The sequence below is a fragment of the Aureimonas sp. OT7 genome (assembly GCF_014844055.1).
GTDB lineage: Bacteria > Pseudomonadota > Alphaproteobacteria > Rhizobiales > Rhizobiaceae > Aureimonas > Aureimonas altamirensis_A.
Window position 1 is genome coordinate 2,250,315 of the sequence record NZ_CP062167.1, and the last position, 57,671, is coordinate 2,307,985.

The following is a 57,671-nucleotide window of genomic DNA, read 5'->3' on the forward strand; positions in this document are numbered from 1 at the left end:
CACGGTGGACGGGCTGGAAGTATCGCTGGAACTGAGCTCCGAGGTGCCGGGCACAGCTTCCGACTGGCCAAGTGACATTACCATGTCGATCAATGGCCGCGAGATCGGCACCTGGACATCTCCAGGCGACTTCGGCGACAAGCGCGGCGTGTACACCCCAAGCTGGTGGAAGCTGAAAGGCAGCCAGTATGGCAAGCTGAAAAGCTGGCGCGTCACGGCCGACGGTACCTATGTCGATGGGTTGCGCGTCTCTCCGATCGCCATCGCGGACCTCGATCTGGCCACGCATCACTCGATCCGCGTGCGTATCGCAGTGAAGGCAGATGCACGCCGTCCCGGCGGCATGAACATTTTCGGCCGTGGGTTCGGGAACTACGACCAGGATATCGTCCTGCGTCTGCAAACCGGGAACTGAAGAAACCTCGGATTGTGCGCTGACAGGGACGATCCGCCCTTGCCAATGCCTTGCGGCTGTTGCACAACGGATTATCTGATACGTATCAGTTTGTCTGCTGCAAGGGAGGGCGGTATGAAAGCCTATGCCATCGCCAATACGGATTTCGTCGTTTCGAAGATCGACGACCGCCTGTATGGCGCGTTTCTCGAACATTTGGGACGCGCGATCTATGAGGGAATCTACGAGCCCGACCATCCGACTGCGGATGCCGATGGCATGCGCGGCGATGTCGCTGAACTGGTTCGCAACCTGAATTGTCCTGTCGTGCGCTACCCCGGCGGCAATTTCGTGTCCGCTTACAATTGGGAAGATGGCGTCGGTCCGCGTGAGAACAGGCCGGTACGGCTCGACCTTGCCTGGCATACGGCTGAAAGCAACGCAGTCGGAATCCATGAATTCGCCGACTGGTGCGCGACCGTCGGGACCGAGATGATGCTGGCCGTCAATCTCGGCTCACGCGGTGTCGACGAGGCCCGCAACTTCCTGGAATACTGCAACCATCCAGGCGGCACCTACTGGAGCGACTTGCGCATCAAGAACGGACGTGCCGAGCCGTGGAACGTCAAGATGTGGTGCCTCGGCAACGAAATGGACGGCCCCTGGCAGGTCGGCCACAAGGATGCCGACGAATATGGCCGGCTGGCCGCCAACACGGCGCGGGCGATGCGCATGTTCGACAGCTCGCTCGAGCTGATCGTCTGCGGGTCGTCACATTCGGATATGCCGACCTTTCCCGACTGGGAGCGGATCGTACTCGAGCATACCTATGATCATGTCGATTATGTCAGCCTGCACATGTATTTCCGCAACCCGGAAAGCGATACGGCCAACTACCTCGCCTTGAGCGAAAAGCTGGATCGCTACATCGAAACGGTTGCCTCCACCATCCGGCAGGTCAAGCACAAGAAGCGCTCGAAGCGCGATGTGCGCATCTGCTTCGACGAGTGGAATGTCTGGTACCATTCCATGCAGCAGGACCGCGCCATCCGCGACGGACATCATGGTTGGCCGCATGCGCCGGCGCTACTGGAAGATATCTACAATTTCGAAGACGTGCTGATGGTTGGGCTGGTGATCAACACCTTCATCCGCCGGTCGGACGTCGTGCGCATCGCCTGCATCGCCCAGCTCGTCAACGTGATCGCCCCGATCATGACGGAAAAGGGCGGCCCGGCCTGGGCGCAGACGATCTACTATCCGTATTATTTCGCGTCCGTATACGGCCGGGGCGTGGCGTTGCAGATGCCTGTGCGCTCGCCTTCCTATGAAAGCAAGCATGCGGCCGAGACGCCGTACGTGGATATCGCCGGCGTGCATGACGAAGATGGAGGTACGCTGACCTTCTTCATCGTCAACCGCAACCCGGACGAGGCGATCGACACCACCATCGACCTACAGGGCTTTACCGGGCGCGAAATCATCGATCACCAGGTTATGACGCATCCGGATCTCCGGGCAATCAACACAGCGGAAAACCCCATGGAAGTGGCGCCGCGCAAAGGGGCAGGGGCGCTACTTGGAAGTAAGGGACTGTCGCTCTCGCTGCCTCCCTATTCCTACCAGATGGTTCGCCTTTCCATTTAGCTACATACGATCTTAGCAGGCATGGCGGGGAGGTCCGACATGCCCGAACTAGATATCATGAAAACGGGTTTATATCGGAAAGTTTGTTGACCGATAGGTCCGCGTAAATTAGGTTTGCTGCAAGAATGGCAAAGACCGTTCACGCAGGTGAAGACGGGCACGGCCCGCGGGGAGGAACGATGCGCAGGCGAGAGTTTCTGACGGGCACGGCATCCGGCGCCCTTCTGGTTGCAACCGGCGGGTGGAGCTGGGCGCAGGATGCCGCCGCACCCACGCTGGGCGATATTCCGCGCGAGCGAACGATCATTATTCAGAACCCTGAATCAGCCATCCGCAACCCGGGGTGGTTCAATATCTGGGTGAATGCCGGAGGCGGCATTATGAACGGGCTTCAGCAGCTCGCGATGGACACGCTATGGTACATCGACCCGGATGCGGGCATCGAGGGGCAGATCGACGACGGCATCTACCATTCGCTGGCGGCCGGCCCCTGGGAATATTCGGACGACTTCAAGCGCATGACCGTACGCCTGCGCGACAATCTGCTCTGGAGCGACGGCACGCCGTTCACGGCCGACGACGTTGTCTATACCGTCACCAAACAGATCGAAACGCCGGGCATGATCTGGTCCAGCACCTTCTCGACGCAGGTGGATTCCGTCACGGCACAGGATCCGGCAACGGTCGTATTCGAGCTGAAAGAGCCGAATTCCCGCTTCCACGCCATCTTCTCGGTGCGCTGGGGCGCCTGCTGGATCATGCCGAAGCATGTGTTCGAGGGCGTCGACGACGTCCTGAACTTCCCGTTCAACCCGCCTGTGTCCATCGGCGCCTATACGCTCGACAGCTTCGACCCCAACGGCACCTGGTTCATCTGGAACAAGCGGTCGGACTGGGATCGCACCTCGCTTGGCGTCGTCGGCGAGCCCGCTCCGGAAAGGGCGATCTATCGCAACAACATCTCTATCGACAACCGCCTGATCGAGATGCGCAACGGCAATCTCGACATGATCCACGATCTGACGCCGGAAGGCGCCTTCTCGATCATCCAGCAGGATCCGCAGACCCAAGGGTGGTTCAAGGGCTTCCCTTATGCCCATCCGGACCCCACCCTGATCCACGCCATGTTCAACCAGCAGGGTATGCCGATCTTTCAGGACAAGCGAGTGCGCTGGGCACTGGCCCTCATGTTGGATGCGCGTGCAATGAGCATGGCCAGCTATCGCGGGGCAGCCACGCTTTCGGCGATCGCCGTCCCGCCGACCGGTACGCATCCGCGCGACTATCACGAGCCACTGCAGCAATATCTTATGGATTACGAGCTCGATCTCGGCGCACGCAAGATCAAGCCGTATGACGCGGCGGTGCCGCTGCAGATCGCGGATATGGTGCGTGGCCAGTTCGGAGACGGCGTTCCGAGCGACGAGGCGGAGGTGCGGCGCGCCTTCGGCTATGGCTGGTGGAAGCAGGATATCGAGGCGGCTACGGAGCTTCTGACGGCAGCCGGGCTGACGCAGTCGGGCCGCCAGTGGCTTCTGCCCGACGGGCAGCCGTTTCGCTTCAGCCTGATGATGCCAACGGACGGCGTCGTCAACCGCCTTGGCAGCCTGATGGCGCAGTTGTGGTCGCAGCAGGGAATTCAGGTGACGCCCGAGCCGGCACCCGACGTTCGCGAGCGGCTGACCGCCGGCGACTACGTCGCCTGCGTCCGCTGGGCCGTGGAAACATACGGTGGCCACCCGGATCTCAGCTTCTTTCTCGACAGCTATCACTCGGACTTCGTTTCGCAGCGGGGCACGGCGCAGCCGCCGCGCAATCTTATGCGCTACAGCACCCCGAGGCAGGACGAGATCATCGAGGAGATTCGGCGGATCGACTTTTCCGACCCGAGGACGCTGGAGCTGGGGCACGAATTCGTCAAATACTATATCGACGAAATGCCGATCATTCCGATCATGGCGTACAACGTTTTCGCCATCCAATCGAACCGGTACTGGACCGGGTGGCCGAGCGCCGACCAGCCTTACGCCAACCCCGTCACCAACTGGGGCAACAGCCGGTATGTCCTGACCCAGATCCGGCCGGCAGGCTGAGGCGCTTGCGCTTTCTTATGCATCGGCGGACGGGGCGCAATGCCGGCCCGACCGCCGGGCGCCCCGTTCCGCTACGCGCTTGCCTTTCGCTTTCATGACGACGAGCCTCTCCGCCGTTCGGGCGTCTCCCAGTGGAGCACCACGATGAATCCTTACCTTCGCTTTGTGGCCGGCCGTCTGCTTCTTCTGTTCGCGGTCATCTTCTTCGGCGTATCGGCGGCGTTCTTCATTACCCACCTGTCGCCGATCGACCCGGTCGAGACAGCGCTCGGGCGCATCATCAATCAGGCGAATTTCAGTCCTGATGCCGTTGAGCAGATGCGCGCCACGCTGACGGACCTCTACGGGCGCGACGCATCGCCGGTCCAGCAATACATAACCTTCTGGAAGCGCGTCTTCGTGGGCGATCTCGGTCCCTCCATCATTGCGTTTCCGACGCCAGCCATGACGCTGGTCTGGCAGGCGTTGCCCTGGACGTTCTGCCTGCTCTTCGTATCGACGCTTATCACCTTCGCCATCGGCAATATCCTGGGCGGCATGGCCGGCTACCGGCAAAACAATGCGATCCTCAAGGCGCTCGGAATGCTGGCCGTAACCCTGCAGCCGATACCCTATTACGTGGTTGCCTTCATTCTGCTTCTGATCTTCGGCTTCGTCTGGCCGGTCCTGCCGATTTCCGGTGGCTTCGGCATGAATGTATCGCCGGGTTTGAACTGGGCGTTCGCCTCGTCCGTCTTTCTGCATTCGCTGCTGCCCGCCATCTCGCTGGTGCTTGTGGGGTTCGGCAGCTGGTTCCTTGGCATGCGGGCCCTGGTTTCGAACATCGTGACGGAGGATTACGTCACCTATGCCGAGCTGGCAGGCGTGCGCCGTCCGCGCATCATTCGCTCCTACGTCATGCGCAACGCGCTCGTGCCGCAGATCACCGGCCTTGCGATGGCGCTCGGCACCGTCTTTTCCGGCACCATCATCACCGAGCAGGTCTTCAACTATCCGGGTCTCGGCTCGCTGCTGATCGATGCCGTGTTCGGCGGTGACTACTCGGTGGTCCTGGCGGTTTCCACCGTGTCCATCGTTGCGGTGGCAACGACGATCTTCATCGTCGATCTGCTGTATCCGCTGCTCGATCCTCGCATTCGCACGGAGTGACCGGCATGTTCGCTGTCCTGCGCGACCTCATCCGATACAATATCGAATTTGCGTTCGGTCTTCTTCTGCTGGGCGCCATCATCCTCTTCTCGGCCGCCAGCCTGTTTTCGCCCAATGATCCGGCGATGCTCTATACGGTTATCCCCGATCAGCCGCCCTCATGGGAGCATTGGTTCGGCACCAATTCACGCGGTCAGGATCTGTTTTGGCAACTGTCGTTCGCGTTCCGCAACAGCCTGATCTTCGGCTTCACCGTGGCGCTTATCAGCCGGATCATATCCATCTGCGTCGGGCTTGCATCCGGCTATCTCGGCGGCTGGGTGGACCGGGCCCTGATGTTCGTCAACGATATCTTCCTTGCTCTGCCGATCTTTCCGGTGCTCGTACTGTTCTACTTCGTCCTGCGCGACAGCATGGACAGCTTCACCCTTGCACTGCTGATGGCCTGTTTCGGCTGGCCCTACGATGCGCGGCTGATCCGCTCCGTCGCGATCGGCCTCAAACACCGCGAGTTCACGCGGCATGCCGTGTTTTCTGGCATGTCGACACCCCGCGTGCTGGCGCAGGAGCATTTGCCCTACGTCATGCCGATCGTGTTTTCGACCTTCATGAACAACATGCTCTGGTCGATCGGGTTGGAGGTTACGTTGGCGGTGCTTGGCTTCACCAATATCAACGAACCGACGATCGGTACGGTGATCTATTGGGCCAACTCGCATTCGGCCATGGTCGTGGGCGTGTGGTGGTGGCTCGTCATCCCGATCATTCTGGTGATGATGACCTTCCTTGGCCTGTTTCTGCTGGCGGTCAGCACCAACGAATATATCGATCCGCGAAGCCGGCTGCGCAGGATGGGGGGCTGAGGGCCATGAGCGAGAATATCCTGACGGTGGAGGGCCTCAAGGCCTATTATCAGATGGGCTATTTCGGCGTGAACCGCGAGGTCCGCGCGGTCGACGGCCTGACGATGGCCGTGCGCCGCAACGAGGTTTACGGCATCGCGGGCGAAAGCTCGTCCGGCAAGTCGAGCCTGTTGAAGGTGCTGGCGGCCGCGATACGCCCACCCATGCGGGTTGTGGACGGTACGGTCGCCTATGATTTCGGCGATATGTGCATCGACCTGACGAAGGCATCGCCCGAACAGGTGGACGCCATCCGGTGGAAGCGCCTGTCCTACATCATGCAAGGCTCGATGAGCGTGCTCAATCCCGTAAGGCGCATCGGCAAGACCTTCGAGGATTTCGCCAGCCGGCCGCTCGGTCTGAAGGGTGAGCCATTCAGGACGCGCGTCACGGAGCATCTGGCGATGCTTGGCCTGGGGCCGGATGTTCTGCGGGCCTTTCCGCACGAACTGTCCGGCGGCATGCGCCAGCGCGTCACGATCGGGCTGGCGACGGTGTGCCACCCGCAGTTCATTCTGGCCGACGAGCCGACGACGGCTCTCGATGTCGTCGTTCAGAAGGAAGTGCTTAGCCTCATCCGGGACTTGCGCAAGGCCATGGGCGCATCGGTGATCTTCGTGACGCACGATATGAGCGTTCATGCCAATATCGCCGACAGGGTGGGCATCGTCTACGCCGGCAAGCTGGTCGAGGACGGCCCGACGCGGGACATGTTCTTCGCACCCAAACACCCCTATACCGCGCATCTGGTGGCCAGCCTGCCGCGGATCGGCGACACGTCGCAGCGACCCTCGCTGGAGGGCCGGCCGCCCAACCTTTCCAATCCGCCGAGCGGCTGCCGCTTTCATCCGCGCTGCCCTCTGGCCGTAGAAAAATGCCGCAGCAGCGTGCCGCCCCTCGAAACGGTGGCGCGCGACCACAGAACGGCCTGCTGGCGCTGGCAGGATGTGAAGCCACTGGTCGGGAGCGCCCATCGCGCGGGGGTCTCGGCATGACCACTTTGCTCGATGTTGCCGGCGTCTACAAACGCTTCTCCACCGGCGGCCTGCTGGCGCGCCGTATCGTCAACGCGGTGAACGATGCGTCGTTCTCGTTGAGCGCCGACAAGCCTGAGATCTTCACGATCATCGGGGAAAGCGGTTCCGGAAAAACGACGCTGGCGCGGATGATCCTTGGTCTCGAAGACGTGACCGAAGGGGAAATCCGCGTTCGCGGAGAGCGTGTCAGCCGCAAGGACGGGCGGCGCAAGCGGCTGGAGTACATGTCGCATGTTCAGCCCGTGTTCCAGAACCCGTTCGAGGCGTTCAACCCGCTGAAACGCGTGGATCGCTATCTTGAAAGCACCGCGCGCCGCTTCCTGAAGACGAGGGACCGCAAGGTGATCGCACAAGCAAGCGATACCGCCCTGCAAAAGGTGGGTCTGAGCCTGGCCGAGATCGGTGGCCGCTTCCCTCATGAAATGAGCGGCGGCCAGTTGCAGCGCACGGCCATCGCCCGGGCGCTGATCCCCAACCCGCGCCTGCTGATTGCCGACGAGCCAGTGTCGATGGTGGATGCGTCGCTTCGGATGAGCATCGTCAACCTGCTGCGAAGCCTGCGGGACGATCATGGCGTATCGGTCATCTACATCACGCACGATCTGGCGACCGCCTACTACATCTCAGACCGGCTGATGATCATGCAACGGGGCCGCATCGTGGAGATGGGGCCGGCGCGCGCCGTTCTGGATGCTCCCGAACATGCCTACTCGCGCCTGTTGAAAGACAGCGTTCTTTCGACGGAAGACGCGGGCGAAGGGCGGCTCGACACAAACCGTGCGGCAATCCGTGAGGTGACGGCGCTGGCCGGGCGCCCGAGTCGTTTAATGGAGCAGCCGGACGGCCGCCTGCTTCGCGTCTACGACAACAACGAAAACTAGGGTCGGCTTTCCGTGTCCAGGCAAATCTTTCGCGATCCGCTCGAGGATGGTGCAGCCGACCCGACCGTTATCCGGAACCGGAAGACCGGTGACTGGTGGATGTTCTACACCAACCGCCGCCCCTCGGTGGCAGGTGGAAAAAAGTGGATTCACGGCACGGAGATCGGGGTGGCGGTGTCGCCCGACGATGGCGCGTCATGGCATTATCGCGGCACGGTCGACGGTCTCGACAATCCTGCCCATCCGGGCCGGAACACCAAATGGGCGCCCGAAATCATCCGCGACGGCGACGTCTATCATATGTACCTGACCTATATCGAAGGCTCACCCGACTCCACGACCGCCGGCCATGACCGCTCAATCATCCATCTGACCAGTCCCGACCTTGCGCGTTGGACACGCCATGGTTCGGTCGAGCTGTCCAGCAACCGGGTTATCGACGCCTGCATCTTCCATTGCCCCGATGGCCTCTGGCGCATGTGGTACAAGGATGAAGCAGACGGCTCCAGCACCTGGAGCGCTACCAGCCGCGATCTGTTTTCATGGACGGTCGAGGGCAGGGTGATCGCCGGGCTGCCGAACGCTGCGCCTCATGAAGGGCCGAATGTCTTTAAGCTCGGCGGTTGGTACTGGATGATCGTCGACGAATGGCGAGGGCAGGCCGTCTACCGATCCGATGATTGCCTCAAGTGGCATAGGCAGGGCATGATCGGAGATCTGCCAGGTGCCGATTCCGGCGACCGACGCTATGTGCGTCATGCCGATGTCGAGGCCTTCGACGGTCATGCGGCGCTCTTTTACTTTACACACCCGGAATGGGACGAACTGGTACAGGCGACCGGCCCGCAAACCGTTGCGGCGCGCCGGACTGCCATCCATCACGCGCGCCTGACAGTTGAGGAGGGTAGGCTTTTCATGGAACGTGACATTGAAGGGAGCCATCCGATCCTTCGTCCAAAGAAGGGATCTTAAACACAAAGCGAGCCGCCTACACTGTAGATGGCTAGTGCAGAGATCTATCGCGTCACGGTATACCCTGAGGTTGGGTGCCAAACGACACGGCACCGCCGTCACATCTGGTTCAAATTCGCCAAAAGTGACACGTCCGGCCATCCGCCTAAATGCTGACGTTACAACAAGTGCCGGCGCTGATTGGGGTCGGCCGCTATGACTGCTTTGCGCCCCTTTTCAGACCGTTAGGCAAACTCCGCCTTTGCTGCAAACCGGACGCTCAGCCCTTTCCCGCGAACAGCTGCAGCGCACCCTTATTTTGGTTGTTGAGGGAGAACAACGTTTCGTCAGACCGTTCTCGCCGTTCTTGCTTCGGTGGTGATTGACGCCGGAGATATTGATATAGTCGAGACGTCCATGCGAATTGCACTCTCGCTTGATCACTCAGACATGCCGAGCTCATCCCAGAGGTGCGCGCCGAGCGGGTTATGTTCTCACAATTTTCGTGAAAGCTTACAAGCTTAAAAGCTTGCAATTCTGCAGCTAGCTCTTTGCGGAGTTCAGCTATTCGCGTTGGATGTTGGCCTTTTCCGTATCCAACCGCGAATTAACTGAAACGTACTCGCTGGCGACCTTTTACATCGCGGCAGCAGCCAAGCCAGTAGTTCCGAAGATACGATTTCTCGTTCGATGATGCTGAAGCTGCAGTTGGGTCGACAACAAAACGGGCGGCTGGGCCCATCTCATCGTTGGCGTCGAGAATTGCTGCGCACAGCCACCCAATGCGCTCTACAAGGCGGTGATTAGACATGCCGCCTACAGCAGCCCTTTGCAATATATACCGAGGCGCGCGATGCCGATGATACACGGTGCAGACTTTACGGCTTGATCACGCAGGTTGCTCGAGAGCCCAGAATTAAAAGAGTAGCTGCGGCCGTGCAGCCTTCACACAGTCTTGAAACAGGCGATCTTGCCGAAAGGCGGGGAAGCGTTCGATATCCACGCCGGGTGCAGGCGCTAAAGGGCGGATGCAGGTCTTGGAAAAACGTTGGTCGGGCCGCCAGCGTCGGAGACACTATGCATGACCCTGATCGACCTTCTCGTCATTGTTGCCGTCGCAGCCTTCATTGCCTTTGCATTCTGGTCCACCCGGCGTCACCACCAGGACCGGATTGATGCTCAGAAGGCATCCAAGGCCGAAAGGCTGGACGCGTGCGCGAAAAAACTGCGCCGGGATTCGCCTCTTCCCTGAACGGGCCGGGTCGCGTCCGCACCTTCAAATCCTCGATACAGTCGATGATGTACGCGGCCTAGCGCTCCCGTTCGACTGCGATCCGTTCCTCAAGTGAGGATCCCTGCCGCTCGATCACGCTGGAAAGTGCGTCATCGCCTAGGAGTCCATCGATCTTCTCGCCCGACGTGTAGGCCGCGCGGCCGAGCAGATGGCCTGCAATTGGAACGGTCAGCAACAGGAAGGCTATGACAAAGGCACCAATAATTGTTGGACCGACACCTTGCATCGAGCATATGGTTCCGAGGATCGCGAAGATTGCGCCGACCGTGCCCGCCTTGGTTGCGGCATGCATGCGCTGGAATGGATCGCGAAAGCGGATAAGGCCAAGGGCGGCCGCGAAGATGAAGGCGACGCTGATCAGCTTGAAGACGACGGCAAAGAGGAGAAGCAGTGCGCTCATCAAAGTCTCCGTTCCAGGAAGGCCGCGAAGGCGCATGTCGCCACGAAGGAGATGAGCGCGACGCCGACTGCTACATCCAAGAATTCGCGGCGGCCCGTCAGATCGGCCGTCAGGGCCGCAAGGGTGATAGCAATGCCCGTTAGCATATCGATAGCGATGAACCGGTCTGCAAAGCCGGGACCGCGCGCCATGCGCCAGAAGGTCATGGCCAGCGGAACCACCAGCAATGCGACGAGCGTGGCGTTTACTATACTGAGTATGTGATCGAGCTGTTCGATCATAGTTCCACCCTCCGTATCCGCGCCTCAAAAGTCGAAACGATGCCGCTGACGAGACCCTCCGGGTCCGGCGCATCGAGCGCATGGACGTAGATCCATTTGCGGTCATCGCTGACATGCAGCGAGCAGGTGCCCGGCGTCAGGGTGATCATGTTGGCCAGCGTTGCGATGCCGAGGTCCGTCTTCAGCGTGATGGGCACGGCCACGATCGCCGAGCGCGTTGCCGGGTCTCGCGCAAAGGCGGCGCGTGCGACCGCCCATGACGACGTGATCAGTTCCCGGAAGAAGACGATGAAAAGTTCCGAGCCGGCGGCGATGCGCGAGACGAGCGAGTTTGCCATCAGCCGATCCTCATGCCCAACACTGTTTCGATGTACTGGGTGGGGTCCACCAACTGCTGGGCGGCCGCTTCGGCAAAGGCCACGAATGGCTGCGCGAAGAGCCCGATGGTGACCGTCAGGGCTGCCAGCAGCATGATCGCGGCGTAGAAGGGCGCCGGAACTGCGCGCCTGCGCTTCTGCCACTGCGGTGCGGGCTTCCAGAAGCCTTCGGCCCAAATCTTGCTCATCGAATAGAGGGTGAGCAGGCCGACGAAGAGCCCAAGGCCCGCAAGCCACCAGCGCTCCGCGCTGAACGTAGCGTCGATGACCATGAACTTGGCCCAGAAGCCCGACAAGGGCGGAATGCCTCCCAGCGACAAAGCGGGAATCAGGAACAGGACGGCCAGGATGGGGTGGGCCGCCAGGAGGCCGCCGCTCCTGCGCAAATCGAAACTGCCCGAGCCGCGATGGATGGCGCCGGCGATCAGGAACAGGTTCGCCTTCACGACGATGTGGTGGACGATATAGAAGATGCCGCCCGCCAGCGCTGCGGGTGTCGCGAGAGCTAGGCCCAGGAGCATGTATCCGATCTGACTGACAATGTGGAAGGACAGGATCCGCCTCACATCCCATTGCACCGCGGCCCCGAATACGCCGAACACCATGGTGCCGGCCGCGATCACCGCTATCACCGGTCCGAGGCCAGAGGTCTCCATGGGCAGAATCAGGGTGAAGACCCGGAAGCAGGCATAGACGCCCACCTTCGTCAGAAGGCCGGCGAAGATGGCTGCCACTGTAATCGACGCCGTGTGGTAGGAGGCCGGAAGCCAGAAGAACAGCGGGAAGTAGCCCGCCTTGATGCCGAAGCCGCAGAACAGGAGGACGCCCACGATGACGAGCGTCAGGGAGGGTTCCGCGCCGCGCAGCTTCAGGGCGATATCGGCCATGTTGAGCGAGCCGGAAACGCCGTAGAGCATACCGACGGCCATCAGGAACAGGAGCGTCGACAAAAGGTTCAGCACGGCATACTTGAAGACGCCGTCGAGCTGGGCGCGGGTCCGGCCGATCGCGAGCAGGCCCATCGCCGTGATGAGCATGATCTCGAACCAAACATAGAGATTGAAGATATCCCCCGTCAGGAAGGCGCCGTTGACGCCCGCCAGCATCCCGTTAAAGAGCGGGTGGAAGCCGGCGCGTTCTTCCCGCTGCCGGATGTCGGCCGTTCCGAAGATCATCGTTGCGAGGGCCATGAGGCCGGTGATGGCGGCCATGGCGGCGGCCAGCCGATCCGCCACGAAGCTGATCCCGAAGGGTGCTGCCCAGGTACCGAACTGGACGGCCACGACGCCATCCATATCCACCCGCCGCAACAGGTAAAGACCGGCGAGGAACGTCGCCAGCGTGCCCAGCAGGGAAACGATCCGCTGCGCCTTGCGGAAATTCCACAGAAGCGCCGTCAGGCCAGCGGCCAGCACTGGCGCCAGGACCGGCCAGAGGACGGCGTTCGTCATCATCATGCCCCCCATCAACGGTGCTCCTCGGCGTCGAAGGGGCTGCCGAGGCGCTCCGCGTCGTTCAGATCGCGCGTATCGATGGCTCCGTTCGAGCGCATGAGCTGGAGCGCCAGCGCCGATGCGAAAGCCGTCAAGGCAAAGCCGATTACGATGGCCGTCAGGATCAGCGCTTGCGGCAGGGGGTTTGCGGTGTCCATGCCCAGTTCCGACATGTCGGCCGGCATGATGGGCGGAAGGCTGCTGACGATCCGCCCGCTATACAGGATCACCAGATTGACCGCCGCCGACAGGATGGCGACGCCGATGATGATGCGGATGACGTGGCGCGACAGAAGCATGTAGACCCCGCAGCTCGCCAGCGCCGAGATCGCCAGCGCGTAGATCAGGTTCATGCTTCGGTTTCCTCGTAGAAGCGCAGCACCATGGCCATGACGCCGCCGATCACGACGAGATAGACACCGATATCGAAGAAAAGCGCAGTGCCGGCGTGGAAGTTTCCGATGTGCAGCCACCAATGGGTCAGGTAGGACGACGAGGTCACCAGGCCCGGCAGTCCGCTGACAATGGCCATGGTCAGGCCGCAACCCGCTAGTGCCACGGGATGGACATACAAGGCCGTGCGTGCGGACGCCGCGCCATCCGCAAGTGCCAGAACCGCAAATCCCGAAGCCGCCACGAGGCCGCCCACAAAGCCACCGCCTGGGAAGTTGTGGCCACGGTAGAGAATAAAGAGCGATACCGCGAACATGATCACGAAAATGATGCGGGACATCGCCGACAGGACGAGCGAGCTCATGCGGATTTCCCCCTGCGATGCGCGCCACGGACACGCAGCATTCCCCAGACGCCGATGGCAGCCAGGCAGATCACCGCGATTTCCCCCATCGTATCGAGGGCGCGGAAGTCCACCAGGATGACGTTGACGACGTTCCGGCCATAGGCCTCGGCATAGGAGGCGCGTCCGTAGAATTCGGAAAGGCTTAGGTCGAGCGGCGCGCCGGTCATGGCGAGGAGGCCGGCGAAGAGCAGGAGGCCGAAGCCCACCGACATCGCCGCATCCATGACCCGTTCGGAACGGGTGCGCGAATGACCGAGTCGAACCGGAGTGCGCAGAAGAAGCGCCGTCAGGATCAGGACGATCAGTACTTCGACCGAAAACTGGGTCAGGGCGAGGTCGGGCGCACCGTTCAGGAGGAAGATCAGCGCCGAGCCGAAGCCGATCATGCCCATGGAAACGACGGAGGTCAGAAGCGAGCGCACCCGTGTCGCGATCATGCCGCCGGCCACCATCAGGATCAGCACGGCGGTCGGCGCTAGGCGGAAGCCTTCCATGGACAGGTCCAGTTGCATCGACGGTGCGACCAGAACCAGCGTCCCTGCCGACACGGCCAGGACCGTGGCTAGGACGATCGCCGTATAGCGGTGCTGGTCGCCATTCTGCAGCATGCGGGTGGACAGGCGGGCCAGCGCCAGCGTGCCCTCGAACAGGCGGTTGTATCCGGCGTCGCCGAGGAGCCTGGCCAGCACCACATTGCTGCCGAGCCGGCGCACGGCTAGCGGCCAGGCCAGGTAGAGCAGGACGCCGAGCGCCACCACGGCAAGGCTGAGCATCAGCATGGGCGTGACGCCGTGCCAGAGATACAGCGAAAAGGCGACCTCCTGGCCCGCGATCGCCGTGGCCGCCGCATTGGTCAGCGGTTCGGCGACATTGGGAAAGAGGCCGAACAGAAAGCCCGCCGCTCCGAGCAGCAGCGGCCCGGCGACGAGGCCCGGCGATTCCCCGTGATAGATTTTCGATGGGGCTCCCGAGCCAAGTAGGAAGGGCCGCAGCGCCGCCGTCAGGCCGATCATCACGAAGGCCGCGTTGCCGACGACTGCGGCGACCAGGAGCAAGTAACCCGCACGATCGCCCAGCATCGCCTCGAAGATCGTCTCCTTGGCGATGAAGGCGAACAAAGGCGGCAGGCCGGCCATCGCCAGTGCCGCGAGTACGCAGGCCGTTGCCGTGAGCGGCAGGCGCCTGCTGAGGCCACGCATGGCAAGGATGTCGGGCTGGTGCGTCGCATGGATGGCCGTCCCGGCGCAGAAGAACAGGGCCGCCTTGTACAGCGCATGGGCAAGGATGAAGGTGACGACCGCAACGCTGGCGACAGTGCCGCCGAGGCCGATGAGCATGACAAGCAGGCCGAGCGAGCCAACGGTCGACTGCGCCAGGATGGCCTTGAAGCCGCCCTGCATCAGCGCGCGCAGCGCGGCGACCAGCAGCGTCAGCGCCCCGAAGAAGACGAGCGTCGGCCCGAAGGCGGGCATGGCGGAAAAGGGGGCGTCCAAACGGGCCAGAAGGTAGACGCCCAGCTTGACCATGGTGGCCGAGTGCAGGAAGGCCGAGGCCGGGGTCGGCGCGGCCATGGCGTTGGGCAGCCAGAAATGGAACGGGAACTGCGCAGACTTGGTGAATGCGCCGATAAGCACAAGCACCAGGATGGCCGGTGCGAGCGGCGAAGCGGCAAGCTCCGGGCCGCGCATGGCGATCTGCGACAGGGACCAGGTATCCAGCGTCAGGCCGATCAGGAGGATACCGCCGAAGAGCGCCAGTCCTCCGCCCGCGGTGACTATCAGCGATTGCAGGGCCGCCTTGCGCGCATCCTTCTTGGCGGCGTCGAAGCCGATGATGAGATAGGAGAAGAGGCTAGTCAGCTCCCAGAACACATAGAGGCCGATGAGATGGTCGGACCATACTGTCCCGAGCATCGCCGCCATGAACAGGAGGATCAGGCCGATGAAGCTGGCGCGCCGGGTGGCCGGCGCATCGGCGAAATAGGCGTTGGCATACAGGACGACCAGGGTTCCGATGCCGGTTACCAGAAGGGTGAACAGCAGCGAGAACCCGTCCAGCCGGAAGGTCAGCGAAACTCCGAGTGAAGGCACCCAGCTGATGTCTTCGACGACTTCGAACCCACTGCCGATGTCCGGCAGATAGAGGATAAACCAGACGAACAGGGCGAAGGGGATGAGCGCTGCCGCCGTGCCGAGCCGCGCACCGGTCAGGCGCAGAAGCCAGAAGCACAAGCCCGAAATGATGAATAGCAGAGTTAAGCTTATTGCCACGTAAGCACAGATCCCCAATTATCACCAGCGGGATAGCGGGCTAAAGCGAGCTGCGTCAACACGCTCACAAAGAATCTATGCTTATGCAGAGTGCGAGATGGTGTTCCGGTACCGGAACACCATCAGACGTCATTTTGACCAGATATCGCTATCGATGCGGCCCTGCAGCTCCGGATAATCGTCCGCTACGAAGACTGGCGACTTGCCCGCTGCACGCTGCCGGAAATAGTCGCGGGTCAGTTTGACCACCGTACCCGACAGGAGCACGATCGCAATAAGATTGATGGTTGCCATCAGTCCCATGGACGCATCCGCAGCGTTGAAGACGGTCGCCACGCTTTCATAGGCGCCCCAGACGACCATGGCCATGGCAGCGAGCCGCAGGAGCGTCATGGGGACCTTCCCATCGGCGCTCAGGAAGGCCATCGCATTTTCGGCATAGGCGAAGTTGCCGATGATCGAAGTGAAGGCAAAGAAGAAGATTGCCACTGCAATGAAATACAGTCCGAAGGCACCGAACTGCTCACTCAGCGCATTTTGCGTCAGCGTGGCGCCTTCGATCGCGCCGCCGAACTGGTAGACGTCCGACAGAAGGATCATGATGGCGGTGCAGGTGCAGATGACGATGGTGTCGATGAAGACGCCGAGCGCCTGCACGAAACCCTGCGACGATGGATGGTGCGGTTGCGGCGTTGCGACGGCGGCAATGTTGGGTGCCGAACCCATCCCCGCCTCGTTCGAGAAGAGGCCGCGCTTCACCCCGTTGAGCATCGCGGCCAGGACACCGCCGGTGACGCCGCCGGCGGCTTCTTGAAGCCCGAAGGCGTGGCTGAAGATCAAGGCAAGGACGCCGGGGATCTCCGACAGGTTCATGATCACGACGACGATGGCCAGGAGCAGGTAGAGCCCGGCCATGAGGGGCACGATGACTTCCGCGACGCGGGCGATCTGACGGATCCCGCCGAAGATGATGATGCCGGCCAGGATGGCGACAGCGATGCCCACCGACAGCTTGTCGAAGCCGAAAGCCCCTTCCATCGCATCGGCGATCGAATTCGCCTGCACGGCGTTGAAGACAAGGCCGAAGGACAGGATGAGGAAGATCGAGAAGAGGCTGCCTGCCCAGGGAGCACGAAGACCCCTGGCGATGTAGAAGGCCGGGCCGCCGCGATACTGGCCTTCGGCATTCTCGACCTTGTACAATTGGGCGAGGGTGGATTCGGCATAGGCCGTCGCCATTCCGAGGAACGCGACGACCCACATCCAGAAGATGGCGCCGGGTCCGCCAAGCGACAGTGCGACGGCAACGCCGGCGATGTTGCCGGTACCGACGCGGGACGCGAGCGAGATGGTCAGGGCCTGGAAGGGGCTGATGCCGTGTTTGTCCGTCGTTTCGGACTTGGAGACGACCCGGAAGAATTCGGGGAAGTGGCGGAGCTGTAGAAAGCCCAGGCGAAAGGTGAAGAGAATACCGACCGCGAGAAGCCCGTATATGAGGATGTAATTCCACAGAACGCCGTTCAAGGCGTCGATAAGGACTGTCATTGTTGTGCAACTCCGAAAAAGTTCACCCCCCAGACCGGGGCATAGATGCGGTCACCACCGGAGTCTAGCGGCTCAGGATGGTACAGCAATTTCGGAACGAAAGAATTGCAGCAGCGCGTCCGGCCCCACGATTTCGGATGCGAGCATAGGAAGGCGGGCCAGAAGGCGCGGGCCCACGGCATCCTGCATCTGCGCGACGTAGGGGCGCTCGCCGGCGCGACGCGCGTCCTGGAACGCGCCGGCATCGGCCGGCGCCAGGCGGTTCAGGATAAAGCCCGCCACCGGTATGCCCGCGCGCCGAAGCCGGGTGTCGAGTTCCAGGCTTTCAAGCACAGGCAGCCGTTCCGCTGCCAGCACGATGAGAAAGGCCGTCAGCCCTTCATCCGTCAAGGCGGCGCGCATGGTGTTGAACTTGTCGCGGCGCTTCGAAAGGACGTGACGGATTGTATGCTCGCGCGCCTCGCTCGCCGTGTCGGGACTATAAGCCCGAAACTGGCCGAGCGCCGCCTTGAACCGGTCGGCCCTGTCGCGGCGTCCCATCATGCCCTCGGTCCAGGCCGCCATCTGCTCGGGCAGCTCGAGGAGCCGCGACGTATGGCCGGACGGTGCCGTATCGAAGATGACGACGTCATGGGAGGACAGGCCGGCGCTGACGATATCGGCCATCTTCTCCAGAAGGGCGGCTTCCGCCATGCCGGGGGCATCGCGCGCCAGGGTGAGATGATGCTGCAACGGGGCGCGCAGGCGTTCGGGCAGCATAGGCCGCAACGTGTCGGCTACGGCCGAAAGATGGGCATCGACCGTTTGCGACGGATCAATCTCCAGCGCGTCCAGCCCCGCCGCCAGCCGAACCGGCAGGGGGCCGACCTCGCGCCCCCATATATGGCCGAGATTATGCGCAGGGTCGGTCGATGCCAGGAGCACCCGCTTGCCGCTGTCGGCCAAGCCTGCTGCGACGGCCGATGCGAGCGTCGTCTTTCCGACGCCGCCCTTGCCGCCGAAGAAGAGCAGCCTGCGGCCCGACAGCCGTGTCAGCAGCATCGCAACCCGTCGAGGGGCGAGTGGGGTAGGCCCATGCGGCGGTGCCAGTCGTGGTACCGGTCCAGCATCTCGGGCAGAAGTTCCAGCGTATAGTAGGTCGCCGGGTTCGGCACGCCGAGCGCCTCGCTCATGGCCAGCATCATGAACAGGTCTTCTTCCTCCCGCGCCGCGCGGGCGAATGTCCGACGGTACGGGGCCACATAGAACTCGCGCAGCCCGTCGGATATGGCGGAGAAGAGGTCCCGGGTCATTCCGCCGCCTGCGTCGCCTGGGCCTCCCGCTCCCGCTTCATCGCCATGACGGCCTCGAAGGTGACGAACATCGCGGCAGCCAGCACGGCAAGGTTCAGCGTGACGAGGAGCCACTGCCCGCTGCTCACGAAGGTGCCGAGCTGGATGAACAGGGCGAAGATCGACATCGTCAGTAGGAAGACGAGCGGAATGAGGACGTAGATGACGGGGCGGCGCAGCCGCATCAGCATCACGGCGATGATGGACAGGGTCAGTCCGGCCAGGAGCTGATTGGTGGTTCCGAATAGGGGCCAGATGAGCATTCCGCCCGTACCACCCGAACCCGCGCCGAAGGCAAGCGCTAGGCAGCAGGCGAGCGCGATGAAGGTCGCGCCCATTCCGCTCTTCAGCGGCGCGGCACCGGTGATCTCTCCCACTTCCTGGACGACGTAACGCTGCAGGCGCAGGCCCGTATCCATGGTCGTCCCGGCGAAGAGCGCCGCCATCACGGTCAGGATCGTGGCTGAAATGCCGACGTCGAGCCCGATGCCATTGGACAGGATGTTGGCACCGCCTTCAACGAAGGCGTTGACCCCGCCGGCCGAGAACTGCGTGTAGACCCCCTTCCAGGCTTCGAGCGAGGCGAAGCCCGCCGTGGCGCAGACGATCGCCGCCAAGGCGAGCATGCCTTCGCCGACGGCGCCGAAGTAGCCGACGAACCGGGCATCGGTCTCCTTGTTGAGCTGCTTGGATGAGGTTCCGGACGAGACGAGGCCGTGGAAGCCAGAGACGGCGCCGCAGGCGATCGTCACGAACAGAAGGGGGATGAAGCTCGGGGTTCCGGGAGGAACGTCGGTGTTGAAGGCAGGAACCACGATGCTCGGGCCGGCAAGGACCGTGGCCCCGTACAAGAGGATCAGGCCAACGAACAGCTGCAGGCCGTTGATGTAGTCCCGCGGCTGCAGGAGGACCCAGACCGGCAGGAGCGACGCGATCCCGGCATAGATAAAGAGCAGCAGGATCCACTGCGTCGTCGGGTTCATGCCGAAGACGCTGTCCGGCAGGGTAATGGGTACGGCCTGGCCCAGCCAGATCATCGCGTAGAGGACGACGACACCGATCACCGAAGGCCAGAGCAGTCCCACATGGTGGCGGTAGATCAGCTGGCCGATGGCGAGGGCCACGACGATGGCGCCCCAGATCGGAATGACGGATGTGGGGAAGCGGACGAGCAGGCCGGCGATGACGACGGCGAAGACCGCGTTCACCATGAGCAGCAGCAGGAAGATGACCAGCATGAACACGTTGCGTGCCCGCGGGCCGAGAACGTTCGCCGTCAGCGAACCGATGGACTGGCCCTTGTTGCGCACGCTGGCCCACAAGGCGCCGAAATCGTGCACGCCGGCAAAGAAGATCGTGCCGAGCACGACCCAGGCGAAGGCCGGAGCCCAGCCCCAGATGACCGCAATGGCGGGACCCACGATCGGCGCCGCACCGGCGACTGATGTGAAGTGATGGCCCCATAGAACGAAGCGATTGGTCGGTACGTAATCGACGCCGTCCTTCATGGAATGGGCGGGCGTAACGTAGTTCGGGTCGAGCGCGTAAATCTTTTCCGCGACGAACTTCGAGTAAACGAAATAGCCGATAGCAAAGCACACCAGCCCGATCACGATCAGTAATGTCGCGCTCACGCAAACCCTCCCCTGCAGCAAGAGATTGCCCGAGCATTTTTGCGCAGGTGGCGAATCTCTCCTTTGTTCAGGTCTCTTTCAGAAAGCGGATCATGGCAACGATGCTGCGCTCGAACTCACGCTCTTGTGACCGGATCTTAAGTTGCGGTTCGCCGCGCCACGCCTGCCATGTCAGGCAAAGTAACGAACGGCCGCGAAGCCACCGATGAGCAGCACCAGAAGGACCACGAAGACGAGGCCGAGCCTGCGTTCGATGAAATCCCGGATCGGTGGGCCGAAGGCGTAGAGTAGTCCTGCGACCAGATAGAAGCGCGTTCCGCGTGCCAGCGTGCACAACAGGACGAAGCTGACGAAATCCAGGCCCGTCGCGCCGCTGGCAATCGTCACCACCTTGAAGGGGAACGGTGTCAGGCCGGCGATCAGCACGATCCAGGCGCCATACTCGTTATAGGTGATAGCGAACTCGGCGAAGCGTTCGGAGTAGCCGTAGAGTGCAAGTATGGGCCGTGCGACCTGCTCGAAAAGCGCGGCGCCGATGACATATCCTGCAATGGCGCCGAGGACCGAGGTGAGCGTGCAGATCAAGGCGAGCCGCCAAGCCCGCCGGCGATTCGCGATCACCATGGGTATCAGCAAGATATCCGGTGGAACCGGAAAGAATGAACTGTCCGCGAAGGAGACGGCGCCCAGCGCGTAATTCGCCCGTGGTTTGGCGGCGAGGCGAAGGGTCCAGTCGTAAAGAGCTCTAATCATCCTGCGGCTTTCGTTCGATTATGATTGGAGTTGACGCTCGACCCAGCGGGGGTGCGAGCATTTTCAGTTGGCGGCGCTCCTGCACAGCTCTACCGCGGCTCGCTTGGCAAGGAGCCTGTCATCGCCCGGGATTGGGGATCTTCAGGATATGACCGCAGGCCTTGCAGTGGACCGCGTCTAGGTCGTGCTTCTGCAGGGCACATTGCGGGCAGGGATAGACGACCTTGGCCGGCCGGAAGAGGGATTGCCCGAGGCGGACGAACAGGGAAATGCCGCAGATCATCATGACGATCGAGGTGAGCTTTCCCATCGTACCCGGCAGCGTGATGTCGCCGAACCCCGTCGTCGTCACCGTTGCGACCGTGAAGTAGAAGGCATCGACGTAGCCTTCCAGGCCTGATCCGTCACGAAAGAAGAAGGTGTAGACGAAGCCGGTCGACACGAACAGGAAGGTGACGAGGTTGAGCGACGCGCGGACCGTTTCCTCCCACCGGCGCAGCGAACCGCCCAGGAAGGCACGCCAGAACACGTCGTTCCGCGACAGGGTCCAGAGCCGGACGATCCGCAGGAAGCCCCAGTTGGCGAATGTGTACGGGAACATGAGCGTGATCAGGACCACGATGTCGACGAGGACCGCCGGTTCGCGCAACCAGCGCCGACGATCGAGCGATGCGAGCCCGCGCGCCGTCAGCTCCGCCGCGACGACGAGGGCGATGGCATAATCCACCCACAGGAAGATGGCCTGGTCGCGCAGGACCGGCGTGGCCACGAAGAAGGCGATGATCACGAAATCGATGAGAAGGACCGCGCGCTGGTAGCGCAGGGCGCTCTTGCTGCGTCCGTGATACAGAGAGCGCAGACGCCGTACGGCCGGTGACGGGTTTCGACGCTCCGGCCGGTCGGCGGGGAGCGCGGCGTCGCCATCGGTGCCACGATCCGGCGCGCCATAGGCTGGATGGGTCATCGGCCGCGTGTCGGCCCATGCGGTGTACGGGCGGTTCCCGTCCACCGCTTGATCCAAGCGTCCGGCACCCCGGCCACGGAGAGATAGGCGTGTTCCAGAAGCCTGGTCCATGCTTTACCAAAGGCCATGTCGAGCTGGACAGCAAGCCAGGAGGACGGGAGCGACAGAATGAGCGCACCCACCATGTCGAAGGGAAAATGGACGCCTAGGTAGATGCGTGACCAGGCCACCGCGATCCCCGCAATGGCAATGGTCGCGGCGAGCCGCCCCCAGCCAATAAGTACCAGCGTCATCGCATAGGTGAACATGATGAGCCCGTGGTTACTTGGGAAGGAAGGGCTGCCGCGATGGTCGAGCAGCTGATGGCCGAGAGGAATCTGGAAGGGGCGTTGCGCGGGAAAAAGCGCACCGAGAAGGTAGCTCGCAACCAAGGCCAGGATGAGTGACGCAAACAGCGTGAGCGCTGCTCTTCGGGCCGCGCTGCCGCCGAGCACCCAGAGCAGGATAAGGTGCACCGGGACGAGGTAGATCACCAGCTTGGCGGCTAGGAAGGCTGCCCAGGCGAGGAACCCAAAATGCTCTGTCGATGCGTTTAGGGCGAGGAAAAGCGACTGATCGAACGAGTTCATCGAGGGGTATTAGGCAACGCCTCTCTCGGAGGCAACATCGTTTAACAAGGCGTTGCCAAAGCTCGCAAGCGGAAGGGCAGCTTCCGTGCGTCCACTTCACCAGAGCCAACTGCCTCGACGGGGTGGGAAGCCGACAGCTGGCTTTCCAAGGTGCGACGGCCACTTTGCGCCCCCAGCTTAGACGTTGAGGCAGAACTTGCTTTTACCCACAAGCGGACGCTCGCGCACGACACTACGGACGTCGGCAATGCGCCCCGAAGCTGAACGGCAGCCTTCGCCTATCGTAAGCCCAGAAGCGGACTGTCCGCAAACGGCCCCAAAATCAGACAAGCGTATGCCTTCAATGGAGGTAGAATGCGGTTAGGCAGTTTTGATCCGGTAGCGATCTAATGCGCATGTGCCGTGGTCAGCCAGAAGTCCGTTAACCCGGTACTTGGCGCTGAAGCTGTTCGAGCAGTCCGTCACGCACCTAAGCTGAGGCTACCGTGAGAACATGACCAGATGGAGCGGCAGCTCAGAGAAATGGTGCGGTTTTGCCTTTAGGCAGGAATAGCGGAGTAGTCCATCCTCGCGAGGTTCTCTGAGAGTGTCGGACCTTCGGGCACCCAACCGAGCCGTTCGCGGGTGATAGCACCCGAGCCAGGCATGTCGAAGGCGGCAAAGCCCGCCATCCACCCGAAATGCTTCTTCGCCTCGCTTTCCGTCAATGAAGTGACCGGCACGTCCAGCCCATCGCCGATCGCCTCCGCAATAGAGCGGAAGGAAAGGGCCTCCTCGGTCACTGCGTGCCAGCGGGCGCCGGGTTCATGTCGCTCCAGCGCAAGCACGTACAGGCGGGCGACGTCCTCGACGGCGGCGGCGCACCAACGGTTGCTACCGTCCCCGACATAAGCCGAGACGCCCGTTTGCCGAGAAAGCGCTATCAAGGGCGAGACCAACCCCTGCTTTACTGGATCGTGGACCTGCGACAATCGAACGACCCCCACGGAGACGCCGCGCTCCCCGACCGTCAAACCCGCGAGCTCGCTAGCGATGCGGGGCATGAGGTGGTTGCGGTCAAGCACGTCCTCACGCGCGAACTCCCCGGCTCTAGGGCTCCCCATGCCGATGGCCGAGGTAATGAGTAGGGGTCGATCCGACCCAACGAGCACGTCGCCGATCGCCTCGATGACACGCCGATCCTTCTCGCAATTCTCGGCGTACCGCGAGAAATCGTGATCGAACGCCGTGTGGATCACGGCATCAGCAGTCTCGGCGCCTTTGGCGAGTCCCTCCGGATTGCTAAGGTTGCCGCTGTGCACAGCGGCGCCAACCTGCTCCAACCGACGGGCGCCAGCCTCGGATCGAGCGTTGCCGATCACCTGGTGGCCGGCGGCGAGCAGTTGAGGCAGTATACGGGAACCGATAAAGCCGGTTGCCCCGGTCAAGAAGACGCGCATGAAAACCTCCTGTTTGAGGGGAGGAATGTCGCTGCGGACTTCAGCATGTTAAAGTAGTGATCTTATCGGGGTATAGAATTCAACAGGACCGGTCATGCCTGAAAAGTCGACAAACGAGTTCGGCATTTACCTGCGCGATCGGCGGACCCGCCTCGACCCAGCATCGTTTGGCTTTGTCGGCGGCAGACGTCGCACGCCTGGGCTTCGCCGCGAAGAGGTCGCCGCGCGTGCCAATATCAGTCCGACGTGGTATACTTGGCTAGAGCAGGGGCGCGGCGGCGCTCCGTCGGCCGACGTGCTCGATAGGATCGCCAAGGGGCTGATGCTCACCGCATCCGAGCGAGAGCACATCTACATGCTAGGCTTGGGCCGCCCGCCGGAGGTAAGCTACCAGCCGGTCGATGGCGTCAGCCCGCGGCTGCAACGCGTGCTGGACGCGATGCGGTTCAGTCCCGCCATCATCAAGACAGCGATGTGGGACGTGGTCGGTTGGAACCGTGCTGCCGCCGCTTTGCTGACCGATTACTCCAAGCTGCCGAGGGAGGGACGCAACATCCTGCGTCTGATGTTCAGCAGTTCGCGCATCCGCGCCAAGCAGGAGGATTGGGAAAGCGTCGCTCGCTTCGTGGTAGGCGCGTTTCGGGCGGACGTGGCGCGAGCGGGGGCAAGCGGCAGTGCTGAAGCAACGGCGCTCATCGGAGATCTTCGCCGGACAAGCCCCGAGTTCGAGGCGCTGTGGCAGGACAACAACGTAGTCGCACACGGCGAGGGCATAAAGCGCATCCACCACCCGGAAGCAGGTTCGCTCGAGCTGGAGTTCTCGTCCTTCGCGGTCGAGGGGCGGCCCGAACTTGGCATGATCGTATACAACCCCGCTAGCCCTGCGGACGCTGAACGCTTAAGGGCGCTCATCGGCACCAAGACGGCGTGATCCAGCATAACTGCATTGCGGCGGTGCCGATGTCCGCTTGCCGGCCAACCTCATGCAGCTCGCAGTGGTCTGGAAGGGGTCGGAGGCTGAATGGCAGTTACCGTAGACAGCCTTTACTCGGCATACGCTGCGGTGTGGGCTTTCAGCCTTGAGTTGTCATTCGGTGTTGTAGCGGATCCTTTTGGCGGCGCACTCAATGTGGCTCCGCATGGCCGCGCTGGCTGCGCGCGATGAACCGTCGCGGATCGCCGCAAGGATGGCGCGATGCTGTTCCACCATCTCCTCGCTGACCCCGGGCGTGAACACCTCTCGGCGCGCTCGGATCCACTGCTGTTCCGAACGCACGGAGTTGACGAGGCGGAAGACCGCAAGCAGCATGCGGTTGCGGACGCTTTCGGCAATCTTCGTGTGGAAGAGACTGTCCCAACGCTCGTAGGACTCGGCGTCGACAGCCGTATGCGCCCGCTCTACGACGACCTCCATCTCGGCGATCTCTCGCGGTGTCGCGCGGACGGCTGCGAGCCCAGCAAGCATCGGTTCTATAAGCTGCCGCGTCTCGATCAGATCGCTGGGACTGGTGATCTGGCTTAATGATAAATGGTTGGTCGAGCGGTTCGGCATTTCCCGCACGAAGGTGCCATGCCCCTGTTTGCGGTAGACCCGACCCTCTCCCTCCAACCGCGTGAGAACCTGCCGGACGACGCGGCGCCCAACGCCCAGACGTACCGCTATCTCGCGCTCGGGTAACAGCTTGCCGTCTTCGACGAAGTGCTCGTCGCTGGTGGAAAGCGCGTCGCGCAACGTCGATTCGACCTGTTTCAGCTGGTTGGACAAAGCGGACACGTGGCGGACCCATATGATGCGTTGCAAAAGAAAGCGGCGAACCTATCCGAACCAATCCATTAGACAGGCAATTTGCAGGTTTGGTGGGCAGCTGCCACGTTAGCATATGCAATAGCCACATCTGCCGGCAATATGCGGTTGACGGAATGGGTCATGCGCGTTCTGCTATAGGCAAGGATACACGAAGGCGAATGAACCAATTTGATATGGTTCGTACTTTTGGGGATGCTCCGATGCAAAGAAGAACGTTTTTGACCATGGCCGGCTCGGTCGCCGCCTACGGTGCATTCGGTCGAGTGCCAGCCTTTGCTCAGGCAAAGCCGGAAACGCTGTCGATGATGACGTGGGGTGGTCTATGGGGCGACGGGATGGCTCAGAACATCGACGCCCCCTTCGCGGAAGAGACCGGTATCCGCATCGTTCAGGATCGTGGCTCCAGCCCGGTCGAGCGCATCACCAAGTTGCGCATCAGCCTCGACAACCAGATCTACGATCTTGTTCAGCTGGCGGACGGCGTCGTTCCGTTGGCGGAGTCCCAAGGCGTCCTGGAGGATCTGGACCCGGGCTCCGAGAACCTGCCGTTCCTTGCTCAGGTTCCCGAGCGGTTCCGGCGAAAGGGTTGGGTTGCCCAAATCTACTCAGCTCTCGGCATCGCCTACAACCCGGATCTTGTGGAAACGCCGCCCAAAAGCTTCGCCGATCTCTGGAATCCTGAATATGCAGGCGCGATCGTCCTACCGGAGATCACCCATTCGATCGGCCCCTACATCATTCCCATCGGAGCGCTTGCAGCCGGCGCGGACCTGAAGGACGAGGAAGCCGGATTCGCGAAACTGAGCGAAATGGTGGAACTGGATCCGATCTGGGCCAAGGATACCGACTCCATCATGAGCGCGCTCGTCAACGAGGAAGCGGCGATCGGCCTGCTTTACAAATCGCAGACCAACACCGTCATCGAGCAGGGCGGCAACGTCGCGTGGGTTTTTCCCGAAGAGGGAGCGATCTCGTATCTCTCCGGCACGGGTATCGCCCGCAACACACGCAACAAGCAGTGGGCGGAAGCTTACGTGAACTCCACCCTCGATCCGCAAAAGCAGCTATGGGTCGCCGATGTCTTCAACTACAGCGGCACCAACCCCGCGATGATCGATATGCTTCCGGTTGAGTTGCAGGAGCGTATCCAATTTACGCCCGAGCAGTCCGAGCGGATCATCGATCTCGACCAGGAGTTCATGTCGGCCCAGCGCGGCGCCTGGGTCGATCGGTGGAACCGCGTGATAGCCGGCGGTTAGGCCGCCGGCGCGATATCGACATGACCATCGAAGCATACCGCATCCCCGAAGCCGGCCCGTTCGATGCCCGGCCGTTGGCCTTCGCCAATCGCGCGCGCTACCGCGGACTGGGTGCTACGGCACCGGCAGGGGTCCTCGCCGTATCGGCGGACGCCTTGCCGGCGGCTCGCCGGTACGGACTTGTCTTGGAGGCGGCTGCCGGCGGCGCTAGTGCGGCAACGGCGCCTGACTTTCGCGTCGCCATCTATGCGGGAGTCGCCATCGGGTATCCTTACTGGGGATACTACGCCCACGCTTTACTCAGCATCGGGCGGACCTTCGAAGCGATCGATGCGGACGACATTCTGGACGGCGCACTGGACCATATCGACCTTTTGGTCCTGCCGGGCGGGTTCGCCACGTGGGGACTTGATAGGGCCGAGGCCAAAACGGGCGTCGATGATCGCGTTTCCACCTTCATACGGGCGGGTGGTCGGGTACTCGGCTCCTGCGGCGGGGCGTTCTATCTCTCTTCCGGGCGACCGGGCTGGCTCGGCGCGTTGGATGCCACGCCGCGCTTCACGCAGGAGTATCTCTCGACCGGTGCAGGGCTGGTCAGTATCTCCGAATTCGATGAGGGACTTGCAGCCGGACTTCCGGAGGCGGTCGAGTTGCCGTATTTCCATGGGCCGATCTACACATGTGCCACACGTACGGCGCAGACCGGGGCGCGCTTTCGGGACTTTGTCGCCGCCACTGGTGCCTTCATAGAGAACCCCCTGTCGCAAGCCTTCTTCGACCGCGCGATGCACGGCGCGCCTGCGGTGCTTCACGCGCGGATGGGAAGGGGCGCTGTCCTCGCTTTCTCTCCGCACCCTGAAATGGGCGAGTTCGTGCGCAAGGGCATGATCCTCGACACTTACGTTCGCCGCTTCCTGCCGATCAGAGGCGAGCAGGTGATGGACGAGACCGTACGGTTTTTGGGTGGCGACGATAGCGCCGGTTTCCGGTTGATCGAGAACGCCGTCGAGTTGCTGCAGACGATGTCCCCGATTTCGGGTGAGAGCACTAGGCCTCGGCGACCGGAGCCCGAACAGGGAGTGCTCGCGGCGCTTATCGAAGCGATGCAAGGCCATGTCACGATGCTTCTCGACCGGGTCGAGACCATTGGCTCAAATCAGGATCCAGTGTTTCGCTCGCTTCTTGCAAAGGAAGTGGAACGTCGCCGTACGGAACTGGCTGACCTGCTGCCTCGGCTCCACACATGTTTCGTCGCGCGGCGAGCTGCGCCCGACATCGCGCGTGCGTTGGTGGCATCCCTGAAGGCGGCCGGCCGCCACGGCGAACGCGCCGTGGCCGACGGACCGGCCGAAAGTCTGGTCCTGGCAGAGCTGCCTCTCCGGATCTGTTCCGTCGCGGTACGGCTCGAAACGATCGACCGCGCTTTCATCGGAGTGAACGAATGAGCGCCACCCCACAACGCCAGGCGAAAGACGTTCGATTTGCGGGGGTTCGCAAGAATTTCGGCCCTGCGGTCGCCTTGCATACGTTCGATCTCGATATTCCAAGAGGCACGTTGTTCTCTCTTCTCGGCCCCAGCGGCTGCGGAAAGACGACGACGCTTCGCCTGATAGCCGGCTTCGAGCAGCCCAGCGCGGGAACCGTGACGATCGGAGACCGGAACGTGACAGGCGTGCCGGCCCACAAGCGCAATTTCGGCATGGTCTTCCAGAATTTCGCACTGTTTCCCCATCTGTCCGTTTCCGAGAATGTCGCGTTCGGGCTGCAGATGCGCCGACTCCCGAAGGCGGAGATCGGCGAGCGGGTCGCCAAGGCGTTGAGCCTCGTTGCGTTGGATCGCTTCGCCGAGCGTTACCCGAGGCAGCTCTCGGGCGGCCAGCAACAACGCGTGGCGCTGGCGCGCGCCGTCGTATTCGAGCCCGACGTGCTCCTGCTCGATGAGCCGCTGAGCGCGCTCGACAAGATGCTGCGCGACCAGATGCAGATCGAGATCCGTCAGCTTCAGCAGAGGCTTGGCATGACGACCGTCTTCGTCACCCACGACCAGGAAGAGGCCCTGACCATGTCCGATCAAGTAGCGGTCATGAGCGAGGGGCGCGTACAGCAGGTGGGTCCGCCCCGCGCCATCTACGAGAACCCGAGCAATGAGTTCGTGGCCCGGTTTCTTGGCTCGAGCAACATCGTGACGGCGCGCGTCGTCGGCCGCGACGCCGATAGCGTCGTGGCCGATGTTGCGGGATCCCGCGTCCTGCTCGCGCCGTCGCCGGAAACCACCGATGGCACGGTGCGGTTTGCGGTGCGGCCCGAGCGGATCATGGTCGCCAGGGAGGGTGCGGCGGGAGCCGGCGCCGTGTTGCGGCAATGCGTGTTCAAGGGCGCACAGACGCATCTCCTGTTCGACCTCGCGGGAGAGCCGGTGTCGGCGACGGTGCCGAACACCGTGGCCGACGCCCTCGACCTGCAGCCCGGCGAGACGGCCTATCTGACCTGGGAGCAGGGTGCGGCAGTCGTTCTGGCGGGACCCGCAACGTGAAGGGCCGCTATCTCGTCACGGTCGCGGTCGCGGCCCCGCCCGTAGCGCTGCTGGCCGCCTTCTTCGTCGTGCCGCTCGCCTACCTTCTCTATGTCAGCTTCATGAGCAATTCCGATACGGCGCTCTTCGATGCAAGACCCACGATCGAGAATTACACGGTCGTTCTGACGGACCCGTTCTACTGGATGATCATCCAGCGAACACTGTTGGCCACCGGCACCGTCCTGGTTCTCTGCTTCGTCATCGGCTATCCCGTCGCCCTGTACGCGGCGCGCCTCTCGCCCCGTGGCAGGATGCTGATGCTGCTGGCCATGATGGTGCCGCTGATGGTCAGCAACGTGGTGCGGGCCTATGGCTGGGTTGCCATTCTCGGCCGTCGCGGGGTCGTCAGCAGTACGCTGGAGGGTCTCGGGGCTATCGCTCGTCCGGCCCAGTATCTCTACTCCTTCGAGGCGGTGACGCTTGGGCTCCTGACCATTCTCCTGCCGTTCATGATCGTGTCCTTGACCAACTCGATCGCCGCCATCGACAAGACCTACTCCGAAGCCGCGCAATCGCTCGGGGCCGGGCCTTGGCGGTCATTCTGGCGCGTGACCCTGCCCCTGAGCAGTCCAGGCATAGCCTCCGGGTTAATGCTGGTGACGTTTCTCGCCCTCAGCGCCTATGTCAGCATCGCGCTCTTGGGGGGGCCGCGCTACAAGCTGCTCGTCAGTTTCGTGTTCGAGAGTGTGTCGACATTCCGTTGGCCCCGCGCGGCTGCGCTTTCCTTCATCCTGCTTGCCATAGCACTCGTCATCGCTGTTGCGATACAGATGATCGTGCGTCCGCAGCGCGTCCAGGGAAGGGGCGCCTGACCATGGGGACATTCCTGCTCCGGCTCATTACGGGCATCGCATTGGCACTCATCGTGGGTCCGATCCTCGTCGTGCTCGTCGTCGCATTCAGCTCGGGCGCCAGCCTGTCCTTCCCGCCGCCGGGGGTGTCGCTGCGCTGGTTCGTCGCCTTCCTGCAGAACAACGAAATGCGCAACGCCTTCGTGCTGAGCATCGGTCTGGCGCTCGTATCGGCAAGCGCATCGACGGTGCTGGGCCTTCTAGCGGCCGTCCACGTGTCGCGAACGCGGGGAACCGCGTCGAATATCGTGCAGATCTTGACGATGGCGCCGCTCGTGTTTCCGGCACTTATCCTGGGCGTGGCGCTTCTTCTCATGTTCAAGTCGCTTGGCATCGGGATCCTGCCTGGGCTGTTCATCGCCCATGTCGTCGTCTGTCTGCCCTACGCCTTCCGCAGTGTCCTGACGTCGCTGCAGAGCTTCGACCTGACGCTGGAGGAAGCCGGGCGCAGCCTCGGCGCGAGCCCGATGCGCACCTTCATGCTGATCACCCTGCGCATCGTTTGGCCGGGTGTGCTGAGCGGTTGGCTGTTCGCCTTCGTGGTTTCCTTCGGCGAACTCAACACCGCCTTGTTCCTGACCGGGCCCGGCGTGACGACCTTGCCCATCGAGATCTTCAGCTACCTGCAGTTCCAGGGCAATCAGCTGGTGGTCGCCGCGGCGTCGGCGCTTCAGATTCTCGTCATCATCCTTGTCCTTCTGGTCGCCGAGCGCATCGTCGGCGCCCGTCAAATCGTTCAACGGTAACATCATGGCTCCCTTCACCACACGTCCCGAACTGTCCGGAACCTTCGGTGCCGTCAGCACGACCCATTGGCTGGGCACCGGGGTCGGCATGTCCGTCCTGGAACGTGGCGGCAACGCCTTCGACGCCGCCGCCGCATGCGGTTTCGTCCTCCAGATCGTCGAGCCGCATCTGAACGGTCCCGGCGGTGAAGTGCCGATTATTCTGCAGGCAGCCGGACAAGACGCTCCCATCGTCATCTGCGGGCAAGGGGTTGCTCCGGGCCTGGCGACCGTCGATCGGTTCCGCGAACTGGGTCTCGCCATGGTGCCCGGTACGGGCCTGCTACCCGGCGTCGTACCGGGCGCCTTCGACGCATGGATGCTCATGCTGCGCGACTACGGTACATGGCACCTGGAAGACGTGCTTTCCTACGCGATCGGGTATGCGGAACGCGGCTTTCCGCTCATCGAGCGTGCGGTTTCGTCCATCGTGCCGGTGGCCGATCTCTTCCGGCAAAGCTGGACCAGTTCGGCGGAGGTCTGGTTGCCCGCAAACCGCATCCCGCGACCGGGCGCGCTGATGACTACTCCGGGGATCGCGCAAACCTATCGCCGTATCATAGACGAAGCCAAAGCGTCGTCCGCCGACCGCATCGCGCAGATAGAGGCCGCGCGGAACGCGTTCTACCGAGGGTTCGTCGCGGAGGCGATCGACCGTTTCTACCGGACCGCTTCGCTGCCCGACACGTCGGGCCGTGACAACCCCGGCCTGCTACGAGGCGACGACCTTGCCGCATGGTCGGCAACGGTCGAGGAAACCACCTCGTGCACCTATGGCGGCTTGGAGGTGCACAAGACGGGCCCGTGGGGTCAAGGCCCGGTGATGCTTCAGCAGCTCAAGATGCTCGAGTGCTTCGATCTGCCGGCGCTGGACCCGCTCGGCGCGGAGTTCGTGCACTTGCAGGTCGAATGCGCCAAACTCGCCTTTGCCGATCGCGAAGCCTTTTACGGCGACCCGCAAGCATCCGACATTCCGATGGAAACGCTTCTGTCCACAGCCTATGCCAATGAGCGCGTCAAGCTGGTGGGTGCGCAAGCGAGCATGGAACTGCGCGCAAGCCATCTGCCTGACGCCGCAAGACGGCTTGCAGCCATCGCCGCCCGTGGTGGGAGCGAGGTTCCAATGGGACCCGGCGGAGGCGAGGTGACCTTTGCACCCGTACCGGAAATCGAAGGCGATACGGTTCATCTCGACATCATGGATCGCTTAGGAAACGCCGTTTCTGCCACACCCAGCGGCGGATGGTTGCAGAGTTCGCCGGTGGTGCCGGGTCTCGGTTTCCCATTGTCGACGCGCGCCCAGATGTTCTGGCTCGATGACGATCTGCCCTCGACCCTGCGACCGGGAACGCGCCCGCGGACAACTTTAACGCCGACATTGATTACCCGGGAAGGCCGGCCTTGCCTAGCCATCGGTACGCCGGGGGGCGACCAGCAGGACCAGTGGCCGCTGACCGTGCTGCTTCGGCACCTGCATCATGGCTATGCACTCCAACGCGCCATCGATGCGCCGATGTTCCACAGCCGACATTGGCCGGGCTCCTTCTACCCGCGCGAGTACGAGCTGGGCAGCCTGCTTATCGAAGACAGGTTCGCCCCCCATGTGCAGGCTGACCTTCAGGCGCGGGGCCACCTGCTGAACGTGCAAGGCGCTTGGTCTTTGGGCCGCGTCTGCGCTGTTTCGCGCGACGGCGATCTGCTGGGCGCCGCAGCAACGCCGCGCCACATGCAGGGCTATGCGTTGGCGCGTTGATACGAACCGTCGGCCCGCAGTCTTCTCGACCATCTCGTATCGGACGATAAGACTTCGCCGATGACGTATGCTTGAGGCTGCGGAGGTTTTCGCTTTCGGGGTGATCTTACGGTAAGCCCGATGTCCTGAATGGGGTTGGTCGCTGAACGGCGGCTTTCCCCGATCCTTCATTGAAATCGGTCAGTCCGCTGTCGGCCCCGAACCGTACGGGCCATAAACAGCTTCGATGCTCCGCGAATATCGGGAGCGTCTTCGAAGAGGTGGTAGGGAGAAGGGCAACCTTTTGCAGTCCCCTTTACATGCGCGGAAGCTGGAGGATGATGTGGGGATGAGCATAGGCCCGGCGCTTACAACTCGGTGATTCCAGGCTAAAGGCTTCCAGGGCGCGATGCGATTTCCTAGCCACTTCTTCCGCCGCCGCAAGGCTGAGCCGGCCCCAGTGACGCCGTGGCCAGACGGTCCTGCACCCGCCGAAGTTAAGCCAGATCCCGACGGCATGAACCCGATCCTGCGCCTTGCGGACGAGTGGCGCCTACCTCGGCACGAGACGCGCATGGAGGTCGAGGCACGCTGCGGCATTCTACCCGATCCGATCTATGGGTGGCCAGCTCTCGTCCTTTTTGATGCCAAATCCCTGCCAGGCGCAATGGCGCCCTGGACGGCGAGCGCCTTCGAGCGCATTCCGCCTCAGTTTCCCATCACGCGCTTCAGTGTCCTCGCGTGGTTCGAGGACGACGCACACGAGAACTTGCGACGCACAGCCGATTATCTCGAGACATCGCTCGGGCCGGCGCCGGTCGGTCAGCAATGGAACACTGTCGTTGCCAAGTGGCGCTCGGGGCTGGCCGAGGTCTCGCTCACGGTATGGCCGCCAGCCTGGCAGTCGCACGATGTGCAGAACCCCTCCGAGGATCGCGAGCCCCGCATAGGGACCGCCTGCCATGTGACGTTGATGACTGGCTTCCGTTTGGGCCTGAGCGGAACGGAGAGGGAATGGGTTGAAGGCTTCCAACCGATCGCGATCGACGGAAATGTAGGGACTGTAAGCATGGCACGGGCCGGACGCCACGCGCCAAACGAAACGGAACTCGAATACGTGCGTGACCCAGAAGACCTGGTAGAAGACCGGCTCAGGACGCTCGGCGTGTCACGGGACGGCGAGGCGCTCATCGTGGTGTCGGATCAGCTTTACGTCATACCTTGCACTGACATCCTGCGCTTGGAGGTGCTCCGCATGACGCCGGCTAAGGGCGGAGGCGGTTCGTCGCTCCATGCTCATTGCCGGACGAGGGCACCGGGCGCGGACGACCATTCCGTGTTCGTCGCGCAGCACAGCGATCCCAACGGCATGACGGCGCTCGGGCAAGAGCTTGGCAAGCGGCTCGGCTGCTCAGTCGAGATCAGCCCCTATTTTCCGGATTGCTGACCTAATGCGAATGACGGTTCAAATGAATGACGGCTTTCGGGATGGCACAAAAAGCGTTGCTCGGGCTGAAACGGGGTCGTTTGCTGAACGGCCGCTTTCCCATCACCTGAGCCAGAAACGGACAGTCCGTTGTCGGTCCCAGCTCTGCCATCCGTGCGGGCAGACTGGATGGCAAGTTTCCGGCGATGCCGGAAGCACCACGAACGGCTACAATGGGGGTCGGAACCCGCCCTTGCGATCAGCTTGCATTCAATTGCAGTGTCGGCGTTGAGTCACGCGGATCCGGACTTTTCGGTATCGGCGCGGAAGCGTACGAGGAGGTTATCTCCGATGAGGCGTGGTTTCCTGTCAGTCTCCTTTCGGGCAATGAATACAGAAAGGCCGCCGTCGATCGTCGGCGGTCAGGCACGACGAGGCATCGACATCAACGGATTGCTAACGAAGTATGAGAACGTTCTAAAAGCACTGTCGGCATGGGCTGCGGGCAGCGATAACATCCGATGCGTCGTACTTACAGGCTCAGCCGCTTCCAAAACCGCCCATCCGCTATCCGATCGTGACGTCGAGCTCCATGTTCGCGATCCCGCGATCTTTGAACATGACGACCCATGGTGGAGAACGCTCGGCAATGTTCTCGCAGTCGAGCGGCTGGAGAACGGTAACTGCCAGTCGACGCGTATCGTGTACTAGGTCCAGGCAAGCTCGACTTCACTTTGGTAGATATCGGTGACGAGCGCGGCGCCTACGATCGGCCGTTCGAGGTTCTGCTCGATAAGGACGGTGACGGATTACGCTTTGGTGGCGGACCAAATTCGGAAACTTCACGGCCGATAAGCGCGGAGAATGTCGGTGTTTAGTAGCACGACACGCGGCTCGCTACACGGCCCGTTTATCGGCTGGTTCGATAAAGGCAATGGGACGTGACGGGGATTGGTGGTCTATCCGTTGAAAGAGGCTCACCCAAGTGTTGTCGTCTCGATGGCGGAACTTCGCTACGAACATAAGGGTTCCTAATGCAACGCACTCTTCGGCCTGGCTCAGCAACTCATCGCCATAAGCGCCATGAACACCGACGCCATGCTGCACAACCAGATACCCGTTGTATTTGTCCAAGCCTGTTTGAACTAACCGCTGCGTGTCTATCATCGCCAATCCGCTATGTTGCAGCGTGCCCGTAAGTGCTGCTCGTCACGGTTCCAGATACGGAACAGCACTGCTGTTGGATGCACTGCAGCAAACTATTTTCTCATACCCATACCTCCGCTCTGAATATGCAGGGTTTTCCGCGGGTAGCGCTATCGTCTGACGTGCGCCGGCGTTACTCCGAGATCGCAACGAGGTGCCAAAGCGCTCCGGCTGCTGCCGCACCGAGCAATGTTGGAATTACCCCAAGGCGGAAGCGGAAAAGGGCGACTGCAGCAGCGACAAACAGAATGAGGGCGGCGGGATCGACGCTCGTCATCTGCGGCAAGTCCAGGGACAGATAGCCGAGCCGGACCTCCAAGACCTCGCGGAATAGGACATGCAGCCCAAACCAGACGGCAAGGTTCAGTATCACCCCAACTACTGATGCCGTGATAGCGGAAAGTGCTCCCGAAAGCGCGCGATTGCCGCGCAGCCGTTCTATGAAAGGCGCGCCGAGGAATATCCATAGGAAGCACGGCAGGAAAGTCACCCACGTCGTCAGCAGTCCTCCGAGAGTGGCCGCGAGGTATGGGTTCAGGGTGCCAGGATCGCGGAAGGCAGCCAGGAAGCCGACGAACTGCGTGACCATGATCAAAGGTCCCGGCGTCGTCTCAGCCAGCCCAAGGCCATTCAGCATTTCGCCGGGCGCCAGCCAGCCAAAATTGTCCACTGCCTGTTGAGCGACGTAGGCGAGCACGGCGTAGGCTCCGCCGAAGGTGACCACCGCCATTTTGGAGAAGAACACGGCTATGTCGGCGAAGACGTTCTCGGTTCCAAGTGCGAGGATCAAAGCCCCGACGGGGACGAGCCAGAGAGCCAGGAAGACCACCGAGATGCGCAGCGCCCAACCAAGGTTTGGGCGGGTATGCTCGGGCACACCTTCGCCGAGAGCTGAGTCTGAGTCCGACAGCACATCGCCCTTCGAAGCGCTGTGTCCACCACCTCCGGCGAAAGTTGCCGACCCTGAACGGGCGCCGGCGTAGCCAATCAGGCCAGCCGCGACGATGATGGCAGGGAACGGTACGTCGAAAAGAAAGATCGCGGCGAAGGCGGCGCTGGCAATGGCGACCATGGTTCGGTTGCGCAACGCTCTGCGACCAATACGGTTCACAGCTTCGAGCACGATCGCCAGCACCGCCGCCTTGAGGCCGAAGAACAGCCCGGCAACTATCCCAACGTTTCCGAACAAGACGTAGACGAAGGATAGGGCCATGATCGCCAACAGGCCCGGCAGCACGAACAGTCCACCCGCCACGAGACCGCCCTTCGTGCGATGAAGAAGCCATCCGACATAGGTGGCGAGCTGCTGGGCCTCGGGACCGGGCAGGAGCATGCAGTAGTTCAGCGCATGGAGGAACCGCTCCTCGCCGATCCAGCGCTTCTCGTCGACGAGCACCCGGTGCATGAGGGCGATTTGTCCGGCGGGACCGCCAAAGGACAAACAGGCGATCTTGAACCACACCCAGGCAGCTTCCCCGAAGGCAATACCATGAGCGTGGGCGGCCGGGCGGTCGGCATCTGAGAGCCGGGTCACGTGAGCGTCGGTCATGTCATGCTCCTCCCTTCCTGCCCGGCCAATTGTGCGTCTCCTCCGTCGCGTCACGGCACCAGCGGTAGAACGCGTCGTAGAGGATAAGGCCCGCGTTCAGCTGCTCCAGATCGTCGGAAAACATTCGGGAAAGCCCGAGGGAGGCAGCAAGAAGGCCGGGCGCTTCAGTCGCGAGCTCTGGGCGCGCGGTGTCGGCCCCCCGTACCATCGTCGCGAGGCGCAGGAGCGGCGCGGTGCCAAGTGCGAGCTCGTCAACCATGGTGTCGAAGGTGCAGCGCTCCCCGCGGTGACTCCAGAAGACGCTCTCAACGTCGAAGGGCGTTGCGCCGAAGCGCTCGGCAACGGCCTCGACCTCGGGGGGCTGGACGAACAGGAAGACGGCGAAGGGGTCGACAAAGCGGCGGATCAGCCAGGGACATGCGATACGGTCGACCTTGGGTCGGGCCCGCGTCACCCAGACGGTACGACCCTGCTTGTCCCGCCGCGGGAGTTTCCCCTCCGGAACGAGAGGAAGTTCGGCCGCCGCCCATGCATTGTGTCCGCCGTCCAGCGCCTCCGCGGGAATGCCCTCGTGGCGAAGCCAAGCCGCGACCCCGTGACTGAGCCCGGCGCCCGTCCGACAGACCACGACGGCCGTTCGTCCCGTTAGGTCCCTCGACCACGAGGCAGCATCGAGGTGCCCCCGTCGCAGGGCACCGGGAAGGAGGCGTGGGTCGGCGAAAAAGTCCTCGTCGGTGCGTACGTCGACGATGAAGGGTGACTTCGGGGTGCCCACGAGGCGGGCGAGCTTGTCGTGCGTAATGGTAATAGAAGAGGCCATGCCGCGTCCGTCCATGAAATGGATATGGGGGAACGCGATACTTCGACCGTGGCCTCGTGGGGAGATCGCAGTCCCCATTCGTCTACATCACCTGCCTGCATAACCCGTGTCAACGGCCGCTTCGAGCGTTTCTGCAGACCCCTCGTAAACGTCTCGATTGGGGTCGTGAGCGGACCAGGCAAACTTTGCCCGATGATGCGAGCCCAGACGTCAGCTTACCGCCAAGCGTTCACCAGAACCGGACGGTTGGGAATCGGCCCCGAACCAGACGGGCCATAAATGGCTTCCATGGGGTGGAAAGGAGATCTTCCGCTTCCGGCAAATTGAGACATGAAAGCTGCCACTCGTGGCGAGGAATCGTCCAAAGACAAGGACGCCTTCCGTTGCGAGTGCTGCCGGGTTCAAACTGTGTCTAACCCCGTCCACGCAGTGGACAATTGCCATAGGCTTTCGGCCGAGTCCGGATCGCATGCCCACGGACTGACGCCCTTCCTCCCTATGCTCGGCTCGTTGACGACCGCGACGTCGCAGTCCTCGCAGTAGACCCCACCCATGCTGTTAAGCTGCGGGCTCGTGGCGCACCAAACGCTCGTGGCGGCCCCTTGCTCCACCGTCTTCATCCCACGCTCGGGATCGACTATTGGACGGCCCGCTTCGTCGAGTGCGTCGAACGAGGCGATCTCCTCCGCGCTGAGGTGCCGGGCGAGATCGGTGAGGATCTGGCCTGGATGAAGCGAGAAGGCCCTGATGCCGTGACCTTGTCCTCGGCGGTCGAGTGCCATCGCGAAGAGGGCGTTAGCTGTCTTTGATTGGCCGTAGGCAATCCACTTGTCATAGGGACGAACCCGGAAGTCGATGTCCTCGAGATCGACCCCGGCGATCTGGTGGCCGCGCGACGAAACGCTGACGACCCGTGCGCCCCACGCCGCCACGAGAGCCGGCCAGAGGCCGAGCGTAAGCCGGAAGTGGCCGAGGTGGTTCGTCGCGAACTGCGCCTCGTGTCCGTCCGCGTCCCGCGTCTCGGGCGTCGCCATAATGCCCGCGCTGTTGACGAGGATCGACACCGGACGGCCGGCGGACACGACCCGACCAGCGAAGGCGGCGACGGAATACGAATCGACGAGATCCGTGTGCTCGACCGTGGCTCCGACAAGCCCGCGCAAGGCGGTGCTCGCTCGCTCGGGATTGCGCGCCGGCACGATCACCTCGGCCCCCGCATGAACGAGAGCGCGCGTCGTTTCGAGCCCAAGGCCCGAGGCGCCTCCGGTCACAACGGCGAGCTTACCCGAAAGATCGATCCCGGAGACGACCTCCATTGCCGTGCTGGCAGCACCGAAGGAGGAGCCGATGGGCTTTTGCTGGGTCATGCTGTTGTCCTGCGTGAGTTGGCGCGCCATGACTGAGTATGGAGCGTGCACTGAAAGGTAGATGCCAAGCCGAGGCGACCCGCTGGTCGCTTGATACCCGATCACTGTGTCCGCAAAGTCGGGTCCGGATCCGCCGCGAGAGCCTGCGCGACGTGGCGAAGCTTGTCGGGATTGCGCGTGATGTAAATTGCGGTGATCTGGCCACCTTCGATGGCGAGCGCCGTCGTCTGGAGGATATCGCCGCGCTCGCGGCTGACATAGCCGGGGAGCCCGTCGATCCAGACGGGCTCGAGCATCTGCGCCGAGCCTTTCCCCCACTTGCGCTGCACGGTCTCGTATAGCCGTAGGAGGCGGTCCAGTCCTGTGATCGGGTTGATGAATGCCTGAACCTTGCCGCCGCCATCAGAGCGCAGAACTGCGTTCTCGGCAAGAAGCGTGCGCAGCGTCGCGGTGTCGCCGCTTGTCGAGGCTGCGAAGAAGGCGCGCGCGATCCGCTCGCCCTTTTCGCGCTCGACCGGGAAACGTGGCCGGGCGGCCTGAATGTTCCGCCGCGCCCGGGCGGCGAGCTGGCGCACGGCTGCGTCTTCCCGGTCGAGCGCGTCCGCGACTTCACCAAGCGGCATACCGAAGACGTCGTGTAGCAGGAAGGCCGCCCGCTCAAGCGGCGACAGGCGCTCCAATGCCATCATCAGCGTCAGCGTCAGATCGTCCTCGTCCATGCCATCCTCCTCCGCTTCCACCAGCGGCTCGGGCAGCCAGGCGCCGACATAGGTCTCCCGGCGAGCGCGGGCCGACTTCATCTCGTCGAGGCAGAGCCGGGTGACGACGCGCGCGAGGAAGGGATAGGGGGCTGCGATCCCGCTCCGGTCGGCGCCAACCCAACGCAGCCATGCGTTCTGCACGATGTCCTCGGCCTCGCTGCGTGAACCGAGCATGCGGTACGCGATGCGCAGGAGCCGCGCCCGATGCGTCTCGAAGATGACCGTGGCTTCGTCTGCTTGGCGCATGCGCGTTTCCTCGGGGATGGTTTTAGGCTGCTTCAGCGATGATGGCCAGCAATGTGCCCGCTGCCCAGAATACATGGGTTCCTTACGGGCGGTCCGGCGTCGTCAGCTTGGTATCGTCCGTATCCACGACGAAGACGGCAAGGAGCTTGGACGGCTCGACGTCACTGGCGTTGGCGCTGACGCCGTGATGATCGCCCGGCATCTCGACGAAGCTTTCGCCTACGTGGAAAACCTTCTCCGGTCCGTCGTTGATCCGGCTGCGCACTGCGCCCTCGATCACTGTCGCCGTGATGAAGGCGGAGGCCGCATTGGTGTGAGACGGCGAGGAGCCACCCGGACCATACTCCACGAGAACACCGCGCAGGCTCTTGCCCGGAACAGAGGGCAGCGGATGGTCAAAGATAGTCGTGACGCGTGCCTCACCAGTCGCGACATCCGCCGCCATGGCCGGAACGGCAGAGGTGACGGAGACGCAAAGGAGGGCTCTCAGTAGGACGGATCTGAACATGGAGAAGGGCTTTCTTCGTGGATGGGGAAAGGGAAGCTGAGTTCAAGCGGCGGTGAGCCAGTTCTTGAACCGCGTCCGCCCGAGCCTCGCCGCTCCCGCATGCTCGGGAACAAGTGACCCCACCTCGAGCGCGGTGCCGAAGTAGCGCGCCGCCCTGTCGGCTAGTACCTGCCGATTGTCGCCATTGGCGGCGAGGCCGCTAGCCACAAAGTCACGGAACGGTAGGCGGTCGGGCCCGGCGATCTCGATCGTCGCATTGCGCGGCGGAGCAAGCGCGGCATCGGCGAGTGCTGCGGCGACATCGACGGCAGCAATGGGCTGGAAGTCGGCATCAGGAACGATAATGCGACCGCCATCGACGGAGGCTTCAGCGATGGTGGCGACGAATTCGAAGAATTGGGTCGCGCGCACAATGGTGAAGGGGATGCCAGAGTCCCTGATGAGCCGTTCCTGGACGACCTTGGCCCGGAAGTACCCGTTCCCCTCGAGGCGGTCAGTTCCGACGATGGACAGGACGACGTGATGCCTCACGCCCGCCCCGAGCTCGGCGGCGAGGAGGTTGCGACCCGAGCGCTCGAAGAACTCGAGCACCGCGGCATCCTCGAAGGAGGGCGAGTTCGACACGTCGACAACGACGTCGGCTCCGTGGAGGACGTCCGTGAGGCCTTCGCCCGTCAACGCGTTCACCCCGGTGCTCGGCGAAGCCGCGATGGCCTCGTGCCCCTGCCGCGCAAGTTCGGTTGTCAGGTGGCGCCCGATGAGTCCGCTTCCGCCTATCACCACAATCTTCATGGGTTTCCGTCTCCTTGCTCGAGAACGGACCGGGCGGCTCCATGCCGCGCCCTCCTGTCCGTCGAACAGAGGACGAGGCGGGCGGGGCCGGATGTGACATGCCTTGGAAAAAATTAGCGACGTGAAGCGCCGAACTGCGGTCGAGGATGGATTGGCATCTACAGAAGAAGGACGGCGCTGGCGCCGCCCTGGCAGGTAAGACGGATTTGACTAGGCTTTTGCCTGGACCGGGAGGCGGAACGGCGCTCCGAGACGGTTGAACGCGTTCATCGCCGCAATGGTTATCGTCAGGTCAACGAGGTCCTTGGGAGCGAAGGCAGCGCTTGCGGCTGCGTAGGCCTCGTCGGAGGCGTGCGTCTCGCTGACCAGCGTAACCTCCTCCGCCCAGGCGAGAGCGGCGCGGTACTGGTCGGAGAACAGGTGGGGCACCTCGGCCCAGACCGGAACCAGGACCACCTTCTCGAGCGGCATCGTCTTCAGCAGGTCCCGTGTGTGCAGGTCGATGCAGTGCGCGCAGCCGTTGATCTGCGACACGTGCAGGAAGATGAGATGGATCAGCTCATTTGGCAGATCGGTGCTAGTCGTGATGTAGTGGTGGATGCCATAAAGCGCCTTCGCACCCTGCGGTGCCACTTCGTTCCACACCAGCCGCTTGTTCTCGCTCATATTTCGTCCTTGTGCTCGTAACGCCGGGAAGTGACGTTTGAAGGCAGGACGAACAGAGCGATCCGGATGTGACATGCCAGCAGCATTTTCACTCAAATCAGCTCGTATTTGACCCGAACGCATCTACGTTCGCTTCCGATCAAGTTGGGTAGGTCGATGGCCGACTAATGTGGGTCGTAAACGGGCATTGGTAACTTTGCCTGATCAGAAGGCTCTCGACGGCAGCTTTCTGCCGTGCACCTCCTGGAAGCGGACAGTCCGCATTCGACCCTTTCGCTGCCAGTGATCGACAGCGTTTCTCTACCGGCCAATCAAGGCCGAGGAGAACTCACATGGGCCATTCTCAATACGATGACGCTATCCGCGAACGTGCAGCTTGGAATGCAGGCAAGACGGTCGGCACCAAACGTCCGTTCACTCAGAAGCAAATCTGGGCAATTCGCTTTTTCCTCGATCGCGAAAGACGCGTTCGCGACAGAGCGCTGTTCGATCTAGCAATCGACAGCAAGCTCCCCGGCTGTGACCTGGTCAAGATCAGGATCCGCGATGTCGTCGCTGGGCCAGAGATTCGTACTCGCGCAATCGTCGTTCAGCAAAAGACGGGAAGGCCGGTCCAGTTCGAGATTACCAGCGACGTCAGAGCCAGCCTTCAAGCTTGGCTTGAACGCCGAAGAGGTTCCATCGAAGACTATGCGTTCCCTAGCCGCATCGATCACTCCCGCCACATGAGCACTAGGCAGTACGCGCGCCTGGTCGACGAATGGGTGACCGCGATTGGTTTGCGTGCGGAGGAATTTGGAACACACTCGCTTCGTCGCACCAAGGCATCGATGATCTACCGGGCGACTGGCAACATACGCGCCATCCAAATCTTGCTCGGTCACTCCAAGATTGAGAACACTGTTCGATATCTGGGCGTTGACGTGGAGGACGCGCTGCTCTTGGCCGAACGGACCGAGATATGACATTGGGCGGCCATCCGACAAACGCACGGATGGCCGCTGTTGGCATACGGAACGATGGGCTGCGCTGGCTATGGGGGTGGAAAGCCGTCAGTCGGCTTTCGAGCGAAGAGCACTATCATTTGACGTTCCCGTCCTCCGTTCGGAACGGGACACGATGAGGATGCCTGCGGTGAGGATTACCGCCTGCCGATCAGTGTGAAGGCGTCGAGCTTCCTCGGCGTGCGTCGGGGATCGCGCGCGCCCGGTTCCGCGCAACGCTCTCGGCGAACGGAATGTCTGCCTTCGAACGTGAAGTCGAATGCCTTCGGCCTCGAATCGAGGAAAATTCCCGACCAAGGCGCTACTTCTTGCAACGATTTGACAACCTGACTTCGCGACCAATGCGGCCCCCTGGTACTTATCATGTGAGGTTTCGTTAGACGCGCCGAAGTCGCGGAAGCATCTCATCATTGCGGCGACTGCGATCATAAGCTTTATTTCGCAACATTCCGAAATGGGTGTCGCGATGTCAGTTATCGAATCAACCTCGTTGTACCAGAGCGATCTACCGATCGAGCAGAAACTCGAACGTGCTCGAACCGAACTGCTCGACCTCTCAGCACGGAATCGTCTATTGAACGTGCCGCGAATGTCTAAAGCGGCCCGAACGATCGACATCGTCGACGAGCGTTCCGCGGATGTTTACCGCCTGCTCGCGAAGGAAGCGAAGGCGTTCACGTTCGCCGCCGGGCGTCCGGACCGCCCGGGCGTGGAGGGTACGGAGGAGGAAGAGGGCTTGCCCGTTGTCGAACTCGCGCAGCCGGACGAGGCGCACGACGAGGTCGACGAGCAAGGCCGCACCAAGCGGCATGTCGACACAAAGCTTCAGACGCGCATGACCCCGAAAGGACTCCAGAGGCGGCTTCTCGACCTGTACCATGACGCCAGGACGTTGGAGGAGGAGCAGGGCGTTAACGTCCTCTTCCTCGCGCTCGGCATGCTCCGTTGGGTGGATCCGAACAACAAGGAGAACCTTCGGCACGCCCCGCTCGTCCTCGTACCCGTGCGGCTCGAGCGCGGCACTGCGGGCGAGCGCTTCCGCCTGCGGGTGCGGCCGGAGGACCAGACGTCGAACCTGTCGCTCGAGGCCTACCTCGACCGGGTCCACAAACTTCGCCTGCCGACGTTCGAGGGCGGCGACGAGTTCGATCCGGATGCTTACTTCCGCGAGGTTGCCGAAGCCGTCTCGACGAAGGACGACTGGTCGGTCCTCCCCGACGACATCGTTCTTGGGTTCTTCTCGTTTTCTAAATTCCTGATGTACCGGGACCTCGATCCAGAGAACTGGCCCGCGGACGGGCGCATCACCGACCAGTCGACGATCCGGTCGCTGCTGTCCGACGGCTTCGACGCAGGTGAGCCCCTCCTATCGGAGGACGAGCGGATCGACCGCCACATCGACCCAGCGGACATGCTGCACATCGTCGACAGCGACGGGTCGCAGACGCTCGCCGTCCACGATGTCCGCCGTGGCCGCGACCTCGTCATTCAGGGGCCGCCCGGGACGGGCAAGTCCCAGACGATCGCCAACGTGATCGCCTCGGCCGTGGCCGACGGGAAGACCGTCCTGTTCGTCGCGGAGAAGATGGCCGCGCTTGACGTCGTGAAGCGCCGGCTGGACAACGCCGGGGTCGGCGACGCCTGCCTCGAGCTTCACAGCAACAAGGCGAACAAGCGGGGTCTCTTGGAGGAACTGCGCCGGACTTGGGAGCTCGGCTCCCCGCGCGGCGAGTTCCCGTCGAGCCTGGCGGGCAAGCTCCGCGAGGCGCGCGACGTCCTGAACCTCCATGCCGAGCGCATGCACGTGCCGCACGTCGCGTCCGGCCTCACGCCCTACCAAGTGGTCGGGGCGTTGACGAAGCTCAGGCAGGAAGGACAGCGGCCGGTCGACCTGAACCTCGACGGCGCGACGCTCTGGTCGCCCGATGACCTGTCTGCCCGGCGAAGACTCCTCGTGGAGTTGACGCAGCGCGTCGACGAGATCGGCTTGCCCGTCCGTCACCCTTGGCACGGTGTTGGCCTCGACCTTGTCCTGCCGACGACCCTCGAACGGCTGCTGCCGCGCATCGAGGCGCTCCGGTCGGCCGTCGCCGAACTGGAGACCGAATACGCGGAACTAGCTGGGACGCTCGAGCTGGAGCCGAAGCCCGATACGTTCGCGGGGGCAGCCGCGCTGCGCGATCGCGCGGACATCTTGGCCCGTGCGCCCGACCTATGCCCTGAAGCGCTCGGGGCCGCGGCCTGGGGCGACCGGCGCGGGGCGATCGCCGATCTCGTGAGGGCGGGCGCTGACTTCCGAAGGCAGGGCGTGTCCTTGGGCGATGCCGTCCATCCCGCGGCGCTAGGCACGTCCATCGAAGGACTGGAAGCCCAGCTCGCCTGGTTGCCGCGAGACTTTCCGGCGGAGGCGTTCGGCCGGGCCGTCGAGCTCGCCGATCTGCTTCCGCGCTTGCGTGCGGAGGCCAATCGCCTCGCGTCCGAACTGGGTGTCCCAGGCCCGGTCGACACGCTCGCTGCCATCTCCCGCCTCATCACGACGGGCGAGCGCGTGGCGGCCGCACCCGACGCCAGTCCCGAGGCGTTCGCCGCCACCGTCTGGGACCAAGGCGTCGAGCAGGCGGGCGATCTGGCGGAGGCCATGGAGACGCTGGAGCATTCGCGCGCGGCGATGAGCGATCGGATTCTCGACGTCGCCTGGACGACCGAGGTCGCGGCCGCGCGACAGGCGCTGGCGACGAACACCGGGTTCCTGAAGTCGCTGAACGGGGACTACCGCAAGGCAAAGGCGCTGGTCCGCTCCATACTGCGCAATCCCGACATGGCGACGCAGGAGATCATCGAGCTCCTCGACACGCTGATGAAGGGGCAGGCTGCGGCCAAGCGAGTGCGCGACGACGACGCCTTCGGCCGCTCGGCGTTCGGCGCCGACTGGCGGGGCGAGCGCTCGGCGTCCGCGCCTCTCCTCGCGCTCGTCGCCTGGATGCGCACGCTGCGCGGTCTTGGCGCCGAGCCACGGCTCATTGCCGGCCGCCTCGCCGAACGGCAGGTCGTCGGCGAGCACGCTGCACTGGTCCTTCGTCATGTCGACGCCGCCAAGCCTTTGCTCGAAGCGGTGTGGAGGGACCTCGGCTCATCGGCCGGCCCTGCGTTCGACAACGCCGTGTCCGTGGACCGGGCGTCCCTTGACCTCGTTGAGGCCCGGGCACGCAACCTCGCCTGGGCCGATGGCCTCTGCCGAGAGATCATGCGCTCCGTCCCCGAAGCCCTCGCCGACCGCCTCGGTCTCGTCGCGCGCGTCGCGGCGTTGCAGGCCGCAGCCCGGTCGCTCGACGAGCGCGCCGACCTCGGGGGCGAGGCGTTCGGCCCCGTATGGCGCGGCAAGGATTCGGACTGGGACGCGCTCGTGGCGGCCGTCGAGTGGATCGGGGCGCACGGCGACCTTCGGCACCTTGCCGCGCGCCTGCCCGACCGTGCCGCGGTCGCGGAGCGGGCCGGACGGGCCGTCGCCGCGTCCGACACGGCGCAACGCACGCTCGCGGAGGTCGCCTCGTTCCTAATAGCCGACGCCAAGAGCCTGTTCGGTGTCGAAGGCCACGGCGACGTGGCGCTCGCGCGTTGCCATGAACGGATGGAGATTTGGCTCGCCAACGCCGAGCAGCTTTCGAAGTGGGTCTCCTACCGCGATCGGGCGGACCGGGCCCGAACGGACGGCATGTCCGTGTTCGTCGACCACCTTGAGGACGGTCGCCTTTCGACGCCAGAGACGCTTCCATCGTTCGAGATCGCCTACCACGAGGCGATCCTCGACGAACTGATCCGTGCGAACCCCGAGCTTGGCCGCTTCGACGGCAACCTCCATGGCCGGCGGGTCCGCGAGTTCGCCAATCTCGACCGCGAGCGCATCAAGGCTGCCAGCCTGGAGGTCGTGCGCGCCCACCATCGGCGCATCCCGCCGCGCGACGGCGGCGTCGGTCCGGTTGGCATCCTGCGTGGTGAGATGGCGAAACGCAGCCGTCACATGCCGATCCGCCAGCTCATGCAGAGGGCGGCGCCTGCAGTACAGGCGCTGAAGCCCGTCATGATGATGAGCCCACTCTCGGTTGCCCAGTTCCTGACGCCAGGCAAGCTGTCCTTCGACCTTCTCGTCATGGACGAGGCGTCGCAGATCCAGCCTGTCGATGCATTGGGCGCGATCGCCCGCGCCGGGCAGGTCGTCGTGGTCGGCGACGAACGCCAGCTCCCGCCGACCAAATTTTTCTCAAAGATGACGGGAGGCGCCGAGGACGACGATGACGAGGAGGGTGCGCAGGTCGCCGACATCGAGAGCATCCTCGGGCTGTTCACGGCCCGTGGGCTGCCGCAGCGCATGCTGCGGTGGCACTACCGCAGTCGTCACCAGTCGCTGATCGCCGTTTCCAACACGCAATTTTACCAGAACAAGCTCTTCATCGTGCCGAGCCCCTATACGGCCGAAGCCGGGATGGGGCTCCGCTTCCACCACGTGCCCGACGGCGTCTTCGATTCCGGTGGGACATCGGTGAACGCCGTCGAGGCGAGGATTGTCGCCGAGGCGGTCATAAGGCATGCCAAAACGAACCCCGGGCAATCGCTCGGCGTTGCGTGCTTCTCCGTGTCCCAAAGGCGAGCGATCCAGGACGAGGTCGAACTCCTCCGCCGCCTGAACCCAGATACCGAGGAGTTCTTCCACGCCCATGCCTCAGAGCCGTTCTTCGTCAAGAACCTCGAGAATGTGCAGGGCGACGAGCGCGACGTGATCATGATCTCCGTCGGCTACGCCAAGAACGCCCAAGGGTACATGGCCATGCGGTTCGGCCCACTCGGAGCGCAAGGCGGCGAGCGACGTCTGAACGTACTCATCTCCCGCGCCAAGCGGCGCTGCGAGGTCTACGCCTCGATCACCGATGAGGACATTGACCTCGAGCGCGGCAAGGGCGCGGGCATCTTCGCGTTCAAACTCTTCCTCCACTACGCGAGGACCGGACGGCTCTCGATCGCTCAAGCGAGCGAGCGCAACATGGACAGCGTCTTCGAGGAGCAAATAGCGACCGCACTTCAGGCGAAGGGTTACCAGGTCCATCCACAGGTCGGCATAGCCGGGTTCTTCGTCGATCTTGCCGTATCCGATCCGGAGTGGCCCGGACGCTACCTCATCGGCATCGAGTGCGACGGCGCATCCTACCACGCGTCGAGGTCTGCCCGGGACCGGGACCGTTTGCGGCAATCGGTTCTCGAGGACCATGGCTGGATCATCCATCGGATCTGGAGCACCGACTGGTTCCAGCGGCCGCAGGAACAGCTCGAAAGAACGGTCGCCGCGATCGAGGCCGCGAAGGCCGAATTGGACGAGCGGATGGAGCGGGGCCTGGCTTCCCACCGCGCGGTGCCGATCGAGATCGTCACGGTAGATCGCGGCGAGGTCACCGAGGTCGGTCTCGGCGACACCGTTCCCGAGGGTCGCGCGGCCCCTATAGCCTACATCGAGGCCACGCTGACGCGCCCTGGATCATACGAGTTGCACGAGACCCCCGTCGGGACCATGGCAGACCTCGTGACGCAGGTCGTCCAGGTCGAGTCCCCAGTCCACGTCGACGAGGTCGTCGCCCGCATCCGCGACGCCTTTAAGCTCCAGCGCGCCGGCGCTCGGATCCAGGCCGCCGTCGAACAGGGCATCGCACGCGCCGTCGCCCACCTCGGGATCGTGCGTCAAGGAGCGTTTCTCGCGTTGGCGGATGCCGAAGCGACCGTCCGCAACCGGCGCGACGCGCTGTCGCTCGGCTTGCGGAAGCCCGAGTCCTTGCCTCCGGCCGAACTCCAGGTCGGCGTCATGCGCATCGTGACCGACAACTTCGGGGCGACTGACGACGAGGTCGCGGGAACACTTTCTCGCCAGCTCGGTTTCAAGGCGACCAGCGCACAGCTCCGCTCCGTCATAAACGCCGCTATCAAGGCTCTGTTGGGGGAGGGGCGGTTGCAACGCCGCGACCAAATGCTCGTAGCGTCGGCTCCGGTCGCACCGGACGATGTGGCTACGGAGGCAGGCTAGCACGGCTAGCAAGGGTGTTTCAGGGACGTTTGCCGCCGCACCGGCGAACTTCCTACCTGCCTTGAACCAAGTCCGTTAGGAGTAACCAGTCACGAGGCTTGTTCCTCGAAAGGCTCGAACCGTTCGAGACCGAACGGTCGGAGGCTGTCGATACCTCTGGGTGCGAAGATCAGCGTCCCCCACTCGGTAAGGAGCGACGTGTCCGTCGCTTGCTCGACTAAGCTTTCCGTTCAAGCCAGCGTCGCTGAGCCTCCGACAGTTTCTTCACCGATAACGCTCACCCACCCGACTCGGACTGCACCTTTACAATCACACTCCACACATTCACGCACGTTGCACGCAGCCTAACCGCACGCCGCTGGAGGATCGCGCATCGTCATCAAATGCTGTAAAGATTCACGGAGTACGATTTGCTACAGCCGTGGCCGCTGGAACCCCACCGGAACCCCGGTTGGTTTTTCGAGGCATTTATCACTTATCTTGCCTCGAAAAACTCAATGATTTCAGGTGTTTCATGGTGAGCGCGGTGGGGCTCGAACCCACGACCCCATGATTAAAAGTCACGTGCTCTACCAACTGAGCTACGCGCTCACAACGCGTCAAACGAGTCGCGGAAACGGGCGGACCATAAGCATGGCCGCCTGATGCGTCAATGCCCAGTTTGCTATGCCTGCAAACCGGTTTGCGTGGGGCGGGCAGGCGCGATAAGAACGCCTCGTAATCCAAGGAAGACGGCGTGCCGATGCTGGAACTGTCATACCCAACAGCCGTGCTGGCCGGCGCGCTCTCGTTCCTTTCGCCCTGCGTGCTGCCTCTTGTGCCTCCTTATCTGTGCTACATGGCGGGGGTGTCTGCCGACGACCTTCGGGCCGGCCACACGGCCTCGGCGCGCGTACAGGGCCGGGTGGTGGCCAGCGCCGCGGTTTTCGTGCTCGGCTTCTCGAGCGTCTTCATCGCGCTGGGCGCCGGCGCCTCCAGCATCGGCCAGATCGTGCGGCAGAACCTCGATTGGCTGGGCGTCCTGGCGGGCGTCGCGATCATCGTCATGGGCCTCAACTTCCTCGGCGTCTTCCGGCTTTCCTTCCTGTCGCGAGAGATGCGCGTGGCCGCGCCGGACAAGCCACGCAGCTTCTGGGGCGCCTACCTGATGGGCCTCGCCTTCGCCTTCGGGTGGACACCATGCATCGGCCCCGTACTGGGCGCCATACTGGGGCTGGCCGGTGCGCAACAGACGGTGGGCCAGGGTGCGGTCCTGCTTGGCTTCTATTCGGCGGGCCTCGGTATTCCGTTCGTTCTGGCGGCCGCGTTTTCCGGTGTGTTCCTGCGCGGGCTCGGACGTTTCCGCGCCTATTACGGGACCGTCGAGAGGGCCATGGGCGGCCTTCTCGTCGTCACCGGCATTCTTTTCCTTACCGGCGGCATGCAAACCATGGCTTTCTGGCTGCTGGAAACCTTCCCTGCGCTGCAGATGATCGGCTAAATCACGATGTGCCGCCGCCGACCGACGAATGGATGCTCATGACCAGGACCTGCCTCACCATCATCCTTGCTGCCGGTGAAGGTACGCGAATGAAATCCGGCCGCGCCAAGGTGCTGCACCCGGTGGCCGGATTACCGCTCGTCTGCCATGTAGCCGCCGCTGCCGACAAGGCCGGCGCCGACGCCATCGCGCTGGTCACGGGCCGGGATGCCGAGGCCGTGGAAGCGGCGGTTGCCGTTCATCACGGCGACGTCCAGTCCTTCCGGCAGGTCGAGCGGCTCGGCACGGCCCATGCCGTTCTTGCCGCCGAACCGCAGATAGAACAGGGCTATGACGATATCCTCGTCCTGTTCGGGGATACGCCCCTGCTGACGCCCGGCAGCCTGGTCAAGGCGCGGGCGCAACTGGCCGATGGGGCCGGCGTGGTCGTCTTCGGCTTTCATACTGAAAACCCCACGGGTTACGGGCGACTGGTAACCGAGAATGGCGAGCTGGTCGCCATCCGCGAGGAAAAGGATGCATCGCCGGACGAGAGGGCAATCACCTTCTGCAATGGTGGGTTGATGGCGCTGGACGGGCGTCGCGTCGCCCCGCTGCTGCGACGGATCGGCAATCGGAATGCCAAGGGCGAGTATTACCTGACCGACATCGTGGCGCTGGCGCGCGAGGCGGGCGAACGCGTCGTTGCCATGGAGACCGAGGAAAGCGAATTGGAGGGAGTCAACGATCGTGCCGATCTGGCTTCGGTCGAGGCGGCATGGCAGGCGCGGCGGCGCCAGGAGGTGATGGAAGCCGGGGTAACGATGATCGATCCCGCCACGGTCTTCCTGTCCTTCGATACGCGGATCGGACCCGACTGCGTCCTGGAGCCGAATGTCTTCTTTGGCCCGGGTGTGTCGGTCGGGCCGGGATGCACCATCCATGCCTTCTGCCACATCGAGGGCGCCACGCTTGCGGGCCATTCGCAGATCGGGCCCTTCGCGCGGCTGCGTCCCGGCACCGAACTGGCGGACGAAACGAAGGTCGGGAATTTCTGCGAAACGAAGAATGCCAGGGTCGAGCGCGGCGCGAAGATCAACCACCTGTCCTATATCGGTGATGCACGCGTCGGTGCGCAGGCCAATATCGGTGCCGGCACGATCACCTGCAACTATGACGGCGCCTTGAAGCATCATACCGACATCGGTGCCGAAACCTTCATCGGCTCCAATTCCTCGCTGGTGGCCCCGATATCGATCGGCGACGGGGCCTATGTCGCCTCGGGAAGCGTCCTGACCGAGGACGTGCCGGCCGATGCCCTGGCCTTCGGACGTGCGCGGCAGGTGGTGAAGGATGGGCGGGGCCTGGCCATCCGCCAGCGCAACGCCGCCGCCAAGGCCGCGCGCAAGGCGGAAAAGCAGCCCGGTTGAGCGCCTTCGCGCGGCGACACGATCGGACATCAAAATTGACACCCCTCGCGCGCCGCTTCGGCTAAAGCTGCATCAGAGCGTATCGCGTCGGTCTCCGGAGCTATCCCATGTGCGGCATCATCGGCATCATCAGCAACCAGCCCGTCGCCGGGCGCCTCGTCGACTCCCTCAAGCGCCTCGAATATCGCGGCTATGACTCGGCCGGTATCGCGACGTTGGATGGCGGTCGCCTGGATCGTCGGCGCGCCGAGGGCAAGCTCCGCAACCTTGAAGGGCGGCTGGGCGAAAACCCCTTGCCGGGGACGATCGGCATCGGCCACACGCGCTGGGCCACGCACGGGGCGGCCACGGAGGCGAATGCGCATCCGCACGCATCCGGGCCGGTCTGCGTCGTCCACAACGGCATCATCGAGAATTTTCGCGAGCTCAAGAACGAGCTGATCGCCGATGGCTTCACCTTCGAGAGCGAGACGGACACCGAGATCGTCGCCGTGATGGTGGCCCGCGAGTTGAAGAAGGGCGTCGCGCCGCAGGAGGCCGTTGCGCGCATCCTGCCAAGGCTGGAAGGCGCATTCGCCCTGGCCTTCCTGTTCGAGGGCCAGGAAAACCTCCTGATCGGAGCACGGCTGGGTAGTCCGCTCGCCGTGGGCTCCGGCGAGGGGGAGATGTTCCTTGGCTCCGATGCCATCGCCCTGTCGCCCTTTACCGATACGGTGCGCTACCTGAATGACGGTGACTGGGTCGTGCTGGGCCACGACCGCGCCGAAATCTTCGACGCTGAAAACCGGCCCGTGGATCGTCCGGTGCGCCAGGCGGTGGGCAAAAGCTTCAATGTCGACAAGGGCAACTACCGCCACTTCATGCAGAAGGAGATGTTCGAGCAACCGGAAGTCATCTCCCACACCCTCGGCGCCTATGTCGACATGGCAAGCGGGCGGACACGCCTGCCGGCCAATGCCGACATAGACTTCTCCAAGGTCGGACGGATCGCCTTGTCGGCCTGCGGGACGGGATATTATGCGGCATTGGTCGGCCGCTATTACTTCGAGCGTTACGCCCGTATCGCCTGCGACCTCGATGTCGCCTCCGAGTTCCGCTACCGCGAAAGCCCGCTGGACGGCATCGACCTCGCTCTCTTCATTTCCCAGTCCGGCGAGACAGCCGATACGCTGGCCTCGCTTCGCTACGCGAAATCGCAGGGCGTAAGCGCCGCCGCCATCGTGAATGTGCCGGAATCGACCATTGCGCGCGAAGCCGATGTCGTGTGGCCAACGCTTGCCGGACCGGAAATCGGCGTTGCCTCCACCAAGGCGTTCACCTGCCAGCTTACGGCCCTGGCTGCCCTGGCTATCCGCGCCGGGGTGGCGCGCGGCGTCATCGATAGTGCGCATGAACTCGAATTGACCCGCCAGTTGATGGAAGTGCCGCGGCTGGTGAATGAGGCATTGGCGCTGGAGCCGGAGATCGAGATGCTCGGCCAGGAGCTGGCGGGCAAGCGACATGCCCTGTATCTCGGCCGTGGATTTTCGTTTCCGCTGGCAATGGAGGGTGCCCTGAAGCTAAAGGAAATCAGCTACATACACGCTGAAGGTTATGCGGCAGGTGAACTGAAGCACGGGCCCATCGCCCTGATCGACGAGACGATGGATGTGGTGGTGATTGCCCCGCATGACCGCGTCTTCGACAAGACGGTGTCCAACATGCAGGAGGTTGCGGCGCGCGGCGGGCGAATTCTCCTCATCACCGATGCGCCCGGGGCGGAGGCCGGCGCAATGCGCGGCCTGCGCACGCTGATCCTGCCGGTCATGCCGGAAATCCTGACACCCATCGTCTATGCGGTGCCGTTGCAGATGCTGGCCTATCATACGGCCGTGCAGATGGGCACCGATGTCGACCAGCCGCGAAACCTCGCAAAGTCGGTCACGGTGGAGTAGTCAGCCGGAGCGCAGCAGGCGCACCGCCTCGTCCTTGCCGAACAGGTACAGCAGCGCGCGGATGGCCTGTCCGCGCGGCGAGGATAATTCCGGGTCCTGCGCCAGAAGCAGGCGGGCGTCGTCGCGGGCGATCTCCATAAGGGCGGAATGCGTGTCCAGGCGGGCGATGCGAAAGCTCTGCATGCCGGATTGACGCGTACCGAGGATGTCGCCTTCGCCCCTCAGCCGCAGGTCTTCCTCCGCTATCCGGAATCCATCTTCCGTTTCGCGCATGATGGCCAGCCTGGCATGCGCCGTCTGCCCAAGCGGCCCGCGGTAAAGAAGAACGCAGGTCGAGGCGCGCCTTCCACGGCCGACGCGTCCGCGCAACTGGTGCAGTTGCGACAGGCCGAAACGCTCGGCATGCTCGATGACGATGATGGAGGCCTCCGGCACGTCGACACCGACCTCGATCACCGTTGTCGCCACGATCAGCTTCGTATCGCCAGCCTTGAAAGCTGCCATCGCGGCGTCTTTCTCGTCGCCGCCCATCTGGCCATGGACGAGCCCGACCGTATCGCCGAACCAGCTTTTCAACGTCTCGTGCCGCTCCTGTGCGGCGGTGAGGTCGCTTTTTTCCGATTCCTCGACCAGCGGGCAGACCCAATAGACCCGGTCGCCGCCATCCATGGCCTTGCCGATGCGCTGCACGATCTCGCCGATCCGTTCGGTTGACACGGCGACGGTGGCGATGGGCAGGCGGCCGGCCGGCTTGCCCGTCAGCCGGGACACATCCATGTCGCCGAAAGCCGCCAGTACGAGCGTGCGCGGGATCGGCGTCGCGGTCATGACCAGAAGATCGGGCGCAGTGCCCTTGCGGGTGAGTTGCAGGCGTTGATGGACGCCGAAGCGATGCTGCTCGTCCACGACGACGAGGCCGAGATTGCCATAGGCGACATCCGCCTGGAACAGCGCGTGCGTTCCGACGACGATGTCGACTGTCCCATCCGCGATGGCCTGTAGCTTGCGCTCGCGGGCCTTGCCGTTGTCGCGCCCCGTCAGAAGCGCGATCGACAGGCCAGCCTTGGCGCAGATCGCCTCCAGGCCGGCAAAGTGCTGGCGGGCGAGGATCTCGGTTGGCGCCAGCAATGCCGATTGTGCGCCGGATTCGCGCGCGGCGGCCATTGCCATCAGGGCGACGACCGTCTTGCCGGCGCCGACATCGCCTTGCAGAAGCCGCAGCATCCTGTCGGGTGCGCCCATGTCGGCGTAGATCTCGTCCAGCGCGGTGGTCTGGGCATCCGTCAGCTTGAAGGGTAGAGCGCCAAGGACGCGCGCACGAAGCGCGCCATCGCCGCCGAGGCGTTGGCCGGGCAGCTTGCGCATACGCTGGCGTGACAGGGCCAGCGCCATCTGGCTGGCCAGGAATTCGTCATAAGCGAGGCGTTGGAAGGCCGGGCTTACCGGTTCGGCATGGGCAGGGGTTTCCGGGTTGTGGATCTGCAGCAACGCCTCGGCGAAGGCGGGAAGGCGCAGGCGCGCCAAGGTTTGCGGCTCTATCCATTCATCCAGCGGCGGAACACCCGTCAGTGCCGCCTCGATCGCCTTGCGCAGCGTGCGCGGCGATAGCCCGGCCGTCATCGGATAGACCGGTTCCACCAGCGCCAGATGGTCGGCCTCGTCCAGCGGCGCGACGAAATCCGGATGGACCATGGACGGGCGGCCGTTGAAGCGGTCGACCTTGCCGGAGACGAGAACCTCGGTATCCAGTGGCAGCAGTTTTTCGATCCACGGGCGGTTCGGCCGGAAATAGGTGAGGGTGATCTCGCCGGTCTCGTCGCTGGCCAGGATCCGGGCAGGCTGGTTGCCGCCTTTGCCACCGGGAAAGAAGTGCCGCGTCACGCGCAGCGCCAGGCTGACGATCTCGCCCTCCGGGGCGTCGACGACGGCAACGCGCTTTCGCCGGTCGATGACGCCGGCGGGAAGGTGAAAAAGAAGGTCACGGACGCGTGCATCGCCGCCGCCCGACGGCGCGACAAGGCCGGCCATGACGGCAGCGACCTTGGGCCCGACGCCGGGCAGGCTCGTGATGGGCGCGAAAAGAGGGTCCAAAGCGGAAGGGCGCATGCCTTTCCATGACCCCGGCAGGCCGCAGATGCAAGCGCCGGGCTTTCCGTTTGCATCCGCGATGCCCTATATGTGCGCGCTCGTGCTGCAAGGAGCCGCAAGGAAAGACGATGACAGGGACCGGCCGTACATCCAGCGATCTAGACCCGCGCAGGCGCAAGGTGCTCTTCCGCTCCTGGCATCGTGGCACGCGCGAGATGGACCTGGTGTTGGGCCGCTTTGCCGACGCCGAGATCGACCGGTTGAGCGACGACGAACTGACCGTCTACGAGGCGCTCATCGATGCGCCCGACCGGGAAATCTTCTCGTGGATCACGGGCACCGAGGCGACCCCGGCCGAATTCGATACGCCGGTGTTCCGGCGCATCCGTGATTTCTATGCCCTGCCGGAGAGCGACGCGCGATGAGCCAGCCGGCCGATCTCAAGAAGCGGCTGTCCAGGGACGGCGCGCTGACCATCGGCAACGTGCTGGATGGCTATGTGCCCTTCATTCTGGCCGAGATTGCGCGCCACCGGGGCGGCGATCGGCCCATCGTCTTCGTCATGCGCGATGGCGGCTCCATGGGAGAGGTCGAGGACGCCCTGCGCTTCGTCGCTCCGGATCTGCCCGTTCTGACGCTGCCCGCCTGGGACTGCCTTCCATACGACCGCGTCGGCCCGTCTTCGGGCACGGCGGCCACCCGCCTTGCCGCAATGACGGCCATCGGCGAATTGCGGACCCAGCCGCACCGCGCCGTGATCCTGACGACGGCGAACGCCCTTCTGCAACGCATGCCGCCGCTGGCCACGCTGATGGAAGAGACGATCCGCGCCAAGGCCAGCGCCCGCGTGCCGATGAACCGCATCGTCGATGCGCTGCAACTGGGCGGCTTCGAGCGTGTGACCACCGTCCGCGAGGCCGGCGAGTTTGCAGTGCGCGGCGGCATACTGGACCTGTATGCCCCCGGCGAGGACGAGCCCGTGCGTCTTGATTTCTTCGGCGATACGCTGGAGACGATCCGCAGCTTCGACCCCGCCACGCAGCGCAGTACCGGCACCCGCAAGACATTCGAGCTCGCGC

49 protein-coding genes and 1 tRNA gene (2 of these 50 cut by a window edge) are annotated in these 57,671 nt (G+C 63.2%); 25 read left to right on the plus strand and 25 right to left on the minus strand.

The genetic code is table 11. From position 1 onward, the window contains the following. The 9 genes from IGS74_RS10845 to IGS74_RS10885 all read left to right on the plus strand — a co-directional run. On the plus strand, positions 1-415 hold the 3' portion of the coding sequence (locus IGS74_RS10845) for a helix-turn-helix domain-containing protein (protein ID WP_192386134.1). Its footprint begins 515 nt before the window's first position; the window shows 415 of its 930 coding nt (coding positions 516-930); its start codon lies beyond the left edge, outside the window; it ends in the stop codon at positions 413-415. 114 nt (positions 416-529) lie between these two features. Beyond that, positions 530-2,041, plus strand: a complete 1,512-nt coding sequence (locus IGS74_RS10850) for an alpha-N-arabinofuranosidase (protein WP_192386135.1) — start codon at positions 530-532, stop codon at positions 2,039-2,041. A 179-nt stretch (positions 2,042-2,220) separates the two neighbouring features. Further along, a complete protein-coding gene (locus tag IGS74_RS10855) occupies positions 2,221-4,134 on the plus strand; it encodes an ABC transporter substrate-binding protein (protein WP_192386136.1) in 1,914 nt (637 codons plus the stop codon). Between the two features lie 144 nt (positions 4,135-4,278). Continuing rightward, positions 4,279-5,283 carry an ABC transporter permease gene (locus IGS74_RS10860; protein WP_192391746.1) on the plus strand — a complete coding sequence of 335 codons (1,005 nt, stop codon included), beginning with the start codon at positions 4,279-4,281 and terminating at the stop codon, positions 5,281-5,283. Positions 5,284-5,288: 5 nt separating this feature from the next. Continuing rightward, entirely contained in the window at positions 5,289-6,146 is an 858-nt protein-coding gene (locus IGS74_RS10865; RefSeq protein ID WP_192386137.1) for an ABC transporter permease, read from the plus strand. Positions 6,147-6,151: 5 nt separating this feature from the next. Continuing rightward, positions 6,152-7,180 (plus strand): ABC transporter ATP-binding protein, encoded by a 1,029-nt coding sequence (locus IGS74_RS10870; protein WP_192386138.1) that lies wholly within the window; start codon positions 6,152-6,154, stop codon positions 7,178-7,180. After that, positions 7,177-8,103: an ABC transporter ATP-binding protein gene (locus IGS74_RS10875; RefSeq protein WP_192386139.1), complete on the plus strand. Its 927-nt coding sequence runs from the start codon at positions 7,177-7,179 to the stop codon at positions 8,101-8,103. Before IGS74_RS10870 ends, IGS74_RS10875 begins: the two co-directional genes overlap by 4 nt. Positions 8,104-8,202: 99 nt before the next feature. Next, a complete protein-coding gene (locus IGS74_RS10880) occupies positions 8,203-9,075 on the plus strand; it encodes a family 43 glycosylhydrolase (RefSeq protein ID WP_192386140.1) in 873 nt (290 codons plus the stop codon). Between the two features lie 1,060 nt (positions 9,076-10,135). Beyond that, positions 10,136-10,306 carry a hypothetical protein gene (locus tag IGS74_RS10885; protein WP_192386141.1) on the plus strand — a complete coding sequence of 57 codons (171 nt, stop codon included), beginning with the start codon at positions 10,136-10,138 and terminating at the stop codon, positions 10,304-10,306. Between the two features lie 58 nt (positions 10,307-10,364). Here the strand turns inward: IGS74_RS10885 and mnhG are convergent, their stop codons facing one another. From mnhG to IGS74_RS10960, 15 genes are all read right to left on the minus strand, one after another. Next, a complete protein-coding gene (mnhG, locus tag IGS74_RS10890) occupies positions 10,365-10,784 on the minus strand; it encodes a monovalent cation/H(+) antiporter subunit G (RefSeq protein ID WP_206688142.1) in 420 nt (139 codons plus the stop codon). Beyond that, positions 10,748-11,029: a monovalent cation/H+ antiporter complex subunit F gene (locus IGS74_RS10895; protein WP_192386142.1), complete on the minus strand. Its 282-nt coding sequence runs from the start codon at positions 11,027-11,029 to the stop codon at positions 10,748-10,750. The genes mnhG and IGS74_RS10895 overlap by 37 nt, the downstream gene beginning before the upstream one ends. Then, positions 11,026-11,367 (minus strand): Na+/H+ antiporter subunit E, encoded by a 342-nt coding sequence (locus IGS74_RS10900; RefSeq protein WP_192386143.1) that lies wholly within the window; start codon positions 11,365-11,367, stop codon positions 11,026-11,028. Before IGS74_RS10900 ends, IGS74_RS10895 begins: the two co-directional genes overlap by 4 nt. After that, positions 11,367-12,872 carry a Na+/H+ antiporter subunit D gene (locus IGS74_RS10905; RefSeq protein ID WP_192386144.1) on the minus strand — a complete coding sequence of 502 codons (1,506 nt, stop codon included), beginning with the start codon at positions 12,870-12,872 and terminating at the stop codon, positions 11,367-11,369. The genes IGS74_RS10900 and IGS74_RS10905 overlap by 1 nt, the downstream gene beginning before the upstream one ends. Beyond that, positions 12,872-13,252, minus strand: coding sequence for an NADH-quinone oxidoreductase subunit K (locus IGS74_RS10910; RefSeq protein WP_192386145.1), 381 nt, complete (start codon positions 13,250-13,252; stop codon positions 12,872-12,874). Before IGS74_RS10910 ends, IGS74_RS10905 begins: the two co-directional genes overlap by 1 nt. Then, positions 13,249-13,656: an MnhB domain-containing protein gene (locus IGS74_RS10915; protein ID WP_192386146.1), complete on the minus strand. Its 408-nt coding sequence runs from the start codon at positions 13,654-13,656 to the stop codon at positions 13,249-13,251. The genes IGS74_RS10910 and IGS74_RS10915 overlap by 4 nt, the downstream gene beginning before the upstream one ends. Then, positions 13,653-15,968, minus strand: a complete 2,316-nt coding sequence (mbhE, locus tag IGS74_RS10920) for a hydrogen gas-evolving membrane-bound hydrogenase subunit E (RefSeq protein WP_206688143.1) — start codon at positions 15,966-15,968, stop codon at positions 13,653-13,655. Before mbhE ends, IGS74_RS10915 begins: the two co-directional genes overlap by 4 nt. 129 nt (positions 15,969-16,097) lie before the next feature. Further along, positions 16,098-17,513: an alanine/glycine:cation symporter family protein gene (locus IGS74_RS10925; protein WP_192386147.1), complete on the minus strand. Its 1,416-nt coding sequence runs from the start codon at positions 17,511-17,513 to the stop codon at positions 16,098-16,100. 72 nt (positions 17,514-17,585) lie between these two features. Further along, positions 17,586-18,554 carry an ArsA family ATPase gene (locus IGS74_RS10930; RefSeq protein WP_192386148.1) on the minus strand — a complete coding sequence of 323 codons (969 nt, stop codon included), beginning with the start codon at positions 18,552-18,554 and terminating at the stop codon, positions 17,586-17,588. Beyond that, positions 18,545-18,805, minus strand: a complete 261-nt coding sequence (locus IGS74_RS10935) for a cory-CC-star protein (RefSeq protein ID WP_192386149.1) — start codon at positions 18,803-18,805, stop codon at positions 18,545-18,547. Before IGS74_RS10935 ends, IGS74_RS10930 begins: the two co-directional genes overlap by 10 nt. Continuing rightward, positions 18,802-20,478: a carbon starvation protein A gene (locus IGS74_RS10940; RefSeq protein ID WP_192386150.1), complete on the minus strand. Its 1,677-nt coding sequence runs from the start codon at positions 20,476-20,478 to the stop codon at positions 18,802-18,804. Before IGS74_RS10940 ends, IGS74_RS10935 begins: the two co-directional genes overlap by 4 nt. 171 nt (positions 20,479-20,649) lie before the next feature. Continuing rightward, complete coding sequence (locus IGS74_RS10945) at positions 20,650-21,231, minus strand: YqaA family protein (RefSeq protein WP_192386151.1); 582 nt, start codon at positions 21,229-21,231, stop codon at positions 20,650-20,652. Between the two features lie 118 nt (positions 21,232-21,349). After that, entirely contained in the window at positions 21,350-22,195 is an 846-nt protein-coding gene (locus IGS74_RS10950; protein WP_192386152.1) for a potassium channel family protein, read from the minus strand. After that, positions 22,192-22,824 carry an undecaprenyl-diphosphatase gene (locus tag IGS74_RS10955; protein WP_192386153.1) on the minus strand — a complete coding sequence of 211 codons (633 nt, stop codon included), beginning with the start codon at positions 22,822-22,824 and terminating at the stop codon, positions 22,192-22,194. The genes IGS74_RS10950 and IGS74_RS10955 overlap by 4 nt, the downstream gene beginning before the upstream one ends. A 539-nt stretch (positions 22,825-23,363) precedes the next feature. Continuing rightward, the gene (locus tag IGS74_RS10960; protein WP_192386154.1) at positions 23,364-24,263 is read right to left on the minus strand and encodes an SDR family oxidoreductase; all 900 of its coding nucleotides are present in this window, start codon (positions 24,261-24,263) and stop codon (positions 23,364-23,366) included. 94 nt (positions 24,264-24,357) lie between these two features. Between IGS74_RS10960 and IGS74_RS10965 the strand changes: the two genes are divergently transcribed. Next, a complete protein-coding gene (locus tag IGS74_RS10965) occupies positions 24,358-25,194 on the plus strand; it encodes a helix-turn-helix transcriptional regulator (RefSeq protein ID WP_192386155.1) in 837 nt (278 codons plus the stop codon). Positions 25,195-25,350: 156 nt separating this feature from the next. Here IGS74_RS10965 and IGS74_RS10970 read toward each other — a convergent pair whose 3' ends face one another. Beyond that, positions 25,351-26,028 (minus strand): FCD domain-containing protein, encoded by a 678-nt coding sequence (locus IGS74_RS10970; protein WP_192386156.1) that lies wholly within the window; start codon positions 26,026-26,028, stop codon positions 25,351-25,353. Positions 26,029-26,183: 155 nt separating this feature from the next. Between IGS74_RS10970 and IGS74_RS10975 the strand changes: the two genes are divergently transcribed. The 8 genes from IGS74_RS10975 to IGS74_RS11010 all read left to right on the plus strand — a co-directional run bounded on the left by IGS74_RS10975 (position 26,184) and on the right by IGS74_RS11010 (position 35,409). Further along, entirely contained in the window at positions 26,184-27,329 is a 1,146-nt protein-coding gene (locus tag IGS74_RS10975; RefSeq protein WP_192386157.1) for an extracellular solute-binding protein, read from the plus strand. A gap of 185 nt (positions 27,330-27,514) precedes the next feature. Next, positions 27,515-28,774: a hypothetical protein gene (locus tag IGS74_RS10980; protein ID WP_192386158.1), complete on the plus strand. Its 1,260-nt coding sequence runs from the start codon at positions 27,515-27,517 to the stop codon at positions 28,772-28,774. Beyond that, positions 28,771-29,862: an ABC transporter ATP-binding protein gene (locus IGS74_RS10985; protein ID WP_192386159.1), complete on the plus strand. Its 1,092-nt coding sequence runs from the start codon at positions 28,771-28,773 to the stop codon at positions 29,860-29,862. Before IGS74_RS10980 ends, IGS74_RS10985 begins: the two co-directional genes overlap by 4 nt. Further along, positions 29,859-30,716, plus strand: a complete 858-nt coding sequence (locus IGS74_RS10990) for an ABC transporter permease (protein WP_192386160.1) — start codon at positions 29,859-29,861, stop codon at positions 30,714-30,716. The genes IGS74_RS10985 and IGS74_RS10990 overlap by 4 nt, the downstream gene beginning before the upstream one ends. Before the next feature lie 2 nt (positions 30,717-30,718). Beyond that, positions 30,719-31,501 carry an ABC transporter permease gene (locus IGS74_RS10995; protein WP_192386161.1) on the plus strand — a complete coding sequence of 261 codons (783 nt, stop codon included), beginning with the start codon at positions 30,719-30,721 and terminating at the stop codon, positions 31,499-31,501. Between the two features lie 4 nt (positions 31,502-31,505). Beyond that, a complete protein-coding gene (locus tag IGS74_RS11000; RefSeq protein ID WP_192386162.1) occupies positions 31,506-33,293 on the plus strand; it encodes a gamma-glutamyltransferase in 1,788 nt (595 codons plus the stop codon). A 496-nt stretch (positions 33,294-33,789) separates the two neighbouring features. After that, positions 33,790-34,719, plus strand: coding sequence for a hypothetical protein (locus IGS74_RS11005; protein WP_206688144.1), 930 nt, complete (start codon positions 33,790-33,792; stop codon positions 34,717-34,719). 330 nt (positions 34,720-35,049) lie between these two features. Further along, the gene (locus IGS74_RS11010) at positions 35,050-35,409 is read left to right on the plus strand and encodes an aminoglycoside 6-adenylyltransferase (RefSeq protein WP_192386164.1); all 360 of its coding nucleotides are present in this window, start codon (positions 35,050-35,052) and stop codon (positions 35,407-35,409) included. Between the two features lie 628 nt (positions 35,410-36,037). On the opposite strand, the gene chrA is transcribed toward IGS74_RS11010, so the two are convergent. The 7 genes from chrA to IGS74_RS11045 form a co-directional block, all read right to left on the minus strand. After that, complete coding sequence (chrA, locus tag IGS74_RS11015) at positions 36,038-37,453, minus strand: chromate efflux transporter (protein ID WP_192386165.1); 1,416 nt, start codon at positions 37,451-37,453, stop codon at positions 36,038-36,040. A gap of 1 nt (position 37,454) precedes the next feature. Continuing rightward, positions 37,455-38,273, minus strand: coding sequence for a sulfurtransferase/chromate resistance protein (locus IGS74_RS11020; protein WP_192386166.1), 819 nt, complete (start codon positions 38,271-38,273; stop codon positions 37,455-37,457). A gap of 401 nt (positions 38,274-38,674) precedes the next feature. Further along, on the minus strand, positions 38,675-39,640 hold the full coding sequence (locus IGS74_RS11025) for an oxidoreductase (protein ID WP_192386167.1): 966 nt from the start codon (positions 39,638-39,640) through the stop codon (positions 38,675-38,677). A 101-nt stretch (positions 39,641-39,741) separates the two neighbouring features. Next, positions 39,742-40,647 (minus strand): sigma-70 family RNA polymerase sigma factor, encoded by a 906-nt coding sequence (locus tag IGS74_RS11030; protein WP_192386168.1) that lies wholly within the window; start codon positions 40,645-40,647, stop codon positions 39,742-39,744. Positions 40,648-40,729: 82 nt separating this feature from the next. Next, entirely contained in the window at positions 40,730-41,155 is a 426-nt protein-coding gene (locus IGS74_RS11035; protein WP_192386169.1) for a cupin domain-containing protein, read from the minus strand. Between the two features lie 42 nt (positions 41,156-41,197). After that, positions 41,198-41,947, minus strand: coding sequence for an SDR family oxidoreductase (locus tag IGS74_RS11040; protein WP_192386170.1), 750 nt, complete (start codon positions 41,945-41,947; stop codon positions 41,198-41,200). Positions 41,948-42,157: 210 nt separating this feature from the next. After that, on the minus strand, positions 42,158-42,613 hold the full coding sequence (locus IGS74_RS11045; RefSeq protein ID WP_192386171.1) for a carboxymuconolactone decarboxylase family protein: 456 nt from the start codon (positions 42,611-42,613) through the stop codon (positions 42,158-42,160). A gap of 332 nt (positions 42,614-42,945) precedes the next feature. Here IGS74_RS11045 and IGS74_RS11050 point away from each other — a divergent pair, with 332 nt between their 5' ends. Next, a complete protein-coding gene (locus IGS74_RS11050; RefSeq protein WP_192386172.1) occupies positions 42,946-43,578 on the plus strand; it encodes a tyrosine-type recombinase/integrase in 633 nt (210 codons plus the stop codon). Between the two features lie 505 nt (positions 43,579-44,083). Beyond that, positions 44,084-49,681, plus strand: a complete 5,598-nt coding sequence (locus IGS74_RS11055; protein ID WP_192386173.1) for a DUF3320 domain-containing protein — start codon at positions 44,084-44,086, stop codon at positions 49,679-49,681. A 515-nt stretch (positions 49,682-50,196) separates the two neighbouring features. On the opposite strand, the gene IGS74_RS11060 is transcribed toward IGS74_RS11055, so the two are convergent. Continuing rightward, a tRNA-Lys gene (locus tag IGS74_RS11060) sits at positions 50,197-50,272 on the minus strand. Between the two features lie 151 nt (positions 50,273-50,423). On the opposite strand from IGS74_RS11060, the gene IGS74_RS11065 reads away from it, so the two are divergent. From IGS74_RS11065 to glmS, 3 genes are all read left to right on the plus strand, one after another. Next, complete coding sequence (locus IGS74_RS11065; RefSeq protein WP_192386174.1) at positions 50,424-51,161, plus strand: cytochrome c biogenesis protein CcdA; 738 nt, start codon at positions 50,424-50,426, stop codon at positions 51,159-51,161. Between the two features lie 38 nt (positions 51,162-51,199). Beyond that, on the plus strand, positions 51,200-52,570 hold the full coding sequence (glmU, locus tag IGS74_RS11070; protein ID WP_192386175.1) for a bifunctional UDP-N-acetylglucosamine diphosphorylase/glucosamine-1-phosphate N-acetyltransferase GlmU: 1,371 nt from the start codon (positions 51,200-51,202) through the stop codon (positions 52,568-52,570). Positions 52,571-52,677: 107 nt separating this feature from the next. Continuing rightward, a complete protein-coding gene (gene glmS, locus IGS74_RS11075) occupies positions 52,678-54,504 on the plus strand; it encodes a glutamine--fructose-6-phosphate transaminase (isomerizing) (protein WP_192386176.1) in 1,827 nt (608 codons plus the stop codon). Here the strand turns inward: glmS and recG are convergent, their stop codons facing one another. Then, positions 54,505-56,610 (minus strand): ATP-dependent DNA helicase RecG, encoded by a 2,106-nt coding sequence (recG, locus tag IGS74_RS11080; protein ID WP_192386177.1) that lies wholly within the window; start codon positions 56,608-56,610, stop codon positions 54,505-54,507. A 110-nt stretch (positions 56,611-56,720) separates the two neighbouring features. Between recG and IGS74_RS11085 the strand changes: the two genes are divergently transcribed. Next, positions 56,721-57,017, plus strand: coding sequence for a succinate dehydrogenase assembly factor 2 (locus IGS74_RS11085; protein WP_192386178.1), 297 nt, complete (start codon positions 56,721-56,723; stop codon positions 57,015-57,017). A gap of 137 nt (positions 57,018-57,154) precedes the next feature. Continuing rightward, positions 57,155-57,671, plus strand: partial view of a transcription-repair coupling factor gene (mfd, locus tag IGS74_RS11090; RefSeq protein ID WP_246723141.1) — the start only. The gene runs 2,858 nt beyond the window's last position; 517 of the gene's 3,375 nt are visible here — the first part of the coding sequence; its start codon is at positions 57,155-57,157; the stop codon falls past the right edge of the window.

Coding starts and splice junctions, on each gene's coding strand:
- IGS74_RS10865 (WP_192386137.1), top strand. CDS start 5,289: ATGTTCGCTGTCCTGCGCGACCTCATCCGATACAATATCGAATTTGCG.
- IGS74_RS10960 (WP_192386154.1), bottom strand. CDS start 24,263: ATGCGCGTCTTCTTGACCGGGGCAACCGGCTTTATCGGTTCCCGTATA.
- IGS74_RS10925 (WP_192386147.1), bottom strand. CDS start 17,513: ATGACAGTCCTTATCGACGCCTTGAACGGCGTTCTGTGGAATTACATC.
- IGS74_RS11050 (WP_192386172.1), top strand. CDS start 42,946: ATGGGCCATTCTCAATACGATGACGCTATCCGCGAACGTGCAGCTTGG.
- IGS74_RS10995 (WP_192386161.1), top strand. CDS start 30,719: ATGGGGACATTCCTGCTCCGGCTCATTACGGGCATCGCATTGGCACTC.
- IGS74_RS11045 (WP_192386171.1), bottom strand. CDS start 42,613: ATGAGCGAGAACAAGCGGCTGGTGTGGAACGAAGTGGCACCGCAGGGT.
- IGS74_RS10900 (WP_192386143.1), bottom strand. CDS start 11,367: ATGGCAAACTCGCTCGTCTCGCGCATCGCCGCCGGCTCGGAACTTTTC.
- IGS74_RS11030 (WP_192386168.1), bottom strand. CDS start 40,647: ATGCGCCAAGCAGACGAAGCCACGGTCATCTTCGAGACGCATCGGGCG.
- IGS74_RS11035 (WP_192386169.1), bottom strand. CDS start 41,155: ATGTTCAGATCCGTCCTACTGAGAGCCCTCCTTTGCGTCTCCGTCACC.
- IGS74_RS11085 (WP_192386178.1), top strand. CDS start 56,721: ATGACAGGGACCGGCCGTACATCCAGCGATCTAGACCCGCGCAGGCGC.
- IGS74_RS11055 (WP_192386173.1), top strand. CDS start 44,084: ATGTCAGTTATCGAATCAACCTCGTTGTACCAGAGCGATCTACCGATC.
- IGS74_RS10955 (WP_192386153.1), bottom strand. CDS start 22,824: ATGAACTCGTTCGATCAGTCGCTTTTCCTCGCCCTAAACGCATCGACA.
- IGS74_RS10935 (WP_192386149.1), bottom strand. CDS start 18,805: ATGACCCGGGACCTCTTCTCCGCCATATCCGACGGGCTGCGCGAGTTC.
- IGS74_RS10965 (WP_192386155.1), top strand. CDS start 24,358: ATGCCTGAAAAGTCGACAAACGAGTTCGGCATTTACCTGCGCGATCGG.
- IGS74_RS10850 (WP_192386135.1), top strand. CDS start 530: ATGAAAGCCTATGCCATCGCCAATACGGATTTCGTCGTTTCGAAGATC.
- IGS74_RS10880 (WP_192386140.1), top strand. CDS start 8,203: ATGTTCTACACCAACCGCCGCCCCTCGGTGGCAGGTGGAAAAAAGTGG.
- IGS74_RS10950 (WP_192386152.1), bottom strand. CDS start 22,195: ATGACCCATCCAGCCTATGGCGCGCCGGATCGTGGCACCGATGGCGAC.
- IGS74_RS11020 (WP_192386166.1), bottom strand. CDS start 38,273: ATGGCCTCTTCTATTACCATTACGCACGACAAGCTCGCCCGCCTCGTG.
- recG (WP_192386177.1), bottom strand. CDS start 56,610: ATGCGCCCTTCCGCTTTGGACCCTCTTTTCGCGCCCATCACGAGCCTG.
- IGS74_RS10870 (WP_192386138.1), top strand. CDS start 6,152: ATGAGCGAGAATATCCTGACGGTGGAGGGCCTCAAGGCCTATTATCAG.
- IGS74_RS11005 (WP_206688144.1), top strand. CDS start 33,790: ATGAACCCGATCCTGCGCCTTGCGGACGAGTGGCGCCTACCTCGGCAC.
- IGS74_RS10875 (WP_192386139.1), top strand. CDS start 7,177: ATGACCACTTTGCTCGATGTTGCCGGCGTCTACAAACGCTTCTCCACC.
- IGS74_RS10855 (WP_192386136.1), top strand. CDS start 2,221: ATGCGCAGGCGAGAGTTTCTGACGGGCACGGCATCCGGCGCCCTTCTG.
- IGS74_RS10895 (WP_192386142.1), bottom strand. CDS start 11,029: ATGATCGAACAGCTCGATCACATACTCAGTATAGTAAACGCCACGCTC.
- IGS74_RS10975 (WP_192386157.1), top strand. CDS start 26,184: ATGGGTCATGCGCGTTCTGCTATAGGCAAGGATACACGAAGGCGAATG.
- IGS74_RS11025 (WP_192386167.1), bottom strand. CDS start 39,640: ATGACCCAGCAAAAGCCCATCGGCTCCTCCTTCGGTGCTGCCAGCACG.
- IGS74_RS10885 (WP_192386141.1), top strand. CDS start 10,136: ATGACCCTGATCGACCTTCTCGTCATTGTTGCCGTCGCAGCCTTCATT.
- IGS74_RS11000 (WP_192386162.1), top strand. CDS start 31,506: ATGGCTCCCTTCACCACACGTCCCGAACTGTCCGGAACCTTCGGTGCC.
- IGS74_RS11010 (WP_192386164.1), top strand. CDS start 35,050: ATGAGGCGTGGTTTCCTGTCAGTCTCCTTTCGGGCAATGAATACAGAA.
- IGS74_RS10910 (WP_192386145.1), bottom strand. CDS start 13,252: ATGAACCTGATCTACGCGCTGGCGATCTCGGCGCTGGCGAGCTGCGGG.
- IGS74_RS11040 (WP_192386170.1), bottom strand. CDS start 41,947: ATGAAGATTGTGGTGATAGGCGGAAGCGGACTCATCGGGCGCCACCTG.
- IGS74_RS10905 (WP_192386144.1), bottom strand. CDS start 12,872: ATGGGGGGCATGATGATGACGAACGCCGTCCTCTGGCCGGTCCTGGCG.
- IGS74_RS11065 (WP_192386174.1), top strand. CDS start 50,424: ATGCTGGAACTGTCATACCCAACAGCCGTGCTGGCCGGCGCGCTCTCG.
- IGS74_RS10945 (WP_192386151.1), bottom strand. CDS start 21,231: ATGATTAGAGCTCTTTACGACTGGACCCTTCGCCTCGCCGCCAAACCA.
- IGS74_RS10860 (WP_192391746.1), top strand. CDS start 4,279: ATGAATCCTTACCTTCGCTTTGTGGCCGGCCGTCTGCTTCTTCTGTTC.
- glmU (WP_192386175.1), top strand. CDS start 51,200: ATGACCAGGACCTGCCTCACCATCATCCTTGCTGCCGGTGAAGGTACG.
- mnhG (WP_206688142.1), bottom strand. CDS start 10,784: ATGCGCCTTCGCGGCCTTCCTGGAACGGAGACTTTGATGAGCGCACTG.
- chrA (WP_192386165.1), bottom strand. CDS start 37,453: ATGACCGACGCTCACGTGACCCGGCTCTCAGATGCCGACCGCCCGGCC.
- IGS74_RS10915 (WP_192386146.1), bottom strand. CDS start 13,656: ATGAGCTCGCTCGTCCTGTCGGCGATGTCCCGCATCATTTTCGTGATC.
- IGS74_RS10985 (WP_192386159.1), top strand. CDS start 28,771: ATGAGCGCCACCCCACAACGCCAGGCGAAAGACGTTCGATTTGCGGGG.
- IGS74_RS10930 (WP_192386148.1), bottom strand. CDS start 18,554: ATGCTGCTGACACGGCTGTCGGGCCGCAGGCTGCTCTTCTTCGGCGGC.
- glmS (WP_192386176.1), top strand. CDS start 52,678: ATGTGCGGCATCATCGGCATCATCAGCAACCAGCCCGTCGCCGGGCGC.